The sequence below is a fragment of the Paenirhodobacter sp. genome (genome assembly GCF_050177655.1).
GTDB lineage: Bacteria > Pseudomonadota > Alphaproteobacteria > Rhodobacterales > Rhodobacteraceae > Rhodobacter.
In genome coordinates this window covers 1-56118 of the sequence record NZ_JBFXGV010000017.1, presented here as the reverse complement: position 1 = coordinate 56118, position 56118 = coordinate 1, and the positions used below count along the sequence as shown (strand labels likewise).

At 67.1% G+C, this 56118-nt stretch carries 54 protein-coding genes and 2 tRNA genes (1 of these 56 only partly in view); 30 read left to right on the top strand and 26 right to left on the bottom strand.

All coding sequences use genetic code 11. The features are described 5' to 3' along the window. The 6 genes from glyS to glmM all read left to right on the top strand — a co-directional run. On the top strand, positions 1–1781 hold the 3' portion of the coding sequence (glyS, locus tag AB7U46_RS08575) for a glycine--tRNA ligase subunit beta (protein ID WP_428336540.1). 538 nt of this gene lie to the left of the window's left edge; 1781 of the gene's 2319 nt are visible here — the last part of the coding sequence; its start codon lies off the left edge, out of view; its stop codon occupies positions 1779–1781. Positions 1782–1925: 144 nt separating this feature from the next. Beyond that, a complete protein-coding gene (locus AB7U46_RS08570; RefSeq protein WP_428336539.1) occupies positions 1926–4469 on the top strand; it encodes a putative PEP-binding protein in 2544 nt (847 codons plus the stop codon). A gap of 224 nt (positions 4470–4693) precedes the next feature. Further along, positions 4694–5377 (top strand): cell wall hydrolase, encoded by a 684-nt coding sequence (locus AB7U46_RS08565; protein WP_428336538.1) that lies wholly within the window; start codon positions 4694–4696, stop codon positions 5375–5377. An 84-nt stretch (positions 5378–5461) separates the two neighbouring features. After that, a complete protein-coding gene (locus AB7U46_RS08560; RefSeq protein ID WP_428336537.1) occupies positions 5462–6379 on the top strand; it encodes a dihydroneopterin aldolase in 918 nt (305 codons plus the stop codon). Positions 6380–6427: 48 nt separating this feature from the next. Then, positions 6428–7444, top strand: a complete 1017-nt coding sequence (gene folP, locus AB7U46_RS08555; protein WP_428336536.1) for a dihydropteroate synthase — start codon at positions 6428–6430, stop codon at positions 7442–7444. After that, positions 7441–8784: a phosphoglucosamine mutase gene (gene glmM, locus AB7U46_RS08550; RefSeq protein WP_428336535.1), complete on the top strand. Its 1344-nt coding sequence runs from the start codon at positions 7441–7443 to the stop codon at positions 8782–8784. The genes folP and glmM overlap by 4 nt, the downstream gene beginning before the upstream one ends. Position 8785: 1 nt before the next feature. Here the strand turns inward: glmM and AB7U46_RS08545 are convergent, their stop codons facing one another. The 3 genes from AB7U46_RS08545 to ilvC all read right to left on the bottom strand — a co-directional run bounded on the left by AB7U46_RS08545 (position 8786) and on the right by ilvC (position 10673). Beyond that, a complete protein-coding gene (locus AB7U46_RS08545; protein ID WP_428336534.1) occupies positions 8786–9199 on the bottom strand; it encodes a hypothetical protein in 414 nt (137 codons plus the stop codon). 4 nt (positions 9200–9203) lie between these two features. Continuing rightward, the gene (locus tag AB7U46_RS08540; RefSeq protein ID WP_428336533.1) at positions 9204–9572 is read right to left on the bottom strand and encodes a hypothetical protein; all 369 of its coding nucleotides are present in this window, start codon (positions 9570–9572) and stop codon (positions 9204–9206) included. Positions 9573–9650: 78 nt separating this feature from the next. Further along, a complete protein-coding gene (ilvC, locus tag AB7U46_RS08535; RefSeq protein WP_428336532.1) occupies positions 9651–10673 on the bottom strand; it encodes a ketol-acid reductoisomerase in 1023 nt (340 codons plus the stop codon). Between the two features lie 123 nt (positions 10674–10796). Between ilvC and AB7U46_RS08530 the strand changes: the two genes are divergently transcribed. From AB7U46_RS08530 to ureC, 6 genes are all read left to right on the top strand, one after another. After that, complete coding sequence (locus tag AB7U46_RS08530; protein ID WP_428336531.1) at positions 10797–11255, top strand: Lrp/AsnC family transcriptional regulator; 459 nt, start codon at positions 10797–10799, stop codon at positions 11253–11255. Further along, the gene (locus AB7U46_RS08525; protein WP_428336530.1) at positions 11252–11710 is read left to right on the top strand and encodes an Lrp/AsnC family transcriptional regulator; all 459 of its coding nucleotides are present in this window, start codon (positions 11252–11254) and stop codon (positions 11708–11710) included. The genes AB7U46_RS08530 and AB7U46_RS08525 overlap by 4 nt, the downstream gene beginning before the upstream one ends. Before the next feature lie 116 nt (positions 11711–11826). Next, complete coding sequence (locus AB7U46_RS08520; protein ID WP_428336529.1) at positions 11827–12639, top strand: urease accessory protein UreD; 813 nt, start codon at positions 11827–11829, stop codon at positions 12637–12639. Positions 12640–12648: 9 nt separating this feature from the next. Beyond that, positions 12649–12951 (top strand): urease subunit gamma, encoded by a 303-nt coding sequence (locus tag AB7U46_RS08515; protein WP_428336528.1) that lies wholly within the window; start codon positions 12649–12651, stop codon positions 12949–12951. 9 nt (positions 12952–12960) lie between these two features. After that, the gene (locus tag AB7U46_RS08510) at positions 12961–13266 is read left to right on the top strand and encodes an urease subunit beta (protein WP_428336527.1); all 306 of its coding nucleotides are present in this window, start codon (positions 12961–12963) and stop codon (positions 13264–13266) included. Then, entirely contained in the window at positions 13266–14972 is a 1707-nt protein-coding gene (gene ureC / locus AB7U46_RS08505) for an urease subunit alpha (protein WP_428336526.1), read from the top strand. Before AB7U46_RS08510 ends, ureC begins: the two co-directional genes overlap by 1 nt. A 4-nt stretch (positions 14973–14976) precedes the next feature. Here the strand turns inward: ureC and AB7U46_RS08500 are convergent, their stop codons facing one another. Then, entirely contained in the window at positions 14977–15318 is a 342-nt protein-coding gene (locus AB7U46_RS08500) for a hypothetical protein (protein ID WP_428336525.1), read from the bottom strand. Between the two features lie 77 nt (positions 15319–15395). On the opposite strand from AB7U46_RS08500, the gene AB7U46_RS08495 reads away from it, so the two are divergent. The 8 genes from AB7U46_RS08495 (at position 15396) to urtE (ending at position 23564) form a co-directional block, all read left to right on the top strand. Next, on the top strand, positions 15396–15911 hold the full coding sequence (locus AB7U46_RS08495) for an urease accessory protein UreE (protein WP_428336524.1): 516 nt from the start codon (positions 15396–15398) through the stop codon (positions 15909–15911). Next, positions 15898–16542, top strand: a complete 645-nt coding sequence (locus AB7U46_RS08490; RefSeq protein ID WP_428336523.1) for an urease accessory protein UreF — start codon at positions 15898–15900, stop codon at positions 16540–16542. Before AB7U46_RS08495 ends, AB7U46_RS08490 begins: the two co-directional genes overlap by 14 nt. After that, positions 16539–17165, top strand: a complete 627-nt coding sequence (ureG, locus tag AB7U46_RS08485; RefSeq protein WP_428336522.1) for an urease accessory protein UreG — start codon at positions 16539–16541, stop codon at positions 17163–17165. The genes AB7U46_RS08490 and ureG overlap by 4 nt, the downstream gene beginning before the upstream one ends. Positions 17166–17417: 252 nt before the next feature. Continuing rightward, complete coding sequence (urtA, locus tag AB7U46_RS08480; RefSeq protein WP_428336521.1) at positions 17418–18695, top strand: urea ABC transporter substrate-binding protein; 1278 nt, start codon at positions 17418–17420, stop codon at positions 18693–18695. 64 nt (positions 18696–18759) lie between these two features. Next, positions 18760–20775, top strand: a complete 2016-nt coding sequence (gene urtB, locus AB7U46_RS08475) for an urea ABC transporter permease subunit UrtB (RefSeq protein WP_428336520.1) — start codon at positions 18760–18762, stop codon at positions 20773–20775. A gap of 130 nt (positions 20776–20905) precedes the next feature. Next, positions 20906–22129, top strand: a complete 1224-nt coding sequence (gene urtC / locus AB7U46_RS08470) for an urea ABC transporter permease subunit UrtC (protein ID WP_428336519.1) — start codon at positions 20906–20908, stop codon at positions 22127–22129. After that, the gene (urtD, locus tag AB7U46_RS08465) at positions 22126–22866 is read left to right on the top strand and encodes an urea ABC transporter ATP-binding protein UrtD (protein ID WP_428336518.1); all 741 of its coding nucleotides are present in this window, start codon (positions 22126–22128) and stop codon (positions 22864–22866) included. Before urtC ends, urtD begins: the two co-directional genes overlap by 4 nt. A gap of 2 nt (positions 22867–22868) precedes the next feature. Further along, positions 22869–23564, top strand: a complete 696-nt coding sequence (gene urtE, locus AB7U46_RS08460) for an urea ABC transporter ATP-binding subunit UrtE (protein ID WP_428336517.1) — start codon at positions 22869–22871, stop codon at positions 23562–23564. A gap of 111 nt (positions 23565–23675) precedes the next feature. Here the strand turns inward: urtE and AB7U46_RS08455 are convergent, their stop codons facing one another. The 4 genes from AB7U46_RS08455 to AB7U46_RS08440 form a co-directional block, all read right to left on the bottom strand. Further along, complete coding sequence (locus AB7U46_RS08455) at positions 23676–24893, bottom strand: UbiH/UbiF family hydroxylase (RefSeq protein ID WP_428336516.1); 1218 nt, start codon at positions 24891–24893, stop codon at positions 23676–23678. 101 nt (positions 24894–24994) lie between these two features. Then, a complete protein-coding gene (locus AB7U46_RS08450; protein ID WP_428336515.1) occupies positions 24995–25177 on the bottom strand; it encodes a hypothetical protein in 183 nt (60 codons plus the stop codon). A gap of 156 nt (positions 25178–25333) precedes the next feature. Beyond that, positions 25334–25552 (bottom strand): hypothetical protein, encoded by a 219-nt coding sequence (locus AB7U46_RS08445; protein WP_428336514.1) that lies wholly within the window; start codon positions 25550–25552, stop codon positions 25334–25336. A gap of 85 nt (positions 25553–25637) precedes the next feature. Continuing rightward, positions 25638–26312: a pyrimidine 5'-nucleotidase gene (locus AB7U46_RS08440; protein ID WP_428336513.1), complete on the bottom strand. Its 675-nt coding sequence runs from the start codon at positions 26310–26312 to the stop codon at positions 25638–25640. A 138-nt stretch (positions 26313–26450) separates the two neighbouring features. On the opposite strand from AB7U46_RS08440, the gene AB7U46_RS08435 reads away from it, so the two are divergent. Further along, a complete protein-coding gene (locus AB7U46_RS08435; protein ID WP_428336512.1) occupies positions 26451–27098 on the top strand; it encodes a GntR family transcriptional regulator in 648 nt (215 codons plus the stop codon). Positions 27099–27100: 2 nt separating this feature from the next. Here the strand turns inward: AB7U46_RS08435 and AB7U46_RS08430 are convergent, their stop codons facing one another. Beyond that, on the bottom strand, positions 27101–29131 hold the full coding sequence (locus AB7U46_RS08430; RefSeq protein ID WP_428336511.1) for a glycosyltransferase family 2 protein: 2031 nt from the start codon (positions 29129–29131) through the stop codon (positions 27101–27103). Between the two features lie 180 nt (positions 29132–29311). Continuing rightward, the gene (gene carA / locus AB7U46_RS08425) at positions 29312–30481 is read right to left on the bottom strand and encodes a glutamine-hydrolyzing carbamoyl-phosphate synthase small subunit (protein ID WP_428336510.1); all 1170 of its coding nucleotides are present in this window, start codon (positions 30479–30481) and stop codon (positions 29312–29314) included. A 169-nt stretch (positions 30482–30650) separates the two neighbouring features. Between carA and AB7U46_RS08420 the strand changes: the two genes are divergently transcribed. Further along, on the top strand, positions 30651–31103 hold the full coding sequence (locus AB7U46_RS08420) for a GatB/YqeY domain-containing protein (RefSeq protein ID WP_428336509.1): 453 nt from the start codon (positions 30651–30653) through the stop codon (positions 31101–31103). A 138-nt stretch (positions 31104–31241) separates the two neighbouring features. On the opposite strand, the gene AB7U46_RS08415 is transcribed toward AB7U46_RS08420, so the two are convergent. From AB7U46_RS08415 to lipB, 6 genes are all read right to left on the bottom strand, one after another. After that, positions 31242–31736: a DUF2244 domain-containing protein gene (locus AB7U46_RS08415; protein ID WP_428336508.1), complete on the bottom strand. Its 495-nt coding sequence runs from the start codon at positions 31734–31736 to the stop codon at positions 31242–31244. A 74-nt stretch (positions 31737–31810) separates the two neighbouring features. Beyond that, on the bottom strand, positions 31811–32242 hold the full coding sequence (locus tag AB7U46_RS08410; protein ID WP_428336507.1) for a DUF6691 family protein: 432 nt from the start codon (positions 32240–32242) through the stop codon (positions 31811–31813). Then, positions 32242–32670 (bottom strand): YeeE/YedE family protein, encoded by a 429-nt coding sequence (locus tag AB7U46_RS08405; RefSeq protein WP_428336506.1) that lies wholly within the window; start codon positions 32668–32670, stop codon positions 32242–32244. The genes AB7U46_RS08410 and AB7U46_RS08405 overlap by 1 nt, the downstream gene beginning before the upstream one ends. Before the next feature lie 275 nt (positions 32671–32945). Then, positions 32946–34616, bottom strand: a complete 1671-nt coding sequence (gene ctaD, locus AB7U46_RS08400; RefSeq protein ID WP_428336505.1) for a cytochrome c oxidase subunit I — start codon at positions 34614–34616, stop codon at positions 32946–32948. Positions 34617–34940: 324 nt separating this feature from the next. Next, the gene (locus AB7U46_RS08395) at positions 34941–35345 is read right to left on the bottom strand and encodes a c-type cytochrome (RefSeq protein WP_428336504.1); all 405 of its coding nucleotides are present in this window, start codon (positions 35343–35345) and stop codon (positions 34941–34943) included. A 173-nt stretch (positions 35346–35518) separates the two neighbouring features. Next, entirely contained in the window at positions 35519–36223 is a 705-nt protein-coding gene (gene lipB, locus AB7U46_RS08390) for a lipoyl(octanoyl) transferase LipB (RefSeq protein WP_428336544.1), read from the bottom strand. 97 nt (positions 36224–36320) lie between these two features. Between lipB and AB7U46_RS08385 the strand changes: the two genes are divergently transcribed. The 7 genes from AB7U46_RS08385 to AB7U46_RS08355 all read left to right on the top strand — a co-directional run bounded on the left by AB7U46_RS08385 (position 36321) and on the right by AB7U46_RS08355 (position 46050). After that, the gene (locus AB7U46_RS08385) at positions 36321–38111 is read left to right on the top strand and encodes a peptidoglycan-binding domain-containing protein (RefSeq protein WP_428336503.1); all 1791 of its coding nucleotides are present in this window, start codon (positions 36321–36323) and stop codon (positions 38109–38111) included. 140 nt (positions 38112–38251) lie between these two features. Continuing rightward, positions 38252–38338 (top strand) — tRNA-Leu (locus tag AB7U46_RS08380). Between the two features lie 190 nt (positions 38339–38528). Further along, a complete protein-coding gene (locus AB7U46_RS08375; protein ID WP_428336502.1) occupies positions 38529–41297 on the top strand; it encodes a Hint domain-containing protein in 2769 nt (922 codons plus the stop codon). Positions 41298–41418: 121 nt separating this feature from the next. Beyond that, positions 41419–42522 (top strand): ABC transporter ATP-binding protein, encoded by a 1104-nt coding sequence (locus tag AB7U46_RS08370; RefSeq protein ID WP_428336501.1) that lies wholly within the window; start codon positions 41419–41421, stop codon positions 42520–42522. A 133-nt stretch (positions 42523–42655) separates the two neighbouring features. Next, the gene (locus tag AB7U46_RS08365; RefSeq protein WP_428336500.1) at positions 42656–43729 is read left to right on the top strand and encodes an ABC transporter substrate-binding protein; all 1074 of its coding nucleotides are present in this window, start codon (positions 42656–42658) and stop codon (positions 43727–43729) included. A 94-nt stretch (positions 43730–43823) separates the two neighbouring features. After that, complete coding sequence (locus AB7U46_RS08360; RefSeq protein ID WP_428336499.1) at positions 43824–45077, top strand: ABC transporter permease; 1254 nt, start codon at positions 43824–43826, stop codon at positions 45075–45077. A gap of 13 nt (positions 45078–45090) precedes the next feature. Continuing rightward, positions 45091–46050, top strand: coding sequence for an ABC transporter permease (locus AB7U46_RS08355; protein ID WP_428336498.1), 960 nt, complete (start codon positions 45091–45093; stop codon positions 46048–46050). 176 nt (positions 46051–46226) lie between these two features. On the opposite strand, the gene AB7U46_RS08350 is transcribed toward AB7U46_RS08355, so the two are convergent. From AB7U46_RS08350 to AB7U46_RS08320, 7 genes are read right to left on the bottom strand one after another with little or no spacing between them, the layout of a single operon-like run. Continuing rightward, entirely contained in the window at positions 46227–47171 is a 945-nt protein-coding gene (locus AB7U46_RS08350; RefSeq protein ID WP_428336497.1) for an AEC family transporter, read from the bottom strand. Further along, positions 47168–47965: an MBL fold metallo-hydrolase gene (locus tag AB7U46_RS08345; RefSeq protein WP_428336496.1), complete on the bottom strand. Its 798-nt coding sequence runs from the start codon at positions 47963–47965 to the stop codon at positions 47168–47170. Before AB7U46_RS08345 ends, AB7U46_RS08350 begins: the two co-directional genes overlap by 4 nt. Beyond that, positions 47962–48762, bottom strand: a complete 801-nt coding sequence (locus AB7U46_RS08340) for a TatD family hydrolase (protein WP_428336495.1) — start codon at positions 48760–48762, stop codon at positions 47962–47964. The genes AB7U46_RS08345 and AB7U46_RS08340 overlap by 4 nt, the downstream gene beginning before the upstream one ends. Before the next feature lie 17 nt (positions 48763–48779). Further along, a complete protein-coding gene (locus AB7U46_RS08335) occupies positions 48780–49895 on the bottom strand; it encodes a DNA polymerase III subunit delta' (RefSeq protein ID WP_428336494.1) in 1116 nt (371 codons plus the stop codon). Beyond that, on the bottom strand, positions 49892–50509 hold the full coding sequence (gene tmk / locus AB7U46_RS08330) for a dTMP kinase (RefSeq protein ID WP_428336493.1): 618 nt from the start codon (positions 50507–50509) through the stop codon (positions 49892–49894). The genes AB7U46_RS08335 and tmk overlap by 4 nt, the downstream gene beginning before the upstream one ends. 6 nt (positions 50510–50515) lie before the next feature. After that, entirely contained in the window at positions 50516–51682 is a 1167-nt protein-coding gene (locus AB7U46_RS08325) for a D-alanyl-D-alanine carboxypeptidase family protein (RefSeq protein WP_428336492.1), read from the bottom strand. A 15-nt stretch (positions 51683–51697) separates the two neighbouring features. Continuing rightward, complete coding sequence (locus AB7U46_RS08320; protein WP_428336491.1) at positions 51698–52693, bottom strand: SPOR domain-containing protein; 996 nt, start codon at positions 52691–52693, stop codon at positions 51698–51700. Positions 52694–52944: 251 nt separating this feature from the next. Here AB7U46_RS08320 and AB7U46_RS08315 point away from each other — a divergent pair. After that, positions 52945–53032, top strand: a tRNA-Ser gene (locus tag AB7U46_RS08315). Positions 53033–53929: 897 nt separating this feature from the next. On the opposite strand, the gene AB7U46_RS08310 is transcribed toward AB7U46_RS08315, so the two are convergent. The 3 genes from AB7U46_RS08310 to AB7U46_RS08300 form a co-directional block, all read right to left on the bottom strand. Continuing rightward, the gene (locus AB7U46_RS08310) at positions 53930–54544 is read right to left on the bottom strand and encodes a hypothetical protein (RefSeq protein WP_428336490.1); all 615 of its coding nucleotides are present in this window, start codon (positions 54542–54544) and stop codon (positions 53930–53932) included. A gap of 112 nt (positions 54545–54656) precedes the next feature. Further along, a complete protein-coding gene (locus tag AB7U46_RS08305; RefSeq protein ID WP_428336489.1) occupies positions 54657–54959 on the bottom strand; it encodes a hypothetical protein in 303 nt (100 codons plus the stop codon). A gap of 18 nt (positions 54960–54977) precedes the next feature. Continuing rightward, the coding region (locus AB7U46_RS08300; RefSeq protein ID WP_428336488.1) for a hypothetical protein at positions 54978–56118 on the bottom strand (1141 nt) is incomplete at its 5' end.

Genomic DNA, 56118 nt, shown 5'->3' with positions numbered 1-56118 from the left:
CCACCCGCGGTCACCGCTTCATGGCGCCCGCCGAATTCACCGTCACCTCCTTCGAGGATTACGCCGCGAAGCTGAAGGCGGCGAAGGTCGTGCTCGACAGCGCGGAACGTGAGGCGATCATCTGGCACGAGGCGGGGCAGATGGCCTTTGCCCGCGGCCTCGACCTCGTCGAGGACAAGGGGCTGCTCACCGAGGTCGCGGGCCTCGTCGAATGGCCCGTGGCGCTGATGGGCGAGATCGCCGAGACCTTCCTCGGCCTGCCGCCCGAGGTGCTGCAAACCTCGATGAAGGAGCACCAGAAGTTCTTCTCGGTGAAAAACCCGAAAACCGGGCGGATCGAGGGGTTTGTCACCGTCGCGAACCGCGAGACCGCGGACCACGGCGCGACGATCCTGAAGGGCAACCTGAAGGTGCTCTCGGCGCGTCTTTCGGATGCGAAATTCTTCTGGGAACACGACCTGCGCGTGGTGCGCACCGAGGGGCTCGAAGGCATGGGCGCGGGGCTCGCGCAGGTGACCTTCCACAACAAGCTCGGCTCGCAGGCCGCGCGCATCGAGCGGATCGAGGCGCTGGCGCAGGAAATTGCGCCGCTCGTTGGCGCGCAGCCCGACCTCGCCGCCGAAGCGGCGCGGGTGGTCAAATCCGACCTGCGCTCGGCCATGGTCGGTGAATTCCCCGAGCTGCAGGGCCTGATGGGCAGCTATTACGCGAAGGCCGCGGGCCTGCCTGAGGCGGTCGCCAACGCCTGCAAGGGCCACTACTCGCCGCTCGGCCCCTCGGACGATGTGCCGAGCGAGCCGGTGACGGTTGCGGTGGCCTTGGCCGACAAGATCGACACGCTCACGGGCTTCTGGGCGATCGACGAGAAGCCGACGGGCTCGAAAGACCCCTTTGCGCTGCGCCGCGCGGCGCTGGGGGTGATCCGGCTGGTGTTGGCGAATGAGGTGCGAATTCATCTGGACAACATATTCAGCGATATCTTTTCCCGTTACCTCGCGGTTGAGGTTGAAAAGGTTAGAATGGATGTTCGAGCAGCGCTTGTGGCCGAGTTGATGGCGGGGAAGCGCTCGGCGAAGCAGCTTGAAAAAGCCCTCGAAACGACCGAGTGGGTGCATGCTTTTGAATATATAGAAGCCGCACACGAAGTTCCTGACAGTGCAAGCGAAGAAGATCTTGTTGCGGCGGAAAAAGCGGCAGACGCATATGCTGGCCATTACAGCGGCGTAGAGTGGCGCAATGCGCTCGGGCCTAAGATCGCCGACCTCCTCGCCTTCTTCCATGACCGTCTGAAGGTCTTCCTGCGCGACCAGAACATCCGCCACGACGTGATCGACGCCGTCCTCGCCATGCCGGGCAACGACGACCTGACCCTCGTCGTGAAGCGGGCCGAGGCGCTCGCCGCCTTCCTCAAGACCGAGGATGGCGAGAACCTGATTCAGGGCTTCAAGCGCGCGAACAACATCCTCACCCAGGCCGAGGCGAAGGACGGGGTGGAATATTCCTTCGGCGCCGACGTCAAATTCGCCGAAAGCGATGAGGAGAAGACCCTCTTCGCCGCGCTCGATACCGCCGAGGCGGCGATCGCGCCGGCGATGACGGCCGAGGATTTCGGCGCCGCGATGGGCGCGATGGCGGGGCTGCGCGCGCCGATCGACGCCTTCTTCACCGCGGTGCAGATCAACGCCGAGAACGCGATCGTGCGGCGCAACCGGCTCAACCTGCTCTCGCGCATCCGCCAGATCTGCCTTTCCGTCGCCGATCTGACGAAACTCGAAGGCTGATTTTTCCTGGCCAAAATACTCCGGCCGGAGGCATCCGCCGGCGGGGGCCGCGAAACGTCGCGTGACGGGGCGCGTCACCAAAGCGTCGCACTTGCGCCGCGCGCGATTCCGCCTATCCTGCCGCAGGGACAGGAGCATGCCGCAATGCAGAAATACACGGATTTCGCGGAATTCACCGAGCTGACGCCGGGCGCCGAGATCACCGTCGCGCGGCATGGCTGGCGCGCGAAGTGTCTGCAGCGGCTGATCCGGCTCGACCTGCCGGTGCCGAAGACGATGGCGCTGCCCTGTGACACGGTGCGCGCGATCGCCTCCGGGCAGATGCCCGACACCGCGCAGATCGCGGCGGCCTTCGGCGACGATCTGCTGGTTTCGGTGCGGTCCTCGCCCGAAAACCCCGAATGGGGCGGGCCGGGCACGGTGCTCAACGTCGGCATGAACGAGGCGATGCACGCGCGGCTGACCGATAGCCACGGGCGCGAGGCGGCCGATGCGCTCTACCTGCGCTTCGTGCAGATGTACTCGGTGCATGTCGCGCGGCTCGATCCCGAGATGTTCCATGACGAGCCGGGGCCGGGGGCGCTCGCCAATGCGATGGCCGCCTATCGCGCCGAGACGGACGAGGATTTCCCGCAATCGCCCGCGCGCCAGCTGGCCGAGGTGCTGCGCTCGATGGCGCGCGCCTGGGAGGGCACGACGGCGCGGCTTTTGCGGCAGGCGAAGGGCGCGCCGCCCGATGCGGTGCTGGGCCTGCTCGTGCAGCGCATGGCGCTCGGCATCGGGCCGGGGCTCTCCGGTTCGGGCACGATGCAATTCGTCGACAGCGTGACCGGCCTGCCGCGCATCACCGGGCGCTTCCGCGGGCAAAGCCAGGGGCGCAAGGCCTCGGTCGAGACGCTCTATCTCACCCGCGACCCGCGCGGCGCCTCGCTCGAGGAGGCCTCGCCCGAGGTCTTCGGCGAGCTGCGCCACTACGGCCTGCTCTGCCGCAACAAGCTGCGCGAGGAAATGCAGCTCGAATTCGCGGTCGAGGGCGGGCGGGTGTCGGTGATCGACGCGGTGCGCGTCACGCGCTCGGCGCGGGCGGCGGTGCGCATCGCCGTGGCGCTGGCCGAGGAGGGTGTGATCTCGCGCGAGGATGCGCTTTTGCGCGTCGAACCGCGCGCGCTTTCGGAACTGCTGCACTATCAGGTCGATCCGCGCGCCCCGCGTGAGCGGATCTCGCGCGGGATCGCCGCCTCGCCGGGCGCGGCGACCGGCAAGATCGTCTTCACCGCCGCCGCCGCCCAGGCCTCCGCCGCGCGCGACGAGGCCTGCATCCTCGTGCGGCGCGAGACCGTGCCCGAGGACATCCGCGGCATGCACGCCTCGGTCGCGGTGCTGACCGAGCGCGGCGGCATGACCAGCCACGCCGCGGTGATCGCGCGCGGGCTTGGTCTGCCCTGCATCGTCGGCTGCGTCGGCATCCAGGTCGACGCGAAGGAGCGGGTGCTGCGCGGCCCCGATGGCCGGATCTTCCGCGAGGGCGAGGTGATCACCGTCGACGGCACCAATGGCGAGGTGCTGGTAGGCGCGGCCGAGATGCTCGAACCCGCGCTGGGCGACGGGTTCCGCACGCTTCTGCACTGGGCCGACAATGTGCGCGACATCGGCATCCGCGCGAACGCCGACACGCCGGAGGACGCCCGCACCGCGCGGATGTTCGAGGCGGACGGCATCGGCCTCGCCCGCACCGAGCACATGTTCTTCGACGAGGACCGTCTCACGGTGATGCGCGAGATGATCTTTGCCGACAGCGCGCATGACCGCCGGATCGTGCTCGAGCGGCTGCTGCCGATGCAGCGCGAGGATTTTCTCGCGCTCTTCGACATCATGGCGGGGCTGCCGGTCTGCATCCGCCTGTTCGACCCGCCCTTGCACGAGTTCCTGCCGCATGACCGCGAGGGGATGCGCGAGCTGGCCGAGGCGCTCGACCGCCCGCTCTCCGAGGTGATGCGGCGCTGCGAGGCGCTTTCCGAGTTCAACCCGATGCTCGGCATGCGCGGCGTGCGCCTCGGCGTCACCGTGCCCGAGATCTACGACATGCAGGCGCGCGCGATCTTCGAGGCGACGGTCGAGGCGAACCGCCGCGGCGCCGCGATCACGCCGGAGGTGATGATCCCGCTCGTCTCCGCCGCGCGCGAGGTCGAGATCGTGAAGACGCGGATCGACGCCGTCGCCTCGGCGGTGAAGACCGAGATGAAGGCGGAATTCGACTTCCGCCTCGGCGTGATGGTGGAAACGCCGCGCGCCGCATTGCGGGCGGGCGAGATCGCGGAGCACGCGAATTTCCTCTCCTTCGGCACCAACGACCTCACGCAGATGACCTATGGCCTCTCGCGCGACGACGCCGGGCGCTTCATGTCGACCTATGTCAACCAGGGCGTCTACGCCGAGGATCCGTTCCACATTCTCGACGTCGAGGGGGTGGGGGAACTGCTCCTGATCGGGGCAGGGAGGGGCCGTGCCTCGCGCGAGGATGTCACGATTTCGGTCTGTGGCGAGCATGGCGGCAACCCCGAATCGATCGCCTTCTGCCGGGCGGCGGGCTTCGATTACGTGTCTTGTTCCCCCTTCCGGGTGCCCGTTGCGCGCCTTGCTGCCGCACATTTCGCCCTGCTCGCGCCGAAGAACCGGTCCGGCTTCTGATTTTGCAAAATTCCTGCGATTCCACTGGCGTTTTCAAAACGTTGGGAGTAATCGCAGCAATGTGAGCACGGGGGTGAGTCGTGCCCATTTGCGCGGATTTCCGCCGCTCTTGCGGCCGTAAGTCCGTGTTTTTGCACCCATAAGGTTTACAGCGGCCCGTGATTCCGGGTAAGGCGCTTCGGTCGCGGCTTTGGCCGGGGCGATGTCCTTATCGGAAGATACACATGTCAGTGCTGAAAAGCTGGACGGGGGGAGCCTTCCTCCTCCTTGCCCTCGCCGGAGGCTTGCGTGCCGAAGTTACGGTAAGCCAGTCGAACGATCCCGCGGAGGGGTCCGAACAGGGGCTCGTCGCGCTCCTGTTCCAGGATCGCAGCGGGCTCGAGGCGGTCGCACCCGAGCGCATCACCGCCATCACCACCACGCCGCGGGCGAAGGCCGGCAAGGCCGATGCAGCCCCCACGCAGATCACCGCCGAATGGCTCGCGAGCCAGCCCGAGGCGACGGGCAACGGCGAATTCCAGTGCCTTGCCAATGCGATCTACCACGAGGCGCGCGGCGAAAGCCTGCCCGGGCAGGTCGCGGTGGCCGAGGTGATCCTGAACCGGGTCGACGATCCGCGCTTCCCCGCCTCGATCTGCGGCGTCGTGCATCAGGGCAATGGCCGCGGCTGCCAGTTCAGCTGGGCCTGCGACGGGCGCTCCGACGCGGTGCGCAACGGCGAGGTCTATGGCGAGGTGAAGAAGGTCGCCCGCGCCATGCTCGACGGCGCCCCGCGCGATCTCACCGATGGCGCCACCTATTTCCACACCCGCGCCGTGCGCCCGAGCTGGTCGCGCCGCTTCGTGGAAACCGCGCGCATCGGCGCGCATCTGTTCTACGCCAATCCGCTGCAGACCGCCTCGAACTGAGGTCGCCAATCGCGCCGGATGTGACGTTTCGGGGTGGGCCTTTGCCCGCCCCTTTCCTATATGAGGGGCCAAAGCGAGACTCTCATGACCAGCGACACATCCCTTGCCTTTGCCCATCCCGAGGAGCGCGCGCTCGCCTCGGCGCCAGCCGATCCGCGTGACCGGATCAGCTTGCGCGATCACGTGGTCGAGGCCGAGATCGGCGCCTTCCAGCAGGAGCGGGGCCATGTGCAACGGCTGCGCTTCAATGTCGTGGTCGAGGTGCGCCCCGCGCCGCAGCCGCTTGCCGACGATGTCGACCGCATCCTGAGCTATGACCGGATCACCGAGGCGATCGCCGCCGAGCTCGCGGCCGAGCGGCTGAACCTGCTCGAGACGCTGGCCGAGAAGGTCGCCGAACGCATCCTCGCCGCGCCGCAGGCGATGCGCGTCTTCGTCCGCATCGAGAAGCTCGACCGCGGCCCGGGCGCGCTTGGCGTCGAGATCGTGCGTTCTCGCGCGAGCCTGCCGGTGCAGGCGCTGCCCGAAGAGGGGGCCGAGGCGCTGCATCCGGTGGTGGCCTATCTCTCGAATGACGCGATCGCCGCGCCCGACCTTTCCGCGCGGCTTGACCGGCTTGCCGCCTCGGGCGCGCCGGTGATCCTTTGCGTCGGCCTGCCCGAGGGGGCGGTGCCGCAGACCGGGCAGAAGGTGACGCAGCGCCGCGTCGATCTGCTCGCGATCGAGCAGAACGCCTGGGTGCTCGCCGCGCGCGACCGGCGCTGCATCGTGGTGGCGACCCGCACCGAGATCGACTGGGCGATGCGCCATGGCGAGATGGTGGTCTGGGCGCCCTCGAAACTGGTGCTCGACGCGGTCGACGGGCCGAAGGGCGCGGTGCGCGACACCGGCACGCTGATCCTCTGGCTGGCCGAGCAGATGGCGGCCGAGCGGCTCGAACTTCACGGCGATGTTTCAGCACCGGCAGGAAGCCGCGTGCCGGTGCTTGCCCGCCCGCTCTGATCGCCGCCGCCGCTTGCCAAGCGCAGGCCCGCGCGCGATACCGGCGCCATGAAGAGATATTATCGACCGATCGCCCAGACCGATGCCGCCCGTCCCGCGGGGGCGGTGCCGCTTGCGGGGGGCTGGTGCTGGTTTTCCCATGCCGAGGTGCTGACGCGCGCGGGCTCCGAGGGGCTGGTGCCGGTGGCGGATCTGCCCGAGGAGGTCGTCGCGCGGCTGAGCGCGCCGCGTGCGCAGATGGCCGATATCGGTTTTGACCGCCCCTCGATCATGGGCATCCTCAATGTGACGCCCGACAGTTTCTCCGATGGCGGCAAGTTCGACGCGCCCGAAGTGGCGCTTGCCCGCGCGCGCGCGCTGGTGGCGGCGGGGGCCGACATGCTCGACATCGGCGGCGAATCCACCCGCCCCGGCGCGCTGGAAGTGCCTGTCGAGGAAGAGATTTCCCGCACCGCCCCGGTGATCGCCGCGCTGCGTTCCGGCGGGTTCGCCACGCCGATCTCGATCGACACGCGCAAGGCGGCGGTGGCCGAGGCGACGCTCGCCGCCGGTGCGGACCTCGTGAACGACGTCTCGGCCATGCTCTTCGATCCGGCGATGGAGGCGGTCGTGGCCGCCACGCAGGCGCCGGTGTGTCTCATGCATGCGCAGGGTCTGCCCGAGGGGATGCAGGCCGATCCGCGCTATGACAACGTTCTGCTCGACGTCTACGACCACCTTGAGGAGCGCCTCGTGGCGGCGGAGGCCGCCGGCATCGCCCGCGCACGCGTGCTGATCGACCCAGGCATCGGTTTCGGCAAGACGGTGGCGCACAATCTCGCGCTGATCCGGGGGCTGAGCCTGTTTCACGGCTTCGGCTGCCCGCTTTTGCTGGGCGTCTCGCGCAAGCGCTTCATCGGCACGATCGGCGGGGCGGAGGCGGCCGATGCCCGCGCGCCCGGCACCCTTGCCGTGACGCTTGCGGGGCTTGCCCAGGGGGCGCAGATGCACCGGGTTCACGATGTTGCCGAGATCGCCCAGGGCGTCCGGCTTTTTGACGCGATAACAAGAGGCTACGAGCAATGACGCGGAAACTTTTCGGCACCGACGGGGTGCGCGGCGAGGCGAACAGCGATCCGATGACCGCCGAGATGGCGCTGCGCCTCGGCGCCGCCGCCGGGCGCTATTTCCGCCGCGACAGCTCGAACGGGCATCGCGTGGTGATCGGCAAGGACACCCGGCTTTCGGGCTACATGCTGGAAAACGCGCTCACCGCCGGGCTGACCTCGACCGGCATGAACGTGCTGCTCCTCGGCCCGGTGCCGACGCCGGCGGTGGGCTATCTCACCCGCTCGATGCGCGCCGATCTCGGCATCATGATCTCCGCCAGCCACAACCCGGCGAAGGACAACGGCATCAAGTTCTTCGGCCCCGACGGGTTCAAGCTCTCGGACGAGGCCGAGGCCGAGATCGAGGCGATCGTTGCCGGCGAGATCCGCCTTGCCCAGCCGCAGAACATCGGCCGCGCGAAGCGGATCGACGACGGGCTTGGCCGCTATGTCGAATATGCGAAGACGACCTTCCCGGCGCGCGACCGGATGTCGGGGCTGAAGGTCGTCGTCGATTGCGCCAATGGCGCCGCCTACAAGGCCGCGCCGCAGGTGCTTTGGGAGCTGGGCTGCGAGGTGATCCCCGTCGGCGTCGAACCCAACGGTCTGAACATCAATGAGAAATGCGGCTCGACCCATACGCAGGCCGCCGCCGAGGCGGTGCGGGCGAGTGGCGCCGATCTGGGTATTTCGCTCGATGGTGACGCCGATCGGGTGATGATCCTCGACGAGAACGGTCAGGTCGCTGATGGCGATCAGATCATGGCGCTTTTCGCGAAACGCTGGGCCGAGCAGGGCAAGCTGCGCGGCGGCGCGCTGGTCGCGACGGTGATGTCGAACCTCGGGCTCGAGCGGTTCCTCGACGGGCAGGGGCTGCGACTCGAACGCACCAAGGTCGGCGACCGCTATGTCGTCGAGCGGATGCGCGCAGGCGGCTTCAACCTCGGCGGCGAGCAGTCGGGCCATATCGTGATGACCGACTACGCCACCACCGGCGACGGGCTGATGGCGGGGCTGCAGTTTCTCGCCGCGATGGCGGAAAGCGGACAACGCGCCTCCGAGCTGGTGACGCAATTCGAGACCGTGCCACAGATGTTGAAAAACGTGCGTTATCAGGCCGGGCAGGCACCGCTCGAGGCCGATAATGTTCGAAAAGTGATAGCCGCCGCCGAGGCGCAGATCGCCGGCAAGGGCCGCATCCTGATCCGGAAATCGGGCACCGAGCCGCTGATCCGGGTGATGGCGGAATGCGAGGACGAGGGGCTGCTGAGCGCCACGGTCGAGGGTATCGTCGCCGCGGTCGAGGCGGCGATCTGAGTTAGCGCGGGCGCGGATCTTTCAGCGCGTCGCGCCAGATCTCCCGGGTCTCTTCCGTCACCGAGGGGGCGGAGAGCTGCCGGAGGTCTTCGGCGACGAACCGTTCGAAGCGGGGCAGCGACTGCCCCGCCGCCTGCCATTTCAACAGGAAGGAGCGGGCGAAGGCGGTCCGGGCGTCCTCCGTCTGGCCAAGTTCGGCGAGCGCCAGCCCTTGCCAGAAGGCGTTTCCGGCGCGTTGCGCATCGGTCATCAGAAAGCCCAGACGCGCATCGCCGCCTCTGCAGGCGGCGAGACGGTCTTGCGCAGGATAGATCAAATTATGGCACTTCGCCGAACCGAAGGCGCTGACCATGAAATAGGTCCAGAACGCCAGGAACGGGATCGCAAAGAGAGCGGTCAGGCGGGCCTTCGTCATGCGCTCAGATCTGGATGGCCGTGATCAGGCTTGCGATCGCGGCGCCCGCCGTCCAGATCACGCCGAAGATCGGCCAGCCGCCCTTCGGCCCGATGCGGAAAAGCGCGCGCAGCACGCCGAGAAGCCAGGCCGCGTAGATCACCGCCACCGCGCGCAGGAAGGGGATCATCGCCCCCGGCGCCTGGGCGTAAAGCAGCCCGGCGATCAGCACCACCGCCGGCACGGCAAACATCAGCACGCCGAAATTGCCGAGCCAATAGGTGTCACCGAACCCGAGGCGTCCGCCAAGAAGGTCGCCAAACCATTGCGGCGTAAAGATTTTCGCACGTTCGGCCTCGATCGCCTCGAGTTCCTTGCGGGTCGGATCATTCATCGGCTTTCTCCTTTGGCGCGACCCTGAACGAAAAAGGGGCGCCCCGCAAGGCGCCCCCTCGATACATTCCGTCGCGGCTCAGTTGCGCGACTTGTCGACCAGCTTGCCCTTGCCGATCCAGGGCATCATCGCGCGCAGCTTGGCGCCGACCTGCTCGATCTGGTGCTCGTCGTTCAGGCGGCGGGTCGCCTTGAAGAAGGGCTGGCCGACGGCGTTTTCCTGCATGAAGTCACGCACGAACTTGCCGTTCTGGATGTCGGTGAGGACTTCCTTCATCGCCTTTTTCGTCTGCTCGTAGGGCAGCACGCGCGGGCCGGAGACGTATTCGCCGTATTCCGCGGTGTTCGAGATCGAGTAGTTCATGTTCGCGATGCCGCCTTCGTAGATCAGGTCCACGATCAGCTTCACCTCGTGCAGGCATTCGAAATAGGCCATTTCCGGCTCGTAGCCGGCCTCGACCAGGGTCTCGAAGCCCATGCGGATCAGCTCGACGAGGCCGCCGCAGAGCACGGCCTGTTCGCCGAAGAGGTCGGTTTCGCATTCCTGACGGAAGGTGGTCTCGATGATGCCCGAGCGGCCGCCACCGATCGCCGAGCAATAGCTCAGGCCGAGGTCCATCGCCTTGCCGGTCGCGTCATTGGCCACGGCCACGAGGCAGGGCACGCCGCCGCCCTTGACGTATTCGCCGCGCACGGTGTGGCCCGGGCCCTTCGGCGCCATCATGATCACGTCGACGCCCGGCTTCGGCTCGATCAGGCCGAAATGCACGTTCAGACCGTGGGCGAAGGCGATCGCGGCGCCTTCCTTCAGGTTGTCGTGGACGTATTTCTTGTAGGTCTCGGCCTGCAGCTCGTCGGGCATGGTGAACATGATCAGGTCGCACCAGGCCGCCGCTTCGGCGATGCCCATGACCTTCAGGCCTTCGGCTTCGCATTTCTTCGCCGAGGACGACCCCTCGCGCAGCGCGACGACGACATTCTTCGCGCCCGAGTCGCGCAGGTTCAGCGCATGGGCGTGGCCCTGCGAGCCATAGCCCAGGATGGCGACCTTCTTGTCCTTGATCAGGTTCACATCGCAGTCGCGATCGTAATAAACGCGCATCGGATCCTCCGTTTTTGCTGACGCCAGAATAGGCAGGGCGCGAAGAGGATGCGTTCAATGTTTGAATGATTTCGCATCATGAGATAAATTCAATTCGCAAAAATCGAGAATGACGGAAAAATCATGCAAGTCGACGATATCGACCGGCGCATCCTGCGCCAGATGCTGGCGGAGCCGGGGCTTGCTGGGCCCGAGCTTGCCGCGCGCGCCGGCGTCACCGCGGCGACCTGCTGGCGGCGGGTGGAGCGGCTGCGCGAGGCGGGCGTGATCCGCGGCGAGGAGGCGCGGATCGACTGGCGCGCGCTTGGCTGGGAGGTCGAGGTCTCGCTCCGCTTCACCCTCGACAAGACCCATCCGCGCGCCTTCGACGAGTTCCTCGCCGCCGCGCGCAAGGTGCCGGAAGTGCTTGAAATCCAGACCTTCCTTGGCCAGACCGACGTGCGCCTCAACGTCATCGCCCGCGACATGGTGCATTACCGCGAGATCTATCGCGCCCGCATCCTGACCCTGCCGCATATCGCCGACACCGACGCGCTGATGCTGATCTCGACGCTGAAGGAGACCGAGGAGCTGCCGCTGTGATCGCGCTCGACGATACCGATCGCGCGATCCTGCGCGCGCTGGCCCATGACGCGACGCAAAGCGCCGGGGCGCTGGGTCGGCGATTGGGGCTGAGCCAGCCCGCCTGCTGGCGTCGAATCCGGCGGCTCGAGGAGGCGGGGGTGATCGCCGGGCGGCGGCTGGTGCTCGACCTGCCGCAGGTTGGCTTCGGTGTCACCGTGTTCCTGGGGGTGAAGCTCGCGGTGAAGGGGCGCGTCAGCTTCGAGGATTTCGAGCGCGCCGTCGCCGCGATCCCCGAGGTGCAGGTGGTGCAGCACGTGCTGGGCCTCTTCGACTACCGGCTGCGGGTGCGCGCGCGCGACATCGCCGATTTCGAACGCGTGCTGCGGCGCCGGGTCATGACCCTGCCGGGGGTCGGCCAGATCGAGGCGAATGTGCTCCTCTCGGAGGAGCGCCTGCCCGGGCCGCTTGGCTGATCTGCCCGAATTTTGAGCGGCTTGGGTGAAAACATGGCGCATTTCCCGGGCTCCTGCGGGCGCCGCTCTTGCGCCTCGCGCCCCGGCGTCGGACGATGGCGCCCGAGGGGATGACGATGTTCGACGCGACCGCGATCCGCAAGATGCAGCGCAGCCATGGCGAGGGCGCCGTGGCTTTCGATGGCGCGCGTCTCACCGGGCTGCGCCAGAAGGGTTCGGCCAAGGTGCTGCTGCCGCGCGTGCGCGGTGTGCCGGAGATCGTTTTTCTCAATACCTCCGGTGGGTTGACCGCGGGCGATACGCTCGACTACCGGGTCGCGCTCGAGGGCGGCGCGCGGGCCGTCGCGACCACGCAGGCGGCCGAGCGCGCCTATCGCGCCGAGGGCGCGCCCGCGCGGGTCACGGTACATCACCGCGTCGGGCCGGGCGGCTGGCTCGAGTGGCTGCCGCAGGAGACGATCCTCTTCGACCATTCCGCGCTCGCGCGGGAAACCACGATCGAGCTCGCGGCCGATGCCGGCGTGCTGATGCTCGAAGCGGTGATCCTGGGCCGGGCGGCGATGGGCGAGACCGTGCAGGAGCTGCAGTTTTCCGATCATCGGACCATTCTGAGGGCCGGAAAGCCGGTGTTCTTCGAACCTTTCCAGCACAATTCGAACATTCTGGAGAAGGGGCCGCGCAATGCGCTCTTTGGTCCCCATCGCGCCTTCGCCACGCTCGTGCTTTGCGCGCCGGGGGCGGAGGATGCCGTCGGCGCCGCCCACGCGGCGCTGACCGAGCCCGGCGTCGAGGGCGCCGCCTCGGGTTTCGACGGCAAATGCGTGATCCGGCTTCTCGCCGCCGACGGCTGGCCGCTGCGCCGGCAGATCCTGCAACTGATGGGCGCGCTGCGCCGGGGTGCCGCCCCGCCGCGCGTCTGGCAACTCTGAGAGGGAAAGATGAACCTGACGCCGAGGGAAAAGGAAAAGCTGATGATCAGCCTCGCCGCGATGGTGGCGCGGGGCCGCCTCGCGCGCGGGGTGAAGCTCAACCACCCCGAGGCGATCGCGATCATCTCCGACTTCGTGGTCGAGGGCGCGCGCGCCGGCGTCTCCGTCGCCGAGTTGATGGAAACTGGCGCGCAGGTCATCACCGCCGAGCAGTGCATGGAGGGCATCCCCGCGATGATCGAGTCGATCCAGGTCGAGGCGACCTTCCCCGACGGCACCAAGCTCGTCACCGTCCACCACCCGATCCGCTGAGGCAAGCCCATGATTCCCGGAGAGATTTTTCCCGCAGACGGCGACATCACCCTGAACGAGGGGCTCACTGCGATCACCCTTACCGTCGCCAATACCGGCGACCGGCCGGTGCAGGTCGGCTCGCATTACCATTTCGCCGAGACGAACCCGGGCCTTGCCTTCGACCGCGCGGCGGCGCGCGGCATGCGCCTTGATATCGCGGCGGGCACCGCGGTGCGCTTCGAGCCGGGGCAGACCCGCGAGGTGCGCCTCGTGCCCTATCGCGGGGCGCGCAAGGTCTTTGGTTTCAATCAGAAAGTGACGGGGGATCTCTGATGCCGGCCCTGATTTCGCGCGCGACCTATGCGGACATGTTCGGCCCGACCACCGGGGACAGGGTGCGGCTTGCCGATACCGACATCATCATCGAGGTGGAGAAGGATCTCACCACCTATGGCGAGGAGGTGAAATTCGGCGGCGGCAAGGTGATCCGCGACGGCATGGGGCAAAGCCAGATCTCCCGCGCGGGCGGCGCGATGGATACGGTGATCACCAACGCGCTGATCCTCGACTACACCGGCATCTACAAGGCTGACGTCGGCCTGCGCGACGGGCGCATCGCCGGAATCGGCAAGGCGGGCAACCCCGACACCCAGCCCGGCGTCACGCTGATCATCGGGCCGGGCACGGAAATCATTGCCGGCGAAGGGAGGATTCTGACCGCGGGCGGGATGGACGCGCATATCCACTTCATCTGCCCGCAGCAGATCGAGGATGCGCTCGCCTCCGGCGTGACCTGCATGCTCGGCGGCGGCACCGGCCCGGCGCATGGCACGCTCGCCACCACCTGCACGCCCGGGCCCTGGCATATCGCGCGCATGCTGCAGGCGGTCGACGGGCTGCCGATGAACATCGCGCTTGCCGGCAAGGGCAACGCGAGCCTGCCCGAGGGGCTGGTCGAGCAGGTGAAGGCCGGGGCCTCGTCGCTCAAGCTGCACGAGGACTGGGGCACCACCCCCGGTGCGATCGACTGCTGCCTTTCGGTCGCCGACGACATGGACGTGCAGGTGATGATCCACACCGACACGCTCAACGAATCGGGGTTCGTCGAGAACACGCTCGCCGCCTTCAAGGGCCGCACGATCCACGCCTTCCACACCGAGGGGGCGGGGGGCGGCCATGCGCCCGACATCCTCAAGGTGGTTTCCGCGCCGAACGTGATCCCGTCCTCCACCAACCCGACGCGGCCCTACACCAAGAACACGGTCGAGGAGCACCTCGACATGCTGATGGTCTGCCACCACCTCGACAACAAGGTGCCCGAAGACGTCGCCTTCGCCGAAAGCCGGATCCGCAAGGAAACGATCGCGGCCGAGGATATCCTGCACGACATGGGCGCGCTCTCGATCATCTCCTCGGACAGCCAGGCGATGGGGCGCGTCGGCGAGGTCATCATCCGCTGCTGGCAAACCGCTGATAAAATGAAGAAACAGCGTGGGCGTCTGGCCGAGGAGACCGGCGCCAACGACAATCTGCGCGCGCGCCGCTATGTCGCGAAATACACGATAAACCCGGCGATCGCGCATGGCATGGCGGAGCATATCGGCTCGGTCGAGGTCGGCAAACGCGCCGATCTCGTGCTCTGGCATCCCGCGTTTTTCGGGGCGAAGCCCGAGATGGTGCTGATGGGCGGCATGATCATCGCGAGCCAGATGGGCGATCCGAACGGCTCGATCCCGGCGCAGCCCTTCTACACGCGCCCGATGTTCGGCGCCTTCGGAAAGGCGCTGGGCGCGAGCTGCGCCACCTTCGTCTCCGCCGCGGCGGTGGCCGACGGGGTGGGGGCGAAGCTCGGCCTCGAGAAGGAGGTGCTGGCGGTGAAGGGCACGCGCGGCATCGGCAAGGGCTCGATGATGCTCAACACCGCGACGCCGAAGATCGAGGTGCATCCCGAGACCTATGAGGTGCGGGCCGATAGCGAGCTGCTGACCTGCGAGCCCGCCGAGAGCCTGCCGCTCGCGCAGCGCTACTTCCTGTTCTGAGCCGTCAATGCAGGGAAAGACCGGCAAAGAGCCGCGCGCGGGGCGTCGGGCGCGGCAGCGGCAGTTCCGCGCCATCGACCGCCTGCACTGGCACGCGCGAGGTGCGCAGCACGCGCGTCACCTTTTCCCGCATATAGGCGGGATCGAGGCGGATCTCCTCGGGCAGGAGGCGCGGCTCGAACACGCGCTGGCGCAGGGTCTTCAGCTCCACCTTGTGCCAGCGGCCGATCTTCGGCAGCTCCGGATTGCCGAGATAGGCGGCGCGCAGCTCCGCCTCCCGCTTGCGCAGGCGCGCGATTTCCGCACGGATATCAGCGAGTTCGTCGGCCGGGGTTTTCAGATGCATGGGGTGCCTCCCGTTCGGGGTTGTCCCTCGCATCCTGCGGCAGCATGTTTAACAAAGCTCTAAACCCGGAGGGGATCATGGCGAATTTGCCGCGCGCGACGCAGGTTCTGGCAAAGGGCAGCTGGCAGGGGCCGGCCGATCACGTCGCGCTCGATTACGAGGGGCGGTTTCTGCGGCGCAAGCGGCTGGAGGCGGCCTCGGGTCTCGCCTTTCTCGTCGATCTGGCGGAGGTGACGAATATCACGGGGGGCGAGGCTTTCGCGCTCGAGGACGGGCGCCTGGTCGAGGTGCGCTGCGGCATCGAGCCGGTGCTGGCGGTGACCGGCGATCTCGCGCGGCTCGCCTGGCATATCGGCAACCGCCACACGCCCTGCCAGATCGAACCCGCGCGCCTCGTGATCCGCGAGGACCACGTGCTCGAGGCGATGCTGCGCCAGCTCGGCGCCGGGGTGGAGAAGCGGCTCGAACCCTTCCGGCCCGAGGGCGGCGCCTATGGCCTGGGCCGCACGATAGGGCATGAGCATGGTCACAGCCACGGCGATCCGGGCTTTGGCCACAGCCATGGCCCCGGGCAGTTCCATGTCCACCCCTGACCCCGCGGCGCTGCTGAGCCTCGTGCAATGGCTCTCCCCGGCCTTCCCGACCGGGGCCTTCGCCTATAGCCACGGGCTCGAACAGGCGGTGGCGGTGGGCGAGGTGCGGAGCGAGGCAGATCTTGCCGACTGGCTGTCCGACATCCTTGCCCATGGCGCGGGCTGGAACGATGCGGTGCTGCTCGCCTGTGCGCTGCGGGGCGAGGTGATCGCGCCGCTCGCCGATCTCGCCCGTGCGCTCGCCGGTTCGGCGGAGCGGCTGCGCGAGACCGAGGAGCAGGGCGCGGCCTTCGCCCGGGCGCGCGCCGAGATGACGAAGGGCGCGGCAGAGGCGCTGCCGCTGCCGCTTTCCCTGGCCGTGGCGGCGCGGGATCTGGCCTTGCCGCCCGAACAGGTGATAGCACTTTTCCTGCATTCCTTTGCGGCAAACCTCACCTCTGCGGGGGTCAGATTTATACCTTTGGGACAATCGGCGGGTCAGCGGGTGCTTGCCACTCTGCATCCGCTGATCGTCGATCTCGCGGCGCGGGCCGCTGCGGCCACGCGCGCCGATCTCGCCCAATCCGCCTTCCGCGCCGAGCTTCAGGCGGCGGCGCATGAAACGCTCGATGTAAGGATCTTCAAGACATGACGAACGGACCGCTTCGCGTCGGCATCGGGGGCCCGGTGGGTGTGGGCAAGACCACGCTGACCGAACAGCTGTGCCGCGCGCTGGCCCATCGCTGCTCGATGGCAGTGGTGACGAACGACATCTACACCCGCGAGGATGCCGAGGCGCTGATGCGCGCGCAGGTGCTCCCGGCCGAGCGGATCCGCGGCGTGGAAACCGGCGGCTGCCCGCATACCGCGATCCGCGAGGATGCCTCGATCAACCTCGCCGCGATCGCCGAGCTGAACCGTGATTTCCCCGATCTCGACCTCGTGCTGATCGAATCCGGGGGCGACAATCTCGCCGCGACCTTCTCGCCCGAACTGGCCGATCTGACGATCTATGTGATCGACACCGCAGCGGGGCAGGACATCCCGCGCAAGCGGGGCCCGGGCGTGACCCGCTCCGATCTCCTTGTGGTCAACAAGACCGACCTCGCCCCCTATGTCGGCGTCGATCCGGTGCTGCTCGAAAGCGACACGAAAGCCGCGCGCGGCGCCCGCCCCTATGTGATGGCGCGGTTGCGTCAAGGATTGGGCATTGCTGAAATCGTAGGCTTTCTTGAGCGCGAAGGCGGGCTCGAACTGGCGGCGATTCCCGTCTGATTGGCAAATCTCCGACAATTTGATCAATTCTATGCCCGGTTTCTGCGCTGAAACCGGGCATTCGCACAATTATTGATCAGTGATTGCGCTCTTCCCTCGGGCGAGATCATTGCGATCTTGCCGCGATGCGGCGCCCCGGTTTTGCTTCCTAGCGGCGGGCAAAGACCCGCGAGAAGAACAACCCCACGCGCCCCTCGACGGGCTGCGATACGGAGGAACAGGGATATCATGATTACTCGGCGCAATCTGCTGATGACCGTTGCCGCTGCCGGTGCCGTTTCGATGACCGGTCGGGTCGCCTTCGCCGCGGGCGACACCATCAAGGTGGGCGTGCTCCACTCGCTCTCCGGCACCATGGCGATCTCGGAAACGACGCTGAAGGACACCGTCCTGATGCTGATCGAGGAACAGAACAAGAAGGGCGGCGTGCTCGGCAAGCAGCTCGAGGCGGTCGTCGTCGACCCGGCCTCCGACTGGCCGCTTTTCGCCGAAAAGGCGCGCGAGCTGCTCACCGTCGACAAGGTCGACGTGATCTTCGGCTGCTGGACGTCCGTCAGCCGCAAGTCGGTGCTGCCGGTGATCGAGGAGCTGAACGGGCTCCTGTTCTACCCGGTGCAATACGAGGGCGAGGAAAGCTCGAAGAACGTGTTCTACACTGGCGCCGCGCCGAACCAGCAGGCGATCCCGGCGACGGATTACTTCCTCAACGAGCTCGGCGTGCAGAAATTCGCGCTCCTCGGCACCGACTACGTCTATCCGCGTACCACGAACAATATCCTCGAGGCTTACCTCAAGTCGAAGGGCATCGCGGCCGAGGACATCTTCGTCAACTACACCCCCTTCGGTCAGTCGGACTGGTCGAAGATCGTGGCCGACGTGAAGGCGCTGGGCGCCGACGGCAAGAAGGTCGGCGTGATCTCGACGATTAACGGCGACGCGAACATCGGCTTCTACAAGGAGCTTGCCGCCTCCGGCATCACCGCCGAGGACATCCCCGTCGTCGCCTTTTCGGTCGGCGAAGAGGAGCTTTCGGGCCTTGGCGCCGGCGATCTGAAGAACCTCGTCGGCCAACTCGCCGCCTGGAACTACTTCGAGAGCGCCGACACCCCCGAGAACAAGGCCTTCATCGAGGCCTGGCACAAGTTCATCGGCAATGACAAGCGCACCACCAACGACCCGATGGAGGCCACCTATATCGGCTTCAACATGTGGGTGAACGCGGTGACGCAGGCCGGCACCACCGAGGTCGACCCGGTGTCCGACGCGATGATCGGGCAGAAGTTCCCGAACCTCACCGGCACCGTGGCCGAGATGCTGCCGAACCACCACCTGACGAAGCCGGTGCTGATCGGCGAGATCATGGAGGACGGCCAGTTCGACATCATCTCGCAGACCGATCCGGTGCCGGGCGATGCCTGGACCGACTTCCTGCCGGAATCCGCCGTGCTCGAGTCGGACTGGAAGACGCTCAAATGCGGCATGTACAACAAAGAAACCAAGGCCTGCGTTCAGCTGAAGTCGAACTACTGATCGGCTGTCAGCACCCAGGAGGGGGCGTCCGCGCCCCCTCCGACGAATTTCGCGGGGATCCGAGATGCGCAAATTCCTTCTGGCGCTGAGTGCAAGCCTTTGCATCGCGCTGCCCGGCCTCGCGCAGGAAAGCGCGCCGCCCACGCCTCCCGACAGCACCGTCACCACGCCCGAAGCCGTGCCGCCTGCGGCCCCGGTTCTGACCGGCCTGGCCAAGGTGATCGCCGAGAATGCGGCGGCGATCGCGAAGCCCTCGCGCCAGACGATCGGTCCGGTGATCGCCGCGATCGACGCGGCGGGGGAGGGGGCGCCGGCGTTCCTCGCCGCCTGGGCCGACAAGAAGCTGGGCGCGCGCAAGAGCGATGGCGCGATTTTCTTCGTGGAAAAACAAGGGGCTGACTACGCGTTGAGCGATCCGGTCACGGGGGGCGCCGCCGGCACCGCGCCGAAATCCGAGATCACCGAGATCAAGCCGAATTCCGGCGTGCGCGGGCTGATCGCCTCGGCGCTGGTGCAGTTCCAGCTTTCCGACCCCGACCCGGTGCAGCGCCGTGCCGCGCTCGACAGTCTTTCGCGCGAGGGCGGGCCCGAGCATCTCGAACCGCTCGCCGCCTCGATCGCGGGGGAGAGCGATGCCGCGATCAAGGCGCAGAAGGAGCGCCTTCTCGGCCTGCTCACGATCCGCTTCGGCGCCACGCCCGAGGCCCGCATCGCCGCGATCGAGGGGTTTGGCGCCGATCTCGCGCTCGATTTCCGCGCGGCCCTGAACCCGATCCTCGCCACCACGCGCAAGGCCTTCGCCGCCGCGCCCGAGGGCAATGTCGCCAAGACCCTGCGCCCCGGCCACGGCGGTTTCTCGGCGGAGGAGGCCTATGCGCTCCTCGTCTCCGAGGGGCTGGCGCCGAAACGCCTCACCCGCGCCGATCTGCGTGCGGCGCTCGAGGCGCATGTGGAAAACGGCGCCGTGGGCGGCATCCCGGTCGCCGAGCTCGACCAGCCCGCCAAACGCGACGCGGCCTATACCGCGCTCGAGACCGCGGGCCTCGTGCCTGCCGCCGCGACCGATGACGAGGTCGCCTCCGCCGTCGCGGCCCACCAATACGCCGACATCTATACCGAGCCGGACAGCGCCGTCACCACGGCCGCCGCCGCCGCGCTGCAATCGGTCTCCTTCAAGGTCGATGCGATGCAGGGGATGGACCTCGGCCTCGATGCGCTCTCGCTCGCCTCGATCTATTTCCTCGCCGCGATCGGCCTGGCGATCACCTTCGGCGTGATGGGCGTGATCAACATGGCGCATGGCGAGTTCATCACCATGGGCGCCTATACCGGCTATGTCGTGCAGCTCTGGATCCACGACTACACCGTCTCGATCCTCGTCGCGTTGCCCTTGGCCTTCCTCGTCACCTTCACCGCGGGGGTGGCGATGGAGCGGCTGGTGATCCGCCACCTCTACAAGCGCCCCTTGGAGACGCTGCTCGCCACTTTCGGCATCTCGATCGCGCTGCAGCAGCTCTTCAAGAACATCTTCGGCACCCAGGCGCGCCCGCTGACCGCCCCCGACTGGCTCGATGGCGCCTGGGTGATGAACGACATCGTCGGCATCTCCTATATCCGCATCGCGATCTTCGTGATGGCGCTTGTCTTCCTCGCCCTCTACCTCTGGGTGATGAAGCGCACGCGGCTTGGCCTCGAGGTCCGCGCGGTGACGCAGAACCCCTCGATGGCGGCCTCGATGGGGATCAACCCCGACCGGATCAACATGCTGGCCTTCGGCCTTGGCTCCGGCATCGCGGGCATCGCGGGCGTTGCGATCGGGCTTTTTGCCAAGGTCACCTCGGAGCTTGGCTCCGATTACATCGTGCAGAGCTTCATGACCGTGGTCGTCGGCGGTGTCGGCAATATCTGGGGCACGCTGGCTGGCGCGACCCTCGTCGGCTTCCTGCAAAAGGGGATCGAGGCGCTGAACCCGTCGAACACGCTCGCCGCGCAGACCTACATGATCCTCTTCATCATCATCTTCATCCAGTTCCGGCCGCGGGGGATCATCGCCCTCAAGGGCCGCGCGGCGGGGGATTGACCATGACGCGCATGCTTCTTGTCACGCTTCATCCTTCTTCTTGGCAAAAATACTCCGGGGGGCTCGGGGCATGCCCCGAGCGGGGGCTGGCCCCCCGGCCGCCGGCCCCGCCAGCACCGGAGGCCCAGTCGTGAAGCCCGGTTTCCTCGCCAAGAACCCCTCGGTCCTGACCTTCCTTGCGGTGCTTGCGCTCTTCACCCTCGGGGTGACGGTGCTGAGCCATGCCTATGGCACCGAATACCTCTCCACCTCGATGGTGAAGACGCTGGGCAAGACGCTGTGCCTCTGCCTGATCGCCCTCGCGATGGATCTGGTCTGGGGTTACACCGGCATCCTGTCGCTCGGCCATTTCGCCTTTTTCGGGCTTGGCGGCTACATGATCGGCATGTGGCTGATGTATGCCCGCACGCGCGAGATCGTGCTCGCCTCCGCCACCGGCCTGCCGATGACCCCGCAGGAGATGAGCGACGCGATCGCGACGCAGATCTTCGGCGTCGTCGGTTCGTCCGAGCTGCCCGCGATCTGGCATTTCGCCGGATCGCTGCCGATGCAGCTGATCTTCGTCGTGCTGATCCCGGGGCTGCTCGCCTTCGTCTTCGGCTGGCTCGCGTTTCGCTCGCGCGTTACCGGGGTGTACCTGTCGATCCTGACCCAGGCGATGACGCTGGCGCTTTCGCTCTACCTGTTCCAGAACGACAGCGGCCTGCGCGGCAATAACGGGCTCTCGGGGCTGCAGAATATCCCCGGCCTCACCGACAATCAGGATCTGCTCTCGATCTGGTTCTTCTGGGCATCGGCCCTCGCCCTCGGCCTCGGCTATCTGCTGGCAAGCTTCGTCACCTCGGGCAAGTTCGGCTCGGTGATGCGCGGCATCCGCGATGACGAGGCGCGCGTGCGCTTCCTCGGCTACTCGGTCGAGGGCTACAAGCTCTTCGTCTTCACCCTCACCGCGATCATCGCGGCGATCGCCGGCGCGCTTTATTACCCGCAGGCCGGCATCATCAATCCGGCCGAGATGGCGCCGATCGCCTCGATCTACCTTGCCGTCTGGGTCGCGATCGGCGGGCGCGGGCGGCTTTACGGCGCGGTGATGGGGGCGGCTTTCGTCTCGCTCGTCTCGACCTGGTTCACCGGCGGGCGCGCGCCCGATCTGAACCTCGGTTTCTACACGGTGAAATGGGTCGACTGGTGGCAGGTGCTGCTCGGCCTCAGCTTCGTGCTCGTCACGCTTTTTGCGCCGAAGGGGCTTTCGGGCCTCGTCGATCTGATCGCCGGGCTCAGGCCGCCGAAGCGCGGGGGCACGCCGCTTGGCCCCGATGACGGATCGCTGCAGGAGAAGGAGGCCGAGGCATGACCGCGCTGCTCGAAGTGTCCGGCATCTCCGTCAGCTTCGACGGGTTCAAGGCGATCAACAACCTCTCCTTTTCGATCGGCGAGGCGGAGCTGCGCGCCGTGATCGGCCCGAACGGCGCCGGCAAGACCACCTTCATGGATATCGTCACCGGCAAGACGCGGCCCGACGAGGGCAAGGTGCTCTGGGGCGAGAAGTCGGTGAACCTGCTGAAGATGAACGAGGCGCAGATCGCGCGCGCGGGCGTCGGGCGCAAGTTCCAGCGCCCCACCGTCTTCGAGGATCAGACCGTCGCCGACAACCTGATGATGGCGCTGAAGGCGGCACGCTCGCCCTGGAAGGTGCTGGTCTGGCGCCCGGGCAAGGCGGATCACTACCGCGTCAAGGCGCTGGCCGAGCAGGTCGGGCTGGGCGACAGCCTCACCCGGAAATCCGGGGAATTGTCGCATGGTCAGAAACAATGGCTCGAGATCGGCATGCTGCTCGCGCAGGAGCCGCGGCTGCTTCTGGTCGACGAACCCGCCGCGGGCATGACGCTGGCGGAGCGCGAGCATACCACCGCGCTGCTCGTCGAGCTTTCGAAATCGAAGGCGGTGGTGGTGGTCGAGCACGACATGGAATTCGTGCGCCGGCTGAACTGCAAGGTCACCGTGCTGCACGAGGGATCGGTGCTGGCCGAGGGATCGCTCGACCATGTCACCGCCAACCGGCAAGTCATCGAAGTCTATCTGGGGCGCTGAGCATGCTGCAAACAAAAGGGCTTACGCTCCATTATGGCGGTTCGCAGATCCTCTACGGCATCGACATGGAGGCCCGCGCGGGCGAGGTGACCTGCATCATGGGCACCAATGGCGTGGGCAAGACTTCGCTTCTGAAGGCGATCTCGGGCACCCATCCGCGGTCTGGCGGCACGCTGACGCTCGACGGCGAGGATGTGCCGCGCGTGCCGCCGCAGGGCATGGCGCGGCGGGGGCTGGGCTATGTGCCGCAGGGGCGGATGATCTTCCCGCTGCTCACCGTGCAGGAAAACATGGAAACCGCCTTCGCGGTCTTGCCGCGGTCGGAGCGGTTCATCCCCGACGAGATCTATGAACTGTTTCCGATCCTGAAAGAGTTTCTGCATCGCCGCGGCGGCGATCTGTCGGGCGGGCAGCAACAGCAGCTCGCGATCGCGCGCGCCATGCTGATGAAGCCGAAGATCCTGCTCCTCGACGAGCCGACCGAGGGGATCCAGCCCAATATCATCCAGCAGATCGGCCGGGTGATCGCCTATCTGCGCGAGAAGGGCGACATGGCGATCATCCTCGTCGAGCAGTATTTCGACTTCGCCCATGACCTCGGCGACCGCTTCTATGTGCTCAAGCGCGGGGCGGTGGCGATGGAGGGGACGAAGGAAACCCTGACCCGCGAGGCGCTGCGCGAGGTGGTGAGCGTCTGAGGGGCGCCGCCCCTCGCCCCTGCGGGGCTCACCCCGAGGTATTTTCGGCAAGATGAAAACGATCTCCTTCATCTTGCCCGAAATACCTCGGGGTGCGGGGCAGAGCCCCGCTCAGCGCACGCCAAGCCCGGCGCGCATCAGGGTCTTGCGCACCGGTTTCAAGGAATAAAGCGCGCCGAGCACGCCTGCGCGCAGGTCGCGCAGCGGGCGCATCTCGACCATCGAGGCGCGGTTGAGGAAGTCGATGCCGATCTCGCGCGCCTTCACCTCGGGCCAGCGGCGCCGGTTGTAGGCGGCAAGCATCGCGGCCTCGCCGATATGGGCGGGGTCGGTCTCGCACAGGCGCAGCAGGCAGGTGAGATCGGCGAGCGACATGTTCAGCCCCTGCGCGCCGATCGGCGGGATCACATGCGCGGCCTCGGCGATGAGGGCGACGCGCTCGGCGGTGAAACGCTCGGCGATCTGCGTCATCATCGGCCAGACCGAGCGGCGGGTGACGAGGGTGAGCGGGCCCAGAAGCCCGGTCGAGCGTGCGTTCATCGCTGCCTCGAACTCCGCCACCGGCAGGGCGGCGAGGCGGTCGGCCTCCGGCCCGCGCTCCATCCAGACGATGGCCGAGCTGTGCAGCCCGTCGCGGTCGGGCAGCGGGATCAGGGTGAAGGGGCCGCCCGAGCGGTGGATCTCGGTCGAGACGTCGTTGTGCGGTTTCGGATGGGTGACGGCGAAGGCAAGCGCCTTCTGGCCGTAGCGCGTGGTCTTCACCCGGATGCCCGCGGCCTCGCGGATGAAGGAATTGCGCCCGTCCGCGGCGACGACGAGCCGCGCCTTCACCCGGGTGCCGTCGGAAAGCCGCACCTCGGCGCCGCTTTGCCGGGTGACAAGGCCCGTGGTCGCCACGCCCGGGCGGAAATCGACGAGCGGCAGATCCGCGATCCGCGCCACGATCTCGCGCCGCAAAAGCCAGTTCGGGAAGTTCCAGCCGAAGGGCTCGTCCGACAGATCCGCGGCGTCGAAATCGCGGGTGAGGCGCGCCTCGGGCTCGGCGCCGCCGGCGTCGATGATGCGCATGATCTGCAGGGGCGCGGCATGCGGCGCGATGCGCGCCCAGATGCCCGAGCTTTCGAGCACCGCACGCGAGGGATGCAGGAAGGCGGTGGTGCGCATATCGGCGCCCTCCGCCGCTTCCGAGGTCGCGGGCGGGGTCGGATCGACGCAGATCGTGGTGAAGCCGGCCGCCCCGAAGGCCGCCGCCGCGGTGAGCCCGGCGACGCCGCCGCCGGAGATCAGGATATCGGTTTCGATCGCTGCCGCGGTCTGCGTCTCGGGCATGGGGCACCTCCGTTCAACTGGCGCCACCATGGCCCGAGCGCGCCGCGGGCGCAATCGGGCGCGGGGCGCGTGCGGCGATCCGCCCGCACCCTGCGCGGGGCTCAGCCGATCGAGCTCAGGATCAGGAGGGCGAGCACGATGAAGGTGAGCCCGACGAACCACAGCGTGATGCCGCCGAGGCCCATCACCAGCCCGCCGACGACCGCGCCGCCAACGATCACCAGCGCCAGAATATACATGAAGAGGGCGCCGCTGTTGCCCGTTTCACTGTGGGTAGCCGTCATGTCCGTTCCTTTCCAGCCGTGCGGATAGGTCCATCCGCGATATACCTTTGCATACCGGTGGTAAAGATTCGGTCACAGGCCACATCTTGTCGCAGCCCAAAACGGCCCGGAGCCTGCGCTCGGACCGTTCCGGAAGATCGTGGGAAGATTGGGGGCTCAGCCGCCCGCGGTCATCACCACGAGGAAGGCGAGCATCGCCCAGGTCGCGGCGACGCCGCAAAGGATCAGCCCGCCGAGGCCATAGAAGGCAACGGCAGCGACGACCACGAGGACGATGAAAACCGCGAAGAGCGAAACGGCGAGCGTCGCGTCCTTGCCGGTGGCTTCGTGGTGATGCGTGGTCTCGACGCCGGAATCGGCGGTGGTCATGGTCATGAGAATCTCCCGTAGCTGTCTCCCTGACAGCCCGACCTGAATACATGCCGCGGCGCCGCATGGGAACCGCGACAGAATGTCGCGCTCAACGCGCCTGCGGCCTGTGGCCGCGGTGCCGCAGGGTGGTCAGAAACTGCGGCAGGTCATTGGTATGAAAGCCGATATGGGCGGCGCGTTCGGGTTTCGGGCCGACATGCACCGTCTGCATCCCCATCGCATGGGGCACGGCCAGATTGCGCGGATCGTCCTCGAACATCGCGGCGCGCTTCGGGGTGATGCCCGCGCGGGCGAAGACCGCGTCGAAGGCCTCGCGATGCGGCTTCGGGTGAAACCCCGCATCCTCGACGCCATAGACCCCGTCGAAAAGCCCGCTCAGCCCGCGCGCGGCCAGCACGTTCTCGGCATAGGGCGCCGAACCGTTGGTGAAGACGATCCGCCGCCCCGGCAGATCGGCGATCGCGGCGCGCAGCGCGGGATCGGGCGTCAGGCTGTCGAATGAGATGTCGTGCACCTCCGCCAGATAGGGCAGCGGATCGACGCCATGTTCATGCATCAGCCCGGCGAGCGTGGTGCCGTAAAGCCGCCAATACTGGTCGCGCAGATGGTCCGCCTCCTCCGCGCCGACGCCAAGCACCCGCATCACATAGGCGGTCATCTTCACCTCGATCTGGGCGAAGAGCCGCGCCTGCGGCGGATAAAGCGTGTTGTCGAGGTCGAAGACCCAGTCGGTGACGTCGGCGAAGGCGATTTCGGGGGACATGGCGCGACCCTAGAGCGCAGCGCGGGCGGGGGCAAGGGGCGGCGGGCGGCTGGATTGCCGGTTGTCAGCTGCCCGGGGCGCGCCTATCGTTCGCGCCTTGAAACCGGGCGCGCGCCCGGCCGGAGGAGCAAGGCCGCGATGCAGAAGGATGCCTATACGCTGATTCTCGAGGCGATCGACGCCGGGGTCTATCGCCCGGGCGACCGGCTCGTCGAATCGGAGCTGGCCGAGCGGCTTGGCGTGTCGCGCACCCCGGTGCGCGAGGCGCTGCAGCGGCTCGAGACGCAGGCGATGCTCGCGCGTGACGGCCGTTCGCTGATCGTCGCCTCGCTCGATCACAACCAGCTCGCCGAGCTTTACGTCGTGCGCGCCGAGCTCGAGGCGCTCGCCGCGGCGCTGGCCGCGAAACATGCCGCGCCGGAGGAGGTGCGGGTGCTGCAGGAGATGATCGACGAGGATCGCGGCCATACCGATGATCCGATCGCGCTTTCGAAGGCGAACAAGCGGTTCCATCGGCAGATCCATCTCGCCTCGCACAACCGCTACCTCGTGCAGCAGCTCGACCTCGTGCATCGCTCGATGGCGCTGCTCGCCACCACCTCGCTCGCCGCCGAGGGCCGCGGCGAGACCGCGCTCGCCGAACATCAGGCGATCGTCGACGCGATCCGCGCGGGCGACGAGGAGGCGGCCTCGACCGCGCTGCGCCGCCATATCTCGAAGGCTTTCGAGACAAGGCTGAAGCTCGACGCGACGGGGGCCACCGCCACCGGCCGCAAGGGCGGCTGAGTTCAGTCGATCAGCGGCGCGCGCGGGGTGCGTGCCGGCGCCGCAGGGCGGGGCCGCGCCGCGGCGATCGCCGGCACCAGCTCCGATTGCGCGCCGGGGGCCGCGACCGTGTGCAGCGTGTCGAACACGCCATGCACCGTCTTGTCCCAGTAGAAGGGCTTGGTGATGACCTCGTAGATTGCCTTCCAGCCGGCGAGCGCGCCGAGCGGGAAATAGAGGTTCAGCGAGGGCACCCAGGGGATCAGGTGGCGATGTTCGCGCCCCCGCACCGCCCAGGCGCCGACCGCGATATTGACGATCTCGGTCATCACGAAGGCGAAGAGCATCAGCGTCTCGAGACCGGGCGAGAGGATCGCCTCGATCGGGTGCCAGAAGCCGAAGAGGATCAGCCAGCAGCTCCAGAGCAGCGGCGCGAGCAGATATTGCGAGAGCGCGCCGAGGATCAGCACCTGCATCCCGAGGAAGCGCTTCGGCCCGAGATCGCGCCAGAGCTGCACCGGGTCGCGCATATGCACCGCCCAGGTCATCGCATAGCCCTTGAGCCAGCGCGAGCGCTGCTTGACCCAGGGGAGTGTGCGGCAGTTCGCCTCCTCATAGGTCACGGTCGGGATCAGTTCGGTGCGATAGCCGCGCCGCGCGAGGCGGATGCCGAGATCGGCGTCCTCGGTGACATTATGCGCGTCCCAGCCGCCAAGCTCCTCGATCACCGAGCGGCGGAAAAAGAGCGTGGTGCCGCCCAGCGGCACGACGAGGCCGAGCCGGGCGAGACCGGGCAGCATCGCGCGGAACCAGGCGGCGTATTCGATCGTGAAGCAGCGCGCGAGCCAGTTCGTGCGCGGGTTGTAATAGTCGAGCACGCCCTGCAGGCAGGCGACATCGGGCGCCGCCTCGGCAAAGCAGCGCGCGGCGACGTGGAGCTGGTCGGGCTCGGGCGCGTCCTCGGCATCCCAGACGCCGACGATCGAGCCGCGGCAGAAGTTCAGCGCGTAGTTCAGCGCCCGGGGCTTGGTCTTGATCGGGCCGTTCGGCACCACGACGACGCGCATCCAGACCGGCAGCTCGGTGCCGGCAAGCGCGTGGCGCGTCATCAGGTCGTCCTCCTCCACGACGAGTAGCACGTCGAGCAATTCGCGCGGGTAGGTCAGCCGGCCAAGCCGCTGCACGAGGCGCCCGGCGATGTCGCGCTCGTGGAACAGCGGCACCATCATCGAGATCATCGGCAGGCGCGCCGGGTTCGGCGGTGGCGGCAGATCGGGGCGGAGCGCGGCGCGGCGCGAGACCCGGTAATGCGCCCGGATCTCCGCCGCGGCGGCGAGCGCCTTCAGCCCCATCGTGGCGAAAAGCGTCACCATCGCCCAGCCGAAGAGCAGCGCGAAGACGGTGATCGGCGCGAGGAACAGCCCCACCGCCGAAGCGCCGATCGCGCCAAGCGCGATCCGCGCGGCGCGCTGTTCGTTGCGGGTGCGGCAGCTTTCGCGCGGGTCGACCTTGATCTCGGCGCGGCGGATCAGCGCCGTCTGCCGGCGCGAGAGCAGCGCGGCATGCACGTCGCGTTCGGGCGCGATCACCATCCGATAGGGGCCGAGCCGGGCCGGCAGCGCCTCTCGCAGCCGCGCGAAAGCCTCGGGCCGGGCGGTGGCGATCAGCGTCACTCCGCCGATCCGGCGCCAGGGCACCATCGCCTCCTGCAGGCAGCGCTCCGGGCCGAGCGCGTCGATCATCCGCGGGTCGGGCGGCGTGGCGATCAGGTCGACGACGGCGGCCTTCCACTGCGTGGCGAGCGCGGCCATCAGCGCCGCCTCGGTCACCCAGCCGTGGGTGAGGAGGATGTCGCCGAGGCGGACATCCTCGCGCCCGCGCAGCGCCAGCGCCTTGAGCAGATCACCGGGCGAGACTGCCCCCATCTCGAGCAGGATCTGGCCCAGCGGCGTGCGGCGCGGTGCGGGCGCGGGGCGTTCGACCAGACGCAGCGCCGGCTCCGGCCGATCGGCCGCCGTCCCGACGATCTTCAGTCGCACATTGCCCCGAACCATCGCTCGCGTCCCGCCCAGATCCCGTTCGATCTCAGTTAACGGGGCGGTTGGTTAATGCGTGGTTAATGCCTTTCGCCCCCCGGGAAAGAAGGCATCGGGCGGCCTCTCTGTTTCCGATCCGTTCCTGCCTGCGCAGAAAAAAGGGCGCCGAAGCGCCCGTTTTCGTAGGATTTTCAGGGCTCAGGCGGCGCGCCGGCCGCGAATCGCCTCGGCGAAACGCTCGAAGAGATAGTAGCTGTCCTGCGGGCCCGGGCTCGCCTCGGGGTGATATTGCACCGAGAACACCGGCCGCCCCGCGAGCGCGATGCCGCAGTTCGAGCCGTCGAAAAGCGAGATATGCGTTTCCGTCACGCCCTTCGGCAGGGTCTGCGCGTCGACGGCGAAACCGTGGTTCATCGAGGTGATCTCGACCTTGCCGGTGGTCAGATCCTTCACCGGGTGGTTCGCGCCGTGATGGCCGTGGTTCATCTTGATCGTCTGCGCGCCGAGCGCGAGGGCGAGCATCTGATGCCCGAGGCAGATGCCGAAGACCGGCAGATCGGTCTTCAGGATGTCCTTGATCATCGGCACCGCATAGGCGCCGGTCGCCGCCGGATCCCCCGGGCCGTTCGACAGGAACACGCCCTCGGGGTTCAGCGCGAGCACCTCTTCCGCCGTCGCGGTCGCGGGCAGAACGGTCACGTCGCAGCCCGCCGAGGCGAGGCAGCGCAGGATGTTGCGCTTTGCACCGTAGTCGATCGCGACGACCTTGAGCCCCTTGCCCTCGCGGGCCTTGTAGCCCTCGGGCCAGGCCCAGCGCATCTCGTCCCAGTGGTAGCTCTGCGCGCAGGTCACGTCCTTGGCGAGGTCGAGCCCGACGAGCCCCTTCCACTCGCGCGCCTTGCGCACCAGCCCCTCGACGTCGAAGACGCCGTCCGGGTTATAGGCGAGCGCGACATGCGGCGCGCCTTGCTGACGGATCGCGCGGGTCAGCCGGCGGGTGTCGACCCCGCCCATGCCGATCTTGCCGTGTTTCGCGAGCCAGTCGCCGAGATCGCCGGCCGAGCGCCAGTTCGAGGGCTCGGTCGGATCCCATTTCACCACCAGACCGGCGGCGGCGGGCACATCGCCCGACTCGTCATCCTCGGCATTGGTGCCGACATTGCCGACATGCGGGAAGGTGAAGGTGACGACCTGCCCGGCATAGCTCGGGTCGGTCATGATCTCCTGATAGCCGGTCATCGCGGTGTTGAAGACGAGCTCGGCCACCGTCTCGCCCGGCGCGCCGAAGCCCTTGCCGTAGAAAAGCTGTCCGTCGGCGAGCGCGATCAGCGCGGTCGGCTTTTCCGATGACTGGTTCACTGCAGGCATGGTTCGACTCCCCGGGGAAAAAATCTGCTGGAAACTACGGGGGGCGAGAGGCCGGGTCAAGGCCTTTGGTCATTTCTTGTTATCGTTGAAAATCAATGACTTGCGCGAGTTGTGTCGGCCGCGGCTTCGGGCTATTGTGACGCTCTGACGGAATGAGAGGGTAAAGCCCATGCGTGACAGACTTGCCGCGGCACTCAAGGAAGCGATGAAGGCGAAGGATCAGGCGCGTCTGTCGACGCTGCGGCTGATCAATGCGGCGATCAAGGATCGCGAGATCGCGCTGCGCGGCGAAAACGAGGGCGCGACGGTGGGCGATGCCGAAATTCTCGCGATCCTCGGCAAGATGGTGAAGCAGCGCCAGGAATCGGCGCGCGCCTACGAGGAGGGCGGGCGGCTCGAACTGGCCGAGAAGGAGCAGGGCGAGGTCAAGGTGATCGAGGAATTCCTGCCGCGTCAGCTGACCCCGGACGAGGTCGCGGCGGCGGTCGAGGCCGCGGTGGCGAAGGTCGGGGCAAGCTCGATCCGCGACATGGGCCGCGTGATGGGCGAGCTGAAGGCGAAATACACCGGGCAGATGGATTTCGGCGCGGTCGGCCCGATGGTGAAATCGAAGCTCGGCTGAGGCCGGGCAGGGGGCCAGCCCCCTCTTTTCCTGCGGAAAATTCACCCCCGGAGTATTTCGGCCAAGAAGAAGCATCGGATTTCTTCTTGGCGCAAATACTCCGGGGGGCTGCATTCGCAGCGGGGGCAGCGCCCCCTCCTACCCCTGAAAATCGCGCAAGGCGGCGAGCGCTTCGGTGATCTCGCGCTGCAGCCGGCGCCGCTCCTCCGGCGTGAGGCCGCGGCCGATCTCCACTGCGCGCGGCCCGCCGGTGAGGGTGAGGTAATCCGCGACCGGCCCGCCGCTCGGATGCAGTTCGGCACGCAGCCAGTAGGGGTTCGCCTCCCAGAGTTTCGGAGCCTTGCCCGCGCGGCTGTGGCGGAGCGTCGCCCGATCGGGGGTGAGGATCAGCTCCTCGCGGATCGCCCCCGCGCGATAGGAGCGCGAAAGCGCCGTCCAGAGCGCCCAGACCGTGCCCGCGACGAAGGGCAGCAAGCCCCAGAGCAGCGGCGAGCCGAGCACGGCGAGCAGTGGCAGCGCGAGGAAAACCGCCGTGGCGGCGATGAAGGCTGCGAAGCCGGTCTTCGGCAGTGAGCGCCAGGGCCAGACCTCGAGCCTGACCTCGGGCGGTGAACCTGACCAGCGGTAGGGCATCGGTGCCTCACGGGATGCGCCCTCCCAGCCTAGGCGAGGAGGGCGCTGCGCGGCAAGCCTGCGGTGCGTGGGGGTCAGACGGGTTGCAGGCTGCGCCGGCGCAGGGCAAGGCGCGCATGCAGGATCATCCCGCCCGCCATCGCGAGGGTGAAGGTGAGGCCGGCGCTGCCGCTCCAGCCGAGCGAGGCGAGCGCCGGGCCGGGGCAGAAGCCCGCCAGCGCCCAGCCTGCGCCGAAGAGCACCGAACCGCCGAGGAGCCGCGCGTCGATCGGCTGTTTCGGCATCGGCGGGAAGGCACTGCCGTCGAGCGCGGCGCGCCGCCGCGCGGCGATCCGCCAGGCGAGCGCCATCGGCAGGATCGCCCCGCCGAGCACGAAGATCAGCGTCGGATCCCAGGCGCCTGCGAGGTCGAGGAAGCCCTGCACCTTGGCCGGATCGGTCATGCCGGACACCAGCAGGCCAAGGCCGAAGAGCGCACCGGAGAGGGTGGAAATGAGCAGGCGCATCACAGGGCTCCGATCAGGTGGCGGACGAGAAACATGGTGACGACACCGGCGCCGAGATAGGCCGCCGTCGCCGCGATCGAGCGCGGCGCAAGGCGCGCCATGCCGACGACGCCATGGCCCGAGGTGCAGCCATTCGCCATCCGCGTGCCAAATCCCACCAGCAGACCGGCGACGACCATCAGCGCCAGATCGCGCGAACCGGTGAAGGCGGGCGCGCCGAAGGCGAGTGCCGCCAGCGCCGGCGCCCCGATCAGCGCCGCGACGAAGGCGAGGCGTTCGCGTGAGGTATCGCCCTCGAGCACCGCGCCGAGGATCCCGCTCGCGCCCATCACCCGGGCGTTGCCGAGGAGCAGGAGCGCGGCGGCGCAGCCGATCATCAGCCCGCCGGTGAGGCCGAGGATCCAGTCATGGGGCAGGGAGGTAAACATTGAGGGCCGTCCTTTCCTGCCCTGGAATCTGGGGCAGGAGGGGGGCTCTGTCCATCGGGGCGGGGAAATAAGGACCGGGTTGCGGAGGGTGGGCAGGGGGCTGTCACGCGGTTTGCGCGCGGGGCGCCAGGGGGAGAACGTTGTTTCTCCGTGGTCTTCTTTGCGGGATGAAAATTCCGCCTAGGCAAGGGGAAACTCCAGGAGTCGGAATGCCTGTCCTTGAAAAGACGAAGGCCCCGGGACGGAGCCGGGGCCTTCGCCGATGCCGCTTTGGATCAGTGGGCCTTGGCGTGGTCCCACTCCTCCGGCCGCGGCAGCTGTTCGAACGTATGCTCGGGCGGCGGGCTCGGCAGGGTCCATTCCAGCGTGTCGGCATATTCGTTCCAGTAGTTCTTCTCGGTCACCCGCTTGCCCGCGAGGAGCGTGTAGAACACCACGCCGATGAACCACAGGAAGGAGGCGAAGGCGATGAAGGCGCCGATCGAGCTGACGTAGTTCCAGGTGGCGAAGGCCTCCGGATAGTCGATGTAGCGCCGCGGCATGCCCTGCCGGCCGAGGAAGTGCTGCGGGAAGAAGATCAGGTTCGAGCCGATGAACATCGCCCAGAAATGGAGCTTGCCGGCCCATTCCGGATATTGCCGCCCCGACATCTTGCCGATCCAGAAATAGATCCCGGCAAAGATCGCATAGACCGCGCCAAGGCTCATCACATAGTGGAAATGCGCCACGACGTAATAGGTGTCGTGATAGACCCGGTCGAGCGGCGCCTGGCTCAGCACCACGCCGGTCACGCCGCCCACGGTGAAGAGGAAGAGAAAGCCGAAGGCCCAGAGCATCGGTGTTTTGAACTCGATCGAGCCGCCCCACATCGTCGCGATCCAGGAAAACACCTTCACGCCGGTCGGCACCGCGATCACCATCGTCGCCAGCATGAAATAGCTCTGCTGCGTCAGGCTGAGGCCCACGGTGTACATGTGGTGCGCCCAGACGACGAAGCCCAGCACCCCGATCGCCACCATCGCATAGACCATCGGCAGATAGCCGAAGATCGGCTTGCGCGCGAAGGTCGCGATCACGTGGGAGATGATGCCGAAGCCGGGCAGGATGATGATGTAGACCTCGGGGTGGCCAAAGAACCACAGGATGTGCTGGTAAAGGATCGGATCGCCGCCGCCCGCCGGGTTGAAGAAGGTGGTGCCGAAGTTGCGGTCCATCAGCAGCATGGTGATCGCGCCCGCCAGCACCGGCAGGCTGAGCAGGATCAGCCAGGAGGTGACGAAGATCGACCAGCCGAACAGCGGCACCTTGTGCAGCGTCATGCCGGGCGCGCGCATGTTGAGGAAGGTGGTGATCATGTTGATCGCGCCGAGGATCGACGAGGCGCCCGAGACATGGACGGCGAAGATCGCGAGATCCATCGAATAGCCGCCCTCCGAGGTCGAGAGCGGCGGATAGAGCACCCAGCCCACGCCCGAGCCATGCTCCCCCCCGCCGCCCGGCGCGAAGAAGGAGGCGATGCCGAGGCAGACGCCCGCGACATAGAGCCAGTAGCTGAGATTGTTCATCCGCGGAAAGGCCATGTCCGGCGCGCCGATGTGCAGCGGCATGAAATAATTGCCGAAGCCGCCGAAGAGCGCGGGGATCACCACGAAGAACATCATTAGCACGCCGTGATAGGTGATCATCACGTTCCACAGATGCCCGTCGGGGGTGCAGGTCTGGCTGGCGTCGGCGATCAGCCGCGCGCCCTCCTGGCACATGTATTGCACGCCCGGATGCATCAGCTCGAGCCGCATGTAGACGGTGAAGGTGACCGAGATCAGCCCCACCGCCGCCGCGGTGAACAGATAGAGAATTCCGATGTCCTTGTGATTGGTGGACATGAACCAGCGGGTGAAGAATCCCCGCTGCCCATGCGCACCGCCGTGAAGCGCCGCGTCGGCCATGAATTTCCTCCCTGTGCCGCGGTCCGGGCTCTCCCTTCCCGGGGGCCGCAGGCCAAAGCTTAGGAGGCAAATTTCCGCCGGGCAACAAAACATGCACGGATGGTGCGAAATTTTGTCGCAGGGGGCGCCGCCCCCTCGGCCTTCGGCCTCACCCCCGGGATATTTCGGCACTCTGGAAGGGCGGGCCCTTCGTTTCCAAAGTGGTGAAATATCCCGGGGGAGTCTCCGCAGGAGACGGGGGCAGCGCCCCCGCGCGGTCAGCCAAGGCAAAGGGCCCGGTCGCGAGACCGGGCCCGATGATCGTTGCGGCGATGCCGCCTGCGATTACTTGACGACCGAGGCGAGATAGGCCGCGACGTCCTCGCCGCCCTTCGGCAGCTTGAAGGTCATCTTCGAGGCGCCGGTGCCGCCGTGGCTGTCGATGAACTTGGTCGGATCGACGACATATTCCGCGATCAGCGCTTCGTCCCAGACGAGGCCGGCGGCCGCGGCGCCCTTGATGCCGTCGCCGTATTTGAAATCTTCGTAGCTGGCGGCCGGGCGGCCGACGACGCCATAGAGGTTCGGGCCGACCTTGCCGCCCTTGACGACCGCGGTCCCGTCGGGCGCGACGATCGAGTGGCAGGCCTTGCACTTGGTGAAGGTCTTGGCACCGGCTTCGGCGTCGCCCGCGAAGGACGGGGTCGCGAAGGCCAGAGCGGCGAGGGTGACGTAGAAGCTGATCTTCATCGCAGGATCCTTGGTCTTTATGTCTCTTGGCCCGGCTGCGCCGGGGGCGGGGGCAGTTAACCAGCCCCGAAAACCCATAACACAGGGCAAAAGGTCGCGCATATCACTTTCTGGCGCGGGACCGGGGCGGCGGGCGCAGAGTGCCACCAAAGTCTGAGGGAAAGGTGAAGCGCCTAGCGCTGGGCGGCGCAGTTCCCCGCGAAGGCCGCCTCGAAATTGCGCTCGAGCGCGAGGTCGAGGTCTTCCATCGTCACCGGCAGGCCGAGATCGACGAGCGAGGTCACGCCGTGATCGCGGATCCCGCAGGGCACGATTCCCGAGAAATGGCCCAGATCCGGCTCGACGTTGATCGAGATGCCGTGAAAGCTCACCCAGCGGCGCAGCTTCACCCCGATCGCGGCGATCTTGTCCTCGGCCACCGCGCCATCGGGCCCCCGCGGCCGATCCGGGCGCTCGACCCAGACGCCGACGCGCCCGTCACGGATCTCGCCCTTCACGTTGAACTCGGCGAGCGTCGCGATCACCCAATCCTCGAGATGGCGCACGAAGCAGCGCACGTCGCGCCCGCGCCGGTTCAGATCGAGCATGACGTAGACGATGCGCTGGCCCGGGCCGTGATAGGTGTATTGCCCGCCGCGGCCCGCCTCGAAGACCGGAAACCGGTCGGGATCGACCAGATCCTCGCGCTTGGCCGAAGTGCCCGCGGTGTAAAGCGGCGGGTGCTCGAGCAGCCAGATCGCCTCCTCCGCCTCGCCCTTCGCGATCGCCGCGACGCGCGTCTCCATGAAGGCCAGCGCCTCCTCATAGGGCACGAGCCCCTCGGCCCGGATCCATTCGACCATCTCGCCCTCCTGTCTTTTGGGCGAATTAGGAGAAATACCCGCTTGCCTCAAGCGTGATTCGCCTCAAAACTCACGCAGGATTGATCGCCGCCGGATCCTGGGGGAGAGGCGGCACGAGTGTTTGGAGGAAGGTATGAGGGTGAAGTATCTTGTGGCGGGCCTGGTCTCGCTGGGGCTGATGGCCGAGGGCGCGGCGCCCGCGCTCGCGGGGGGCTCGGATGTCGTCGGCGGCATCATCGGCGGCATCATCGGCGGCGCGATCGTGAACGAGGCGAACCGCTCGCATCGCACCACCACCGTGCGGCGCACCGCGCCGAAGGCTCCGGCGGTGTCCAGCTACCAGCGCGAGCAGAACCGCGAGGTGCAGACCTCGCTCAACTACTTCGGCTATCCGGTGGGCTCGCCCGACGGGGTGCTCGGCGCGAAGTCGCGCGCCGCGATCGGCCAGTATCAGGCGCTGCTCGGCTATCCCGCGACCGGCCAGCTGACCGAGATGGAGCGTCAGATCCTCGTCACCGCCTACAATCGCGCGATGATCGGCGGGCCGCAGGTGCAGCAGGCGGCCGCCGGCCCGCAGGGCATTCGCGGCATGCTGCTCAAACAGCGCGACGAAATGATGGGCGGCGGCGCGATGGGCGGCGGCACCTATGCCTCGAACAGCTATGGCGGCCTGCCGCCCGAGGTCGCCTCGGCGGTGGACGAGATCTCGCGCAACTCCGGCGTCGAGGGGATGCAGCTGATCCAGCGCGCGGGCTTCATCCAGCTCGCCGACATGAACAACGACGGGCGCACCGATTACCTGATCGACACCGCGAAGACCGGCTCGGGCTTCTGGTGCAACGGCTCGGCCTGCACCGTCGAGGTCTTCGCCTCGACCCCCTCGGGCTATCAGCGCAACGACTTCCAGCTGGCCGGGGCGACGCCGGCCTCCTTCAGCTGCCTGCAGGGCGCCTGCTCGATCGTGAGCGGCGGCGCGCCGACCGCGGTCGCGGCGCAGCCGGCGATGCCGGCGCCGACCCCCGCGCTGCCCGGCGCGACGATGGTCGGCTCTCCCGCGCCGGCGATGCCGAGCTTCACCACGCCGGTGGCGCAACAGCCCGCGGCCCCGGCCCCGGCGATGCCCTCCTTCGGCTCGGCGATGGCTGCGCCCAAGGTCACGCTGGTGAGCTATTGCTCCGGGGTGAAGGCGAAGGCCGGCGCCAATGGTATGCCGCAGACGGTGGCGATGATGAACGACCCGGCGCAGGCGCTGGGCGAGCAGTTCTGCCAGGTCTCGGCCGCGGCGAAGGAGGAGGGCGAGACCCTCGCCAAGGGGATCCAGGGCTTCACCCCGCCGCAGATCGCGGATCAGTGCCGTGGCTTCGGCGCCGCGCTGAAGGATCAGGTCGCGCTGATCGGCACCACGCCGCGTGACGACATGATCGCCTCGATCCAGGGCTGGATCGCGCAATCGGGCATGCCCGAGGATCAGCTCGTCGGCACTGCGAAGGTCTGCCTCGGCATGGGCTACGGCACGGATGAGCCGGAGGTCGCGCTGGCCTCGGCGCTGGTGCTCTCGGGCACCGGCAACATGGTCTATGCCGAGCTGATCGGCCACCATCTCGTTTCCGGTGTCGGCATCGACAAGCATGCCGATCTGGCGCTCGACTGGTATGACCTCGCGGGCAATGCGCTCTCGATCGGTCAGACCCCGGTGTTCCTGCCCGATCAGCCCGATCGCGCGGCGCTGATCCACAAGGCGGCGATGGCGCTCAACGGCCGCGCCGAGGCGACGCCGATGCTGCCGGTGCCGGTGGCCGCCGCGCCGAGCACCAGCGCGGGTGCCGCGCCCGGCGGGCTCGTCGGTTTTGCCGGCGCCGCGGCGAACCTGATCGCCACCGGCGCGGCGAAGATCCCGACGCCGGTCGCGACCAGCGCGCCCTGACCGGGGCGCTCCGGGCAAGACGAAAGGGGGGCGCCGAAGGGCGCCCCCGACTTTTTTCACGAGAAAATCGTTTCTTGCGAAAATGGGGCTTTTCATTCCCCGCGGGCTCCGCTAAATGCCCCTTCACCAAGCCAGAGCGTGCGGTTGTGGCGGAATTGGTAGACGCGCAGCGTTGAGGTCGCTGTGGGGTAACTCCCGTGAAAGTTCGAGTCTTTTCAACCGCACCACTGGCCTGATGGCCGCAAGCCCGGACCTCGGTCCGGGCTTCGTCATTTTCCGGGCCGGCTTTGGAACTCCGCGCAATTCTTTGAAAATGCAGCGGATCTTCCGGCCCCGATTAACCCTGTATCAGCAATTCACGCCGAGACTTGCCCACGGGTGACTCTGTACTTGGGCAGGTCCAAGGGGGCATTGGTCTTGGCGACCTATGTGTTCAACGGCTATTACGGTGGGGATTTCCTCATCGAGGGGGGCGGCAACGTCCTCAATGTCGGATCGCGCTTCATGCTCGACCCGACATGGGACGTGTCCACCGATGTCCGCAGCTTCACCTTCACCGATGACGACGGCAACATCGCTGGCGACAACTTCGCCGACGAGCACGGCAACGACTCGAACCAGTACCTCACCGTCCACGATGCGAGCGGCAACGTCATCGCTTCGGGCCAGGCCTATCTGGAAAGCGCGGCGGTCTTCACCGCGCCCGACGGTTCGACGATCACGATGTATATCGTCGAGATCAACGGCGCCGTCGTCGGCGAGATCACCTCGGCGCCGCTGCAGCCCGGTGTCACCTATCAGGTCAGCTCGATCCCCGACGTCACGACGGGGCCGACCTATACCTCGATTTCCTCGACGACCTACGACCCCGATCTCGCAAACAACATCGAGGGCGGCACGCTGAACGACTCGCTCTATGGCGGGGCGGGCGACGACACGATCGCGGGCGGGGCGGGCGCCGACACGATCGACGGCGGCACCGGCAACGACACGATCTATTTCGGCACCGGCGGCGACCTCGTGCATGGCGGTGACGGCAATGACGTGATCGACGATTACGCGGGCTCCACCGGCTATGTCTACAACGACACGATCTATGGCGACGCCGGCAACGACACGATCTGGGCGGGCGCCGGCAACGACTGGGTCGACGGCGGCGCCGACAACGATCTCGTCTATGGCGAGGATGGCGACGACACGATCTACGGCGGCACCGGCAACGACACGCTCTATGGCGAGGCCGGAAACGATCAGCTGCACGGCGGGGACGGCGCCGACTATCTTTCCGGCGGTCTCGGCAACGACACGCTTTATGGCGACGCGGGGCGGGACACGCTCACCGGCGGCGCCGGCAATGACGTGCTCTATGGCGGCGCCGACGAGGACGTCTTCACCTTCTATGACGGGTTCGGCAGCGACACGGTCTGGGGCGACAGTCTCGCCGGCACCACCTCCGACACCGACACGCTCGATTTCTCGGCGCTGAGCTCCGCGGTCAACGTCACTTTCACCGGTTCGGAGGATGGCGGCGCGACGAACGGTGCCAATACCGTCAGCTTCGACAATATCGAGGCGGTGGTGGGCACCGGCTATGCCGACCGGATCGACGCGACGCTCGACGCCAGCGGGCTGAGCCTGAGCGGCGGGGGCGGGGACGACACCATCCTCGGTGGCGCCGGCGCCGATACGATCAGCGGCGGCAGCGGCAATGACACGATCAGCGGCGGCGCGGGGGCCGATGTGATCGACGGCGGTGCCGGCAACGACACGATCGACGGCGGCACCGGGGCCGACACGATCACCGGCGGCACCGGCAACGACAGCATCCTCGGCGGCGCCGACGCCGACGTGATCCGCATCGCCGAGGGCGACGGCACCGACACCATCTTCGGCGGCGAGACCGGCACCGATTCCGACACGCTGGAATTCACCGGCTCGGGTGTGCAGGTCACGATGACCGGGCCGGAAAGCGGCAGCTGGACGATGACCGGAAGCACCGGCAGCTTCAGCGAGATCGAGGCGGTCAGCGGCACCGCCGGCGCCGACACGCTCGACGCCTCGGCGGTGAGCGGAGGCGGGGTGAACTTCTCGGGCGGGGCCGGGGACGATTCCCTCCTCGGCGGCAGCGGCGCCGACACGCTTTCGGGGGGCGACGGCGCCGACACGCTGCGCGGCGGCGCGGGCAACGACACGATCAGCGGCGACGCCGGGGCGGACCTGCTGCAGGGCGGCAGCGGCAACGACGTGCTGAGCGGCGGCAGCGGCGCCGACGTCTTCGATTTCGACGACGGCTCCGGCGCCGATACCGTCACCGATTTCGACATGACGGTGATCGGCGGGCTGACCACCGATCAGCTCGACGTCAGCGACCTGCACGACGGCACCGGCAACCCGGTCAACGCCTGGGACGTCACCGTCACCGACGACGGTTCGGGCAATGCGGTGCTGACCTTCCCGGGCGGGGAGAGCGTGACGCTGCTCGGCGTTTCCGCCACCAGCGTGAACTCCGCCCCCGTGCTCCATTCGATGGGCATCCCCTGCATCGTCGCGGGCACCCCGATCGCCACGCCGCAGGGCCCGGTGGCGATCGAGCGGCTTTGCCCCGGCGATCTCGTCCTCACCCGCGACGGCGCGCCCTTGCCGGTGCTCTGGGCGGGGCAGCGGCGGGTGAGCGCGGCGCAGATGCGCGCCGAGCCGCGGCTCCTGCCGGTCGAGATCGCGGCCGGGGCCTTCGGCAATGCCGCACCGGTGCGGTTTTCGCGCCAGCACGGGCTTTACATGCCCGAGGGGGCGGGCGGGGCGCTCGCCCGCGCCGGGCATCTGGCGCAAAGCGGCTGGGGCGGCGCGCGGCTCCTGCGCGGCCTCGCCCGGCCGGGCGGCGACGCGGTCACTTACTGCCACCTCCTGCTCGAACGTCACGCGCTGATCGCGGCCGGGGGGATCTGGGTGGAGAGCTTCTGGCCCGGTCCCTTCGGCTTCGCCGCGCTCTCGGTGACGTCGCGGCAGGCATTGATTCGCAGCCTTCCGGCGCTAGTGCCGGGGGTGTTCGGGCTGGCGCCGGTCGAAAATGCCTATTCCTTGCGCATCCGCCCGTTCTTGCCGCGCTGCAAAATCCATCGTTCTGCATGTGCACAATGGTCGCGCCTTGCACGCACAATGACGTTTTTTGACGGTTTTGTAACGTGAGCCTCCTCGCTGCGCGGGCACTTTCGCGCTTCGGGAATTGACGGTTGAAATCCTGAAAATCCCCTGTTTTAGTTCGGGCCACGGGAGCTAACGAACCAGAATAACCACGGGGAGCCCGAGTTTGACTGCCACCGATACCGGCGACGGATTCGTCGTTTTTGAACATGTCCAGAAAAGCTATGACGGCGAGACCTTGGTTGTTAAGGATCTCAACCTGTCGATCGGCAAGGGCGAGTTTCTCACCATGCTCGGCCCCTCGGGCTCGGGCAAGACCACCTGCCTGATGATGCTTGCCGGCTTCGAAACCGCCACGCACGGCAAGATCCTGCTGGGCGGCACCAACATCAACGAAATGCCGCCCCACAAGCGCGGCATCGGCATGGTGTTCCAGAATTACGCGCTGTTCCCGCATATGTCGGTCGCCGAGAACCTCGCCTTCCCGCTCGAGGTCCGCAAGTTGGGCAAGGCGGAGCGCGAGGAAAAGGTGATGCGCACGCTCGACAGGGTGCAGATGGGCAAGTTCGCCCATCGCCGGCCGGCGCAGATGTCGGGCGGCCAGCAGCAGCGCATCGCGCTCGCCCGTGCGCTGGTCTTCGACCCCGAACTCGTGCTGATGGACGAACCGCTCGGCGCGCTCGACAAGCAGCTGCGTGAGCATATGCAGTTCGAGATCAAGGAGCTGCACAACCGCCTCGGCATCACCGTCGTCTACGTCACCCACGACCAGGGCGAGGCGCTGACGATGTCGGACCGCGTCGCGGTGTTCAACGACGGCCGGATCCAGCAGCTCGCGCCGCCTGACGAACTTTACGAGCGGCCGAAGAACAGCTTCGTCGCCCAGTTCATCGGCGAGAACAACAAGCTGCCCGGCACCGTCGAGAGCTACGACAACGAGAAATGTACCGTGCGGCTGCAGACCGGCGAGCTGATCGACGCGACCCCGGTCAACATCCGCCACGTCGGGCAGGAGACGCTCGTCTCGATCCGCCCCGAACGTGTCGAGTTCAAATCCGAGATGATGCCCGAGGGCGCCCATATGATCGAGGCCGAGGTGCTCGAGGTGATCTACATGGGCGACATCTTCCGCACGCGGATGCGGGTTGCCGGCACCGAGGATTTCGTGATGAAATCGCGCAATACCATCGGCCAGACCAAGCTTGTCCCCGGCGAAAAGCTGAAGATCGGCTGGCACCCGGCCGATGCGCGCGCTCTCGATCCGATGTGACGCGCCCCAAGCTTCCGTCCGGCGGGCTCCGCCGGACGCGCCACGAGGTGGCACCCCCGCCGCGCAGCGGCCAAACGAAGCCGCCAAGCGGCCAATCAGACGCAAGTCGAAGAACCAACACGGGAGTGTATCCATGAAGAAACTGCTGATCGCCACGACGGCGCTCGTCGCCACCGGCCTTGCCGCGCAGGCGCAGGAGCTCAACATCGTCTCCTGGGGCGGCGCCTATACCGTTTCCCAGGTCGAGGCCTATCACAAGCCCTTCACCGAGATGACCGGCATCAAGATCAACTCGATCGACGCCGACAATCCGGCGGCCCCGGTGAAGGCGCAGGCCGAGGCCGGCAACGTCTCGATCGACCTCTCCGACGTCGAGCTCTCCGACGCGATCCGCATGTGCGACGAGGGCCTGCTCGAGCCGATCGACCCGGCGATCCTGCCGCCCGCGCCCGATGGCACCCCGGCGACCGAGGACTTCGTCCCGGGCGCGATCCAGGATTGCGCCGTCGCGAACATCGTCTGGGGCACCGTGATCGCCTATGACAAGACGAAGTTCACCGGCGACGAGCCCTCGACCCTCGCCGACTTCTTCGACACCACGAAATACCCGGGCAAGCGCGGCCTGCTGAAGACCGCCAAGCGCACGATGGAAATGGCGCTCGTCGCCGATGGCGTCGCGCCCGACCAGGTCTATGAGGTGCTCGGCACCGACGAGGGCGTCGCGCGCGCCTTCGCCAAGCTCGACACCATCAAGAAGGACATCGTCTGGTGGGAAGCCGGCGCGCAGCCGCCGCAGCTCCTCGCCGATGGCGAAGTCTCGATGACCACCGGCTACAACGGCCGCTTCTTCGCCGCCGAAGTGGGTGAGGGCAAGCCCTTCGGCACGATCTGGGACGGCGAATACATGGACTACGACCTCTGGGTGATCCCGAAGGGCGCGCCGCATCTGGAAGACGCGATGAAGTTCCTCGCCTTCTCGACCGACACCCAGCGCCTCGCCGACCAGGCGAAATACATCGCCTACGGCCCGGCCCGGAAATCGTCGAACGCGCTGATCGGCATGTACAAGGACGGCAAGACCGAAATGGCCCCCTACATGCCGACCAACCCGGAGAACATGAAGAACCCGATCTGGACCGACCCGACCTTCTGGGCGGACCACGACGCGGAACTCGCCGAGAAGTTCAACGCCTGGCTGGCGAGCTGATCTCCTGATCCGGAGGGCGGGGATACCCCCGTCCTCTTTCCGACCGCCGCGGCTCTCCGCGGCGGGCTCTCCCTGTATGCCCTAGGGGAACCGAATGACCGACGCGACCTCCCAGTTGATCACCACCGCCGACGGCAAGCCGCTCAAGGCCGCACTCGCCGCCTCCCTTGCCGTCCGCCGCCGCCGTGCCCTGATGCTCGTCGCGCCGCTCTTTCTGTTCATCCTGATCTCCTTCATCGTGCCGATCGGGCAGATGTTGTTCCAGTCGATCTACAACGACACCTTCTCGAAGAATGCGCCGAACCTCGTCGCCTGGTTCGACAGCCATCCGAAGGGCTCGGAGATCGACGAGAGCGCCTATGCCGCGCTCGCCGCCGATCTCGCGCAGATGAAGAAGGACCGCACCGCCGGCGAGGCGGGCACCCGGATCAACTATGACGTCTCCGGCACCCGCTCGCTGTTCACCGGCACCGCGCGCGGCGCCGACAAGTTCCAGCCGCCCTTCAAGGAGGCGATCCTCAAGGCCGAGAAGAAATGGGACGATCCCATCATCTGGCGCGCGATGCGCTCGGCCTCCTCGCCCTGGACGATCGACTTCTACCTCGCCGCGAATGACCTGACGCGCGACGCGCAGGGCCATATCACCGGTGTCGCCGAGGGGCAGGCGATCTACAAGAAGCTGATGTGGCGCACCGTCGCGCTCTCGCTCGAGATCACCGCGATCTGCCTGCTGCTCGGCTTCCCGATCGCGCATCTTCTGGCCACGCTGCCGATGCGCAAGGCGATGCTGCTGATGATCCTCGTGCTCTTGCCGTTCTGGACCTCGCTTCTGGTGCGCACCACCGCCTGGATGGTGCTGTTGCAAAGTCAGGGCGTGCTGAACGACCTGCTCGTCTGGCTGCATATCATCGGCGAGGATGGCCGGATCCAGATGATGTACAACAAGACCGGCACGATCGTGGCGATGACCCATATCCTGCTGCCCTTCACCATCCTGCCGCTCTATTCGGTGATGAAGACGATCCCGCCCTCCTATGTCCGCGCGGCGCGCTCGCTCGGCGCCACCTCCTGGACGGCGTTCCGCCGGGTCTACCTGCCGCAGACGCTGCCGGGGATCGGGGCAGGGGGGCTTCTCGTCTTCATCCTGGCGATGGGCTACTACATCACCCCCGCCCTCGTCGGCGGCGCCGATGGGCAGATGATTTCCAACATGATCGCGATGCACATGCAGAAGACGCTGAACTGGTCGCTTGCCGCCGCGCTCGCCGCGGAGCTGCTGGCGCTCGTTCTGATCTTCTTCTGGATCTACGACAAGCTCGTCGGCATCGACAAGATGAAGCTCGGCTGAGGAGAAGATACCGATGGCCCTTCCCGTCTACGCAAGCCCGCTCGAACGCGCCTGGCATTACACCTATCTCGTGATCTGCGCGCTGATCTTCATCTTCCTGATCGCGCCGATCATCATCGTGATCCCGCTGAGCTTCAACGCCGAGCCCTATTTCACCTTCACCGAGAAGATGCTGCATTTCGATCCCGCGGGCTATTCGATGCGCTGGTATGACAAGCTCATCACCTTCGGCATGCAGGGCCCCGACAACGAACGCGGCCCGGCCTTCTGGACGGATTTCTGGGAAAACGCGACCTGGATGCGGGCGGCGAAGAACTCGGTGATCATCGGCGTCTTCGCGACCCTGCTGTCGAGCGCGCTCGGCACCGTCGCGGCGCTCGGCCTGACCCGGCCGGAGATGCCCTTCCGCAAGCAGATCATGGCGGTGCTGATCTCGCCGATGATCGTGCCGATCATCATCTCGGCGACCGGCATGTTCTTCTTCTACTCCGGCAAGTGGCTGCCGGTCGTGAGCCTGACCGATGGGCTGCATTTCGAATGGGGGCGGCTTGCGGGCACCTATGCGGGCATCATCCTCGCCCATGCCGCACTCGGCATCCCCTTCGTGATCATCACCGTGACCGCGACGCTCTACGGCTTCGACCAGTCGCTGGTGCGCGCCGCCGCCTCGCTCGGCGCCAACCCGCGCACCGCCTTCTTCCGGGTGGTGATGCCGCTGATCATGCCGGGCGTGGTTTCGGGCGGGCTCTTCGCCTTCGTCACCTCCTTTGACGAGGTGGTCGCCGTGCTCTTCATCGCGAACCACGACCAGCAGACGATCCCGCGGCAGATGTGGAACGGCATCCGCGAGCAGATCTCGCCCGCGATCCTCGCGGTGGCGACGATCCTCGTGGTGATCTCGATCGCGCTCCTGACCACGGTCGAACTGCTGCGCCGCCGCTCGGAGCGGCTGCGGGGCCTCTCGCCGCGCTGAGCGCCTCGCGACATGGAAACCGGGGAAGGGGGGCGCTGCCCCCCTTTTTCGTCTGCGACGAAACCCCCCGAGGTATTTCGGGCAAGATGAAGGGGAGGGCTTTCATCTTGCCGAAAATACCTCGGGGGGGGGGCGAAGCCGGGGGGCAGCGCCCCCCTCCGCCGGTGCCTGCCGCCTTACGGCAGGATCGCGAGCCAGCCCCAGATCGTCAGGATCGAGAGGCCGGTGGCGACAAGCACGCTCGAGGCGGCGACGCGCTTTGCCGCGCCATACATATTGGCGAAGATATAGGCGTTGACGCCGGGCGCCATCGCCGCCGTCATCACCGCTGAGCGCAGCCCCGCCGCCGAGAGGCCGAAGACCCAGTGGCCGAGCGCATAGGCGACGCCCGGATGCACGATCAGCGAGAGCACGGTGACCATCGCGATCGCGCGGCTGTCGCCCTCGGGCTTGTAGCGGTGCAGCACGCCGCCCAGACCGAAGAGCGCGGCGGGCAGCGCCGCCCCCGCGACCATGTTCATCGCCGCCCAGACCGGCTCGGGCAGATCATGGCCGGTGACGTTCACCCCCGCCTTGATCGCGAAACCGCAGAGGATCCCGATCACCATCGGCGTGCGCAGCACCCCCTTGAGCGCATTGATCCCCACCGCGCCAAGCCCGGCGCCGCGGTTGCGCGCGGCCTCCATCGTCAGGATGCCGATGGTGAACAAGAGGGGCGAATGGATCGAGATGATCGCGAAATTGCCGGCAAGCGCCTCATGGCCATAGGCGCGCTCGGTGATCGGGATGCCGAGCAGCAGCGAATTCGAGAAGAGGCAGCAGAACCCGATCGCCGCCGCATCGACCGGCGAACGGTCGAGCCAGAGCCGCGAAAGCGCGATGCCGATCGCGAAGGCGAGGATCGCGCCGGTGTAGAACGACACCATCAGCCCGAGGTCATAGGAGGCGCCGAGGTCGAGCTTTGCAATCGAGCGCGCAAGCAGCACCGGCACCGCGAAGGTCTGGGCGAAGCGCATCAGCCCTTCGACCGCGCCATCGGTGAAAAGGCCGCGCCAGGTCGCAAGATAGCCGAAACCCATCACCAGAAAGACGGGCAGGATGACGTCGATCAGCGCGCTCATGGCGCGGGCAGCTCGATCACCATCCCGTCGAAAGCGGCGTGGATATGGTCGGGCGTCTCGGCCTCGACCACGTCATGGTCGAGGTCGATGTGCAGGTTCGTCAGCACCGCCGATTTCGCGCCCACCTTCGCCACCCAGTCGAGCGCGGTGGCGAGGTTGAAATGTGTCGGATGCGGCGTGCGGCGCAGCGCGTCGATCACCCAGCAGTCGAGCCCCTCGAGGCAGGCGGTGGCGGCCTCGGGGATCGTCGAGACGTCGGGCAGATAGGCGAGCCCGCCGATCCGGAAGCCGAGCGCGTCGATATTGCCATGCTCGACCTTGAACGGGCGGAAGGGGATCGCGCCGCCCGCGCCCGAAATCTCGAACGGCCCATGGATCGAGCGCAGATCGCAGATCGGGGGGTAGTTGCTGTCCGGCGGCTGCACGAAGGCATAGCCGAAGCGGCTCAGCAGCGCCTCGGTGGTGTCGCCGTCGGCCCAGACCGGCAGCCGCGCGCGCATGTTGAAGGTGATCTGGCGCAGATCGTCGAGCCCGTGGACGTGATCGGCGTGGCTATGGGTGTAGACCACGGCATCGAGCGCGCCGACGCCCGCGCGCAAGAGCTGCTCGCGCATGTCGGGCGAAGTGTCGATCAGCACGCGCGTCGTGCCGCCCGCACCCACCCGCTCGACCAGCATCGAACAGCGGGTGCGGCGGTTCTTCGGATTGTTCGGGTCGCAATCGCCCCAGTGGCCCCCGATACGCGGCACGCCGCCCGAGGAGCCGCAGCCGAGAATGGTGAAGCGCAGCGTCATTTCGCGCCTCCTGCTTTCCAGAACAGCCGGTCGAAATTCGCCGTGGTCGCGGCGGCGAAATCCGCGAGCGAAAGGCCGAAGACCTCGGCCCCGACCTTTGCCGTGAGCGCGGTATAGGCCGGCTCGTTGCGGCGCCCGCGATGGGGCGGCGGGGCGAGATAGGGGCTGTCGGTCTCGACGAGAATCCGGTCGAGCGGCGCGCGCGAGAAGATCTCGCGGATCTCCCCCGATTTCGGGAAGGTCGCGACGCCCGACATCGAGAGGTAGAAGCCGAGATCGATCGCGGTGCGCGCGAGCGCCTCGCCCGAGGAGAAGCAATGCATCACGCAGGAGTAGGGCCGCGCCTTCATCCCCTCGGTCAGGATCGCGGCCATGTCGTCATCGGCCTCGCGCGAGTGGATGATGAGCGGCAGGCCGGTCTCCTGCGCGGCCTCGATATGAAGGCGCAGCGAGACCTTCTGGATCTCGGCGCTTTCGGCCGTGTAGTGGTAGTCGAGCCCGGTCTCGCCCAGCCCCACGAATTTCGGATGCTTGGCCAGCGCGACCAGCTCCTCGACGGTGACGAGCGGTTCCTCATGGGCCGACATCGGATGCGTGCCGGCGGCGTAATAGACGCAATCGAAGCGCTCGGCGATCGCACGCACCGCGGGCTCGGACCGCAGCCGGGTGCAGATCGTGACCATCCGCGTCACCCCCGCCGCCTGCGCGCGCGCGACGACCTCGGGCAGTTCCTCGGCGAAATCGGGGAAATCGAGATGGCAATGGCTGTCGACGATCTGGGGGAGAAATTCGGTCACGGGACGTCCTCTGGCCGTCATGCGGCCGCGGTGATTGCCAGAAACATATCCATGACGAGCGCGGCGGGGTCAAGGTTGACCGCCTTGCCGTGGCGGGCGCGCGCGCCGAGTTCCTGATGCAATGCCGCCCATTTGAGCGCGGCGGCGCCGTCGGGGGCAAGCCGCGCGAGCGCCTCGGCCTCGCCGGGTGCGCCCTCGGGCTGCGGCGGGCCGGACAGCCCCGCACGCGCGAGCCGGGCGAGGAAAAGCTCGATCAGCCCGATCAGCAGGTCATAGCGCGGCTCGTTCGCCTTGCCGGTGATGCTCTCGGCGAGCGCCAGCGCCCGGACGCGGTCGAGCCGGGGCAGGGAGCCCATCAGCGCGGTGAGTTTTTCGTAGCTCGCCAGCCCGTCGAGGTTGATGAGCCGGATCGCCTCGCCCACCGATCCCGCGGCGAGGGCGGAGAGCGCGAGCGCCTCCTCGCCCACCTCGGCGCCGGCCTGGATCAGCGCGCGCGCCATCTCTTCGGGGGCGAGCGTCGCCAGCCGCAGCTCGCGGCAGCGCGAGCGGATCGTCGGCAAAAGCCGCGCCGGCTGATGTGCGATCAGCAGGAAGGTGACGCCCGCGGGGGGCTCCTCCAGCAGCTTCAGAAGCGCGTTGGCGCCCGCGGTGGCCAGCTCGTCGGCGGCATCGACGATGACGACGCGCCGCCCGCCCTCCGCCGCGCTGAGCTGCAGGAAGTTCTTCAGCTTGCGCACCTCGTCGACGCGGATGTCCTGCGAAAGCGCCGATTCCGTCGCGTTCAGCCCGCGTTTGAGGTGGAAAAGCCGCGGCTCCGATCCGGCATGGATGCGCCGGCTCACCGGATGCTCGGGGTCGCTCGCAAGGCTTGCCGGCGGCTCGGGCGCGCCGAAAAGCCCGCCGCCGCCGTCTTCCGGCTGGGTCAGCAGAAAGCGCGCGATGCGCCAGGCGAGCGTCGCCTTGCCGACGCCGCGCGGGCCGGTCAGCATCCAGCCGTGGTGCATCCGCCCGGAGTTGAACGCGTCGAGAAAGGCGTGTTCCGCGCGCTCCTGCCCGAAGATCTCGGCGGCCTCGCGCGGGTGGGGGGCACCCTCGACCTGCGTCGGATCGGGGAAGTCGAGCTCCTTGCTCATCGCGCCGCAAGCGCCGCCTGCGCGCGCGCGAGGATATCGCGCGCGACGTCCTCGGGGGCGCGGGCGCCGTCGATCACCACGAACCGCGCGGGGTATTCGCGGGCCAGGCCGAGGAACCCCTCGCGCATCCGCTCCTGCAGCTCGAGGCCCATGTCCTCGAACCGCTCCTCGTGGCCGCGCCGGCCCTTGGCGCGGTAAAGCCCGACCTCGGGCTCGATGTCGATCAGGAAGGTGAGGTCCGGCTCGCGCCCGATCATCAGCCGGTGCAACTCGTCGACGAGGGCGCGCAGCCCCTCGCGGCGCATGCCCTGATACATCCGCGTCGAATCCGCGAAACGGTCGCAGACGACGATCTTGCCCGCGGTGAGCGCCGGGTCGATCGTGCGCTCGAGGTGATCGCGCCGCGCCGCGGTGAAAAGCAGGATCTCGCTTTCGGGCGACCAGCGCTCGGGATCGCCCTGCAGTACGAGGGCACGGATCTCCTCCGCGCCGGGCGAACCGCCCGGCTCGCGCGTCGCCACCACCTCATGGCCGGCCGCGGAGAGCGCCTCCGCCAGCATCCGCGCCTGCGTGGACTTGCCCGATCCGTCGATGCCCTCGAAGCTGATGAACATCTTCCCTCAGCTGTTCGTCGCCATCTGCGCCGCGCGCGACGTGAGCCGCCCGAGCGCCGTTTTCACCCGCACGAGAAAGCCGCCCGCGGGCACGTCCGCCTCGGCGACGAGCGGCACTTTCGTCGGTTCGTCGACGCCCGGAATGGTGATCACGAGGTCGCCGAGCTTGTCGCCCGCCTTCACCGGGGCCGAGACCGGGCCGGTGAAGACCGCCTCCGCCTTGATGCCGTTCTGCGCCGAAGCGGGGATCAGCAGCTTCACGTCCTCCGCCGGCACGAGCCCGACCGAGCCTTCGGCGCCCAGCCAGACCGGCGCCTGCGCGAGCCGCGTGCCCTTCGGCGCGACCGTCTTCAGCACGAATTGCCGGAACGCCCAGTTCGCGATCGATTCCGCCTCCTGCGCGCGCTCGGTGTCGGAATTCATCCCCGAGATCACGAAGACCACGCGCCGGTCGCCCATCACCGCCGAACCGACGAGGCCGAAACCGGCCTCCTCGGTGTGCCCGGTCTTGAGCCCGTCGGCATGCCAGTCGGCCGCCGCGATCTTCAGAAGCGGGTTGCGGTTGTGCGAATTCGCCGGGGCGCGATCCTTGTAATTGTACTGGGTTTCGGAGAACAGCGGGTAATATTCGGGGAAGGTGGTGATCAGATGCACCGCCAGAATGCCGAGGTCATGCATCGACATCCGCTGCTCGGGATGCGGCCAGCCCGAGGCATTGGCAAAGCTCGAGTCGTTCATGCCGAGCTGACGCGCGCGCTCCGTCATCAGCTTGGCGAAGGCCTCCTCGGAGCCCGCCAGCCCCTCGGCCACCGCGACGCAGGCGTCATTGCCCGAGTTGATCGCGATGCCCTGCATCAGCTCGCGCACCGAGGGCCGGTCCATCTCGTTGAGGAACATCGTCGAGCCGCCCATCGACTTCGCCTTGGTCGAGACCGGGAAGGTGGTGTCGAGGGTGACACGGTTGTCGCGCAGCGCTTCGAACAGCAGATCGAGCGTCATCAGCTTCGACATCGAGGCCGGCGGCAGCGGCACGTCGGCGTTCTTCTCGAGCAGCACCGTCTTCGTCGTCATGTCGTAGACCCAGGCCGAGGAGGCGCGGGTCTCGAAGGCGCGCGCGGGGGCCGCGGCGATCAGCGCAAGACAGAGAAGGGCGAGAAGACGGTTCGCAAACATCGGCTGCAGTGGTCCTTATTTCGAGACGGCATAGGCGTCGGAATAGCCCAGGCCCTTGATTTTCTTCAGAAGTACGTCGCGATCCGCGGTGCCGGAGGCCGGCCCTGCAAGCACCCGCCAGAAGGTCTTGCCCTGGCTCTGCTCGGTGCGGATCGTGGCGGCGACGCCGGCCTTCGCCATCTGGTCGGAGGCGCGCTTGGCATTGGCCTCGACCGAGAAGATGCCAAGCTGGACATACATCTTGCCCGCGGGCGCCTTGGTCGCGGCGGGTTTGGCGGCGGCGGGCGCGGGCGCCGGTTTCGCCGTGGCGGGCTTCGCCTCGGCGGCGGCGATCGCGGCCTTGGCATTGGCGGCGATCTCGCCGCTGGTGGCCTTGCCCTGGCCGGGCTTGCCGCCCTCGGCGCTGACCGGGCCGGTCGTCTTCGCGCCCTTCGCGGGTTTCGCGCCGTCGATCGGCTGCGCGGCGATCGCCTCGGGCGCCGCGATCACCGGGTCGGTGACGAGCGGCGCGGCGGTTTCCGCCGGTGCCTCCTCGCGGCGCAGCGCCACCACCGAAAGCTTCACCGGCGCGCCGGCGAGCATGCCAAGCGCCGTCGCGGCATCGGAGGAGACCTGCAGCTTCGGCCCGGGGTTGTCGCGTTCGCGCCGGAACAGCGCGCCGATCACGAATTTGCCGTTCGCGGGGTTGCGGATGATGACCCGCTCCGGGTCTTTCACCGTCGGATGGGCGACCCAGACGCCGCCGAGCGAGGGCCGGCCATCCCAGAGCCCTTCCTCGTCGACGGAAAAGACCGAGGGCGCCTCGACGTCGCGCTCGACGAGCCGGGCGGAGGTCGCCTCGGGCGCGGGGGCTGCGGTGGCGCCATCGGCGGCGGCGGCATCGGCCGCCACGGCATCGCCTTTCGGTGCGCCCTTGAGGAAGCCGAGGGGCTGCGTGCCCTCCTGGCATGCCGCGAGCGCGACCGCCGCACCGATCATCAGCAGGTGTCTCGTCACCTTCTGCTTGCCCATCTTGCCCCTCTTCCGCGCGGGGTGGATCCCCGCGTCACCCGCTTCCCGATTGCATCGGCCCTGCCCGGGCGCCTGGCGCCGCAGCCGACATTCGCGCGAACTCTAGCGGTTTCGGCGTTGCAAGGAAAGCATGGCGGCGCCGGCTGGGCGGAAATCGGAGCCTGCCGGCTTTCAGAATCGCGTGAACCTGTCTAACCGGGGCAGGGCAGTGGGGCCGGGTGGTTTGAGGCTCCGGTCTTGAAAGCAGATGCGGATGAGTGGCCGAGTGGTTTAAGGCACTGGTCTTGAAAACCAGCGAACCGAAAGGTTCCGTGGGTTCGAATCCCACCTCATCCGCCAATAGTTGCAATGAGTTGGGGCCGTTCACCTTCCCCCGGCGTCGTCGCCGAGGTCGCGGGGCTCATTGGGCCGCCATGAAAACTCGGCGGGTTGACCGGTTCGGAGAGCGACGACGAGGGGCCGAAGCGTCGGGGCACGTGACGGCTCTGGTTCGCGCCCGTTCATGACGCCCGTTCCGGGATGTTGGAAATTCGGTCGTGAATTCCGCTCTTGCGGCCCCTCGGGGCATCAGGCGTCTCGGATGCCCTTTTCGCCGACGCTCCGCTGAGGGTGGATCGCAGCTTGCGTCCGGGGCCGGGTTTCGGGGATCGCCCCGCCGTTGACACGCTTGGCGCTAGGGCTAGGCAGACGCGGCGTCGAGTTGTGAACGGTCAAAAACAAGAGACTTTCTGGGAACAGGTGAGAATAGGCGGGAAGTGCCGAAAAAATATGGAAATACAGAGAGCTAGATCAAAAATAACGCGTCGAAACATGGAAAACATGAGACTTTAAAAGTCAAAAAAACCTAAAAATTAGTGATCTTCTAACGATAGGACACGAAACACAAAAAATAATGAAAAGTAACATAAAAACAATGAATTAGACGAATAACGCCCAAAGAAAAAGCATGTGGAACTCGGAACACAACATCAAAACCATGGGAGCATGTTCAAAGTTATTATTATTCAATAACTTAGCGTTAGATCACCTAGTTTATCGGAAAAAGCGAAAATTAGTCATGCCATGCATGTACTGCATATCTCATGATGAATGATCACCATCACAATGCACAGCATACCAGCGATAGCGATCAGATCACCATGCCACCGCCGCGCCGGTCACGTCAGCTTGCACCGCCCGCATCCATGTAGCCATCTCCGCGATCTCTGCCGGGCATCCGATCCAGTTGCGCCCCCCTCAGATGCGCGCCGCGAGCCAGGCGCGGATCACGGCCTTGTCGGCATCGCTCGGGATGGTCGCGGTTTCGATCAGCCCGTAGAACCGCCCGCCAAAATACGAAAGCGGCGTCCCCACGTTGTTCATCGCGCCGAGAAAGGCCGCCTGCCCCGGCGTGGTCAGGCCCGATTGCGCCAGCGACTTGGAGGCGGGCTCGTTGGTCCACATGGTGACCGTCGTGCCGTCGTGGGACAGATAGACGATACGGTCGAGACCGGTGAGCGCCGCGCCGACGGTATTGCCGTAGTTCGAGGCCGTGCCGACGCCCACCCCGAAAGCGTTGCCCACCCCCACGCCCACCACGGAGCGCACATTGGTGGAACTGCGCCCGCCGTAGAACACCGCCGCATCGCCGGAGGTATAGCGCACCGCCAGATGGAGCGAGCGCACCGCCCCGTGCACGACGCCCCCCGAAAGGTAGTCGTCGACCCCGTCGAAGGTGATCCAGTGCCGGGTGCCGTCGGTGTGGTAGATCGGCCGGGAGGCCGCGGCAGACTGAACGAGGTGATGCCCGTTGCCGCTCTTGTCGCGCATGGATCCGACGGCCTGCCCGTCCGCCGTGACCGGAATGGTCATGGCGGCATCCTGGAACAGCGTCGCGAGATCCGACGGGTCGTAGAAAGCGGCCGGCGACAGGGAGGCGACCGTCCGCTGTCTCCGCGGCATGAAGCCACCGAAGATCTGCAGATCACGCATGGCTCACCGAGACACCGGCGCCAGCCGAAGAGTAGACCCAGAGATGAGCCGTCGTCGTGATCGCGCCAGGAAAAAGCTCGGAAAGATCACGATCAGCACCCCATCCCTCGCCGCGTGCCAGTTGCATCTCACCATGTGACCCAATGTCCTCGGACGTCGGAGCTGTTGCGTCTGGGGTGGCCATGACGAGCACATCATAAGGGCCACAATTCTGGATGCGCAGCGCGCTTACCAGTGATTGTGTCACCATGGTCCACGTCCTGCGCGGGATGTCGATCGTCGCTTGATAACCCATGATTATGCTCCTTGATGATCAGATGCCGCGGCGCCACGGCACCCATGCTGCGCCGTCGAAGACGAATTCTGCCAGCCCCGTCGAACTGTCCAGCGTGATCAGGTTTGTGGTGACGGTAGCGTCGTAAATGTCCCAGCTGTAAGTGCCCACGCCGGCGCCGCAGCGCAGCGACATGATGTCACCTGCCACTGCCCCGCTCGAAGAAAGCAAGCAGTTGCGATTGGCAGTCAAGGTGCCGTCGAGGAGCACATAGGAGCCGTCGAGATACGAGAGCGTAAAGCTCGCATCTCCTGGGAGCGACCTGATCCCACGCGCCGGACCGCGACGCGGCGTCCAGTCGATGACCCAGCGGTTGTACTGATAGAATACTCGCCCGCGCCCCTGCCCGGAAATGGTCAGGCCAACGCTTCCAACGACGCCAGACGGCGCACCGACAAGCTCGACCGGGTGATTGTTGTCAGCATCCTGGTAGCACTTGATCAGCACGCTGTCGGTGTCGGATAGCTGGTAAAACTCGAACCCAGCGCCACCATCGGACCACGTCGCAGTTGCACCACCGTCGAGATTGCAGGTGCATGCCCCAGAAAAGCGCACGGTCTCGCCACGATAGCGAAGATCCGCACCACGGATCGTAGGCTCATAGGTGGCGTCGGTAACCGTCAGCACCTCATAGGTTCGATGCCCCATCCGCTCGCCCCACGGTCCAGTCGCGGGCACCATCATCTCGTCGACCCGCCGATCACTGATCTGGCTGACGCCCAAAAACTGTGCCCGCACCGCATCCGACAGGCGCAGACCGAGCCGCAGGAGCGAGAGGTCATCGTAATGCACCAGCGTGCCGTCCGGGTTTCCGATCAGGTCGCAGATGAGGCCGGTGACGGGTGCGAACACGTAGGACTGCGGATTTTCGCGGGCGATAGCCTCCAGGTCGCGCCCCCGCCGCTCCTGCCCCGTATGATCTGGACCACCATAGAGGCCAGCCAGAACCGTGAAAAACTTCCAGTCATCACCAGCGTCGATCGTCCCGAGAGCGCCGATCTCCTCGTGCACGAAGTACACTTCCGCCACATAGATGGCCTTCGGCGTGCTGAAGTCCGCCACTCCTTGGATCTGGACAGAGATATGGAAGCGCGGAATGCCCATCGCGGCCATTGCATCG

Bases quoted from the DNA above. Each gene is read 5' to 3' on its own strand.
- AB7U46_RS08570 (WP_428336539.1), top strand. From the start codon at position 1,926: ATGCAGAAATACACGGATTTCGCGGAATTCACCGAGCTGACGCCGGGC.
- AB7U46_RS08565 (WP_428336538.1), top strand. From the start codon at position 4,694: ATGTCAGTGCTGAAAAGCTGGACGGGGGGAGCCTTCCTCCTCCTTGCC.
- AB7U46_RS08560 (WP_428336537.1), top strand. From the start codon at position 5,462: ATGACCAGCGACACATCCCTTGCCTTTGCCCATCCCGAGGAGCGCGCG.
- folP (WP_428336536.1), top strand. From the start codon at position 6,428: ATGAAGAGATATTATCGACCGATCGCCCAGACCGATGCCGCCCGTCCC.
- glmM (WP_428336535.1), top strand. From the start codon at position 7,441: ATGACGCGGAAACTTTTCGGCACCGACGGGGTGCGCGGCGAGGCGAAC.
- AB7U46_RS08545 (WP_428336534.1), bottom strand. From the start codon at position 9,199: ATGACGAAGGCCCGCCTGACCGCTCTCTTTGCGATCCCGTTCCTGGCG.
- AB7U46_RS08540 (WP_428336533.1), bottom strand. From the start codon at position 9,572: ATGAATGATCCGACCCGCAAGGAACTCGAGGCGATCGAGGCCGAACGT.
- ilvC (WP_428336532.1), bottom strand. From the start codon at position 10,673: ATGCGCGTTTATTACGATCGCGACTGCGATGTGAACCTGATCAAGGAC.
- AB7U46_RS08530 (WP_428336531.1), top strand. From the start codon at position 10,797: ATGCAAGTCGACGATATCGACCGGCGCATCCTGCGCCAGATGCTGGCG.
- AB7U46_RS08520 (WP_428336529.1), top strand. From the start codon at position 11,827: ATGTTCGACGCGACCGCGATCCGCAAGATGCAGCGCAGCCATGGCGAG.
- AB7U46_RS08515 (WP_428336528.1), top strand. From the start codon at position 12,649: ATGAACCTGACGCCGAGGGAAAAGGAAAAGCTGATGATCAGCCTCGCC.
- AB7U46_RS08510 (WP_428336527.1), top strand. From the start codon at position 12,961: ATGATTCCCGGAGAGATTTTTCCCGCAGACGGCGACATCACCCTGAAC.
- ureC (WP_428336526.1), top strand. From the start codon at position 13,266: ATGCCGGCCCTGATTTCGCGCGCGACCTATGCGGACATGTTCGGCCCG.
- AB7U46_RS08500 (WP_428336525.1), bottom strand. From the start codon at position 15,318: ATGCATCTGAAAACCCCGGCCGACGAACTCGCTGATATCCGTGCGGAA.
- AB7U46_RS08495 (WP_428336524.1), top strand. From the start codon at position 15,396: ATGGCGAATTTGCCGCGCGCGACGCAGGTTCTGGCAAAGGGCAGCTGG.
- AB7U46_RS08490 (WP_428336523.1), top strand. From the start codon at position 15,898: ATGTCCACCCCTGACCCCGCGGCGCTGCTGAGCCTCGTGCAATGGCTC.
- ureG (WP_428336522.1), top strand. From the start codon at position 16,539: ATGACGAACGGACCGCTTCGCGTCGGCATCGGGGGCCCGGTGGGTGTG.
- urtA (WP_428336521.1), top strand. From the start codon at position 17,418: ATGACCGTTGCCGCTGCCGGTGCCGTTTCGATGACCGGTCGGGTCGCC.
- urtB (WP_428336520.1), top strand. From the start codon at position 18,760: ATGCGCAAATTCCTTCTGGCGCTGAGTGCAAGCCTTTGCATCGCGCTG.
- urtD (WP_428336518.1), top strand. From the start codon at position 22,126: ATGACCGCGCTGCTCGAAGTGTCCGGCATCTCCGTCAGCTTCGACGGG.
- urtE (WP_428336517.1), top strand. From the start codon at position 22,869: ATGCTGCAAACAAAAGGGCTTACGCTCCATTATGGCGGTTCGCAGATC.
- AB7U46_RS08455 (WP_428336516.1), bottom strand. From the start codon at position 24,893: ATGCCCGAGACGCAGACCGCGGCAGCGATCGAAACCGATATCCTGATC.
- AB7U46_RS08450 (WP_428336515.1), bottom strand. From the start codon at position 25,177: ATGACGGCTACCCACAGTGAAACGGGCAACAGCGGCGCCCTCTTCATG.
- AB7U46_RS08445 (WP_428336514.1), bottom strand. From the start codon at position 25,552: ATGACCATGACCACCGCCGATTCCGGCGTCGAGACCACGCATCACCAC.
- AB7U46_RS08440 (WP_428336513.1), bottom strand. From the start codon at position 26,312: ATGTCCCCCGAAATCGCCTTCGCCGACGTCACCGACTGGGTCTTCGAC.
- AB7U46_RS08435 (WP_428336512.1), top strand. From the start codon at position 26,451: ATGCAGAAGGATGCCTATACGCTGATTCTCGAGGCGATCGACGCCGGG.
- AB7U46_RS08430 (WP_428336511.1), bottom strand. From the start codon at position 29,131: ATGGTTCGGGGCAATGTGCGACTGAAGATCGTCGGGACGGCGGCCGAT.
- carA (WP_428336510.1), bottom strand. From the start codon at position 30,481: ATGCCTGCAGTGAACCAGTCATCGGAAAAGCCGACCGCGCTGATCGCG.
- AB7U46_RS08420 (WP_428336509.1), top strand. From the start codon at position 30,651: ATGCGTGACAGACTTGCCGCGGCACTCAAGGAAGCGATGAAGGCGAAG.
- AB7U46_RS08415 (WP_428336508.1), bottom strand. From the start codon at position 31,736: ATGCCCTACCGCTGGTCAGGTTCACCGCCCGAGGTCAGGCTCGAGGTC.
- AB7U46_RS08410 (WP_428336507.1), bottom strand. From the start codon at position 32,242: ATGCGCCTGCTCATTTCCACCCTCTCCGGTGCGCTCTTCGGCCTTGGC.
- AB7U46_RS08405 (WP_428336506.1), bottom strand. From the start codon at position 32,670: ATGTTTACCTCCCTGCCCCATGACTGGATCCTCGGCCTCACCGGCGGG.
- ctaD (WP_428336505.1), bottom strand. From the start codon at position 34,616: ATGGCCGACGCGGCGCTTCACGGCGGTGCGCATGGGCAGCGGGGATTC.
- AB7U46_RS08395 (WP_428336504.1), bottom strand. From the start codon at position 35,345: ATGAAGATCAGCTTCTACGTCACCCTCGCCGCTCTGGCCTTCGCGACC.
- AB7U46_RS08385 (WP_428336503.1), top strand. From the start codon at position 36,321: ATGAGGGTGAAGTATCTTGTGGCGGGCCTGGTCTCGCTGGGGCTGATG.
- AB7U46_RS08365 (WP_428336500.1), top strand. From the start codon at position 42,656: ATGAAGAAACTGCTGATCGCCACGACGGCGCTCGTCGCCACCGGCCTT.
- AB7U46_RS08360 (WP_428336499.1), top strand. From the start codon at position 43,824: ATGACCGACGCGACCTCCCAGTTGATCACCACCGCCGACGGCAAGCCG.
- AB7U46_RS08355 (WP_428336498.1), top strand. From the start codon at position 45,091: ATGGCCCTTCCCGTCTACGCAAGCCCGCTCGAACGCGCCTGGCATTAC.
- AB7U46_RS08350 (WP_428336497.1), bottom strand. From the start codon at position 47,171: ATGAGCGCGCTGATCGACGTCATCCTGCCCGTCTTTCTGGTGATGGGT.
- AB7U46_RS08345 (WP_428336496.1), bottom strand. From the start codon at position 47,965: ATGACGCTGCGCTTCACCATTCTCGGCTGCGGCTCCTCGGGCGGCGTG.
- AB7U46_RS08335 (WP_428336494.1), bottom strand. From the start codon at position 49,895: ATGAGCAAGGAGCTCGACTTCCCCGATCCGACGCAGGTCGAGGGTGCC.
- tmk (WP_428336493.1), bottom strand. From the start codon at position 50,509: ATGTTCATCAGCTTCGAGGGCATCGACGGATCGGGCAAGTCCACGCAG.
- AB7U46_RS08325 (WP_428336492.1), bottom strand. From the start codon at position 51,682: ATGTTTGCGAACCGTCTTCTCGCCCTTCTCTGTCTTGCGCTGATCGCC.
- AB7U46_RS08320 (WP_428336491.1), bottom strand. From the start codon at position 52,693: ATGGGCAAGCAGAAGGTGACGAGACACCTGCTGATGATCGGTGCGGCG.
- AB7U46_RS08310 (WP_428336490.1), bottom strand. From the start codon at position 54,544: ATGACCATTCCGGTCACGGCGGACGGGCAGGCCGTCGGATCCATGCGC.
- AB7U46_RS08305 (WP_428336489.1), bottom strand. From the start codon at position 54,959: ATGGGTTATCAAGCGACGATCGACATCCCGCGCAGGACGTGGACCATG.